Origin of the sequence: Coleofasciculus sp. FACHB-542, assembly GCF_014695825.1 — a bacterium.
Taxonomy (GTDB): Bacteria; Cyanobacteriota; Cyanobacteriia; order Cyanobacteriales; family FACHB-T130; genus FACHB-T130.
The window spans coordinates 1-57,671 of the sequence record NZ_JACJPB010000055.1 but is presented as its reverse complement, the minus strand read 5'-3'; the positions used below and the strand labels follow the sequence as shown (position 1 = coordinate 57,671).

The following is a 57,671-nucleotide window of genomic DNA, read 5'->3' as shown; positions in this document are numbered from 1 at the left end:
TTAAAGATACAAACTAAAAACTAGTAACTTCAAAAAGCTTACTATAAATAGGTTTAAGAGATTTACCTATAAAATGAGGATAAATAAATACTATTTAGAGTGGCAGGTTTCTACTCACACAGCTTAAATTTAAAAATATAAAACAAGTAGGTTATGTATGGTCGATCTAGGTTTTTATAGACAACTCACTCGAACTTCTGCCGGGATAACCTTAGTGGCAACATTTGCCTTTGCTTGCCCCAATCCTACCCAGGCGACTGTACCGCGTTTTCAAAAACCTACAATTCTTGCACAAGCGAATACTAATCCTGCTCGACCAGATATAGCCTATACATTGGGTGGAGGCGATCGCATCCGCCTTGATATCTTCGAGGTTCCCCAATATAGCGGCGAGTACCAAGTTCTCGCAGATGGCTCCTTATCCCTACCCTTGATTGGAACCCTATCGGTTCAGGGGCTAACCGTGCCACAAGCGACGAATGCCATTTCATCTGCATACTTTCGCTTCCTCAAACGACCCATCATCACCATTAGCGTTCTGTCTCCTCGCCCTATCAATGTTCGGGTGGGAGGAGAGGTGACTCGCCCAGGGGGCTTCACAATTCCCCTGATAGCTGGAGTCGGGAGCGTGCCTGGGTTCCAATATCCCACCGTAACCCAGGCAATTGAGCTGGCACAGGGAATTACGCTGACGGCTGATATTCGTAAGGTTCAGGTGCGTCGCAAGCTAGCATCCGGTTCCGAGCAAGTAATCAATCTGAATCTTTGGGATCTGATACAAACCGGCGACAGCAGGCAAGATTTAAATTTGCGGGATGGAGACACTGTCTTTATTCCCACAACCAGCACCATTAACTTAGACGAAGTACGCCAAATTGCCACGACTCGTTTTTCACCTCCTTTAGAGGAACCCCGCAGTGTTGCAGTCGTAGGAGAAGTCAACCGTCCTGGTACTTATGTTGTGATTGGAGGAAAGACAACACTAGAGCAAAGAACCCTGGGACTGCCAACTGTAACGCGGGCAATCGATTTGGCTGGGGGGATTAAGCCCTTGGCAGATATTCGCCGTATCCAGCTGCGGCGACTTACCAAAGCAGGGACAGAACAAATCATCGATCTGAATCTTTGGCAACTCTTGCAGGCTGGGGATTTCAGTCAAGATACGCTTTTGCAAGATGGAGATACCATTTTCATTCCCACTGCATCAGCAGTTAACCCGGCAGAAATTTCTGAATTAGCGACCACTAGCTTTTCTCCCGGTACTATTAAGGTAAGTGTGGTCGGAGAAGTGAAAAGTCCAGGAGTGGTGCAGGTTGCGCCAAACACAACCTTGAATCAAGCATTGCTGACTGCGGGAGGATTCAATGATGCTAGAGCGAATCGAAAGGCGGTTGATTTAATTCGCCTCAACCCTGACGGTACAGTGTCAAAGAGTAAAGTCAATATTGATTTAACCCAAGGAATCAATGAGACAAATAATCCACTCGTCCGCAATAACGACATTATTGTAGTCAGCCGTTCTGGAAGCGCCAAAACTTCTGACAGTGTGCGAACATTCTTAGAACCGATCGAAAAGGTTTTCACATTCTTCAACATTTTTAATTTATTTGGAATCTTGGGAGACGATGACTAGGTAAGCATATATTCAGGGTGTATCTATAAACGTTTTCTTAAACCGTAGTTAGCTTTTTTTGTTCTATCTACTTCTATCTAATAGGTAAATGGATACCGAACACAATTCACAGCCGTTCTTTAATAAGCGCACTAGTAATAGCAAGTTGACTCAGTCCTTGCCAGGGCACCTGACTCGACCCTCTGACGACAGTGAGGAACAGAAGCTGGACTTGGCATGGCTATTAGGGGTTGTGCGCCGCCGACTCCCAGTTATGGCAGGGGTAACAATTATATTAACTGTCATGTCAGGAAGCATGATTGTCTTTACCTCAAAGCAGATTGCTCCAGAATACGAAGGAGCTTTTCGGCTTTTGGTGGAACCCGTGACTGCTGAAGATAGATTGGCGAAGCAATTTTTATCGTCTCAAACGAACAATGCAGATATCCAAAAAATCGAAGTAGAAAAATCTAGTTTATTGGATTATGAGACGCAAATTCGAGTTTTGCAAAGTACGAAATTGATGTTGCCAGTCATCAAGGAATTGCAAAAAAAATATCCGGAGATAACATATAACTCCTTAATGACGAAACTCTTAATTTTTCGAGTCAATTATGAAAAAGATGGAGTTCAATACGGCACCAAAATTTTAGAAGTTAGTTACCGGGATGAAGACCAGCAAAAAATTCAGTTTGTATTGGATAGTCTTTATAAAAATTATCTGAATTACAGCCGCCAAGAGCGCCTGTCAAGCCTTAAACAAGGAATTGAGTTTATCAATCAGCAGCTACCTCAGCTACAAGGGCAAGTTGATACGCTGCAAGCACAACTCCAAAAACTGCGGCAGCAGTATAATGTCAGCGATCCGGAACAAGCAGATTCCTTGCTATACGAGCAGGCTTTGACGCTTGAAAGACAAAGATCGGATACCCAAGCGGAACTCGCTGACGCGCAAGCGCAATATGCCAGTATGCAAAAACAGTTGCAAGAAGGGAACTCTACCGCAATTTTGTCTACTGATGCAAAAACCTACGAAACCTTGCTAGCGCAGATTCAAACTCTAGATAGTACTATTGCGGCACAATCCCCCCAATTTCGGGACGATAGCCCACCGATTCTGGTTCTTAAGGAAAAGCGGGAAAATTTGCAACGGTTGCTGAGCGAACAAGCCCAAGGGCTTCTCAAAAAATTGGAGGGAAGAATCCAAGGAATACAGGAGCGCTACCAAACAATTCTGAAAACTGAAAGGAAAATCAAAGCACAACTGCAAGAATTACCTGCGGTAGCCCGCCAGCACGCCGATATACAGCGAAAATTATTAGTTGCAACCGATAACCTCAAGCAATTTTTAGGCAAACGAGAAGCCTTGAACTTAGATGCTGCCCAGCAGGAAGTGCCTTGGGAACTCATTGAAGAGCCTCAGCTACGGCGCGATGAAGATGGCAACCTGATATCAGTAGCGACGAAACAAACGAAAAAACAGTTAGCGATCGCAATTGTTTTAAGTGCGCTATTGGGTATCGGGTTGGGTTTTCTCATCGAGGCTCTCAATACAGTCTTCCATACCCCCGAAGATGTCAAAGGGGAAACGAAACTGCCGATTTTGGGAGTGATTCCTTTTGCCAAGGAACTCAAGAAACCGCCCAAGAAACCCAGCAAACTCTCTACCGCAGCGGATGTTGCCGGTTTAAATCAACTTTTGGGTGACAATAAAGCAAATGGCAATGGTCGCAAGAAGCTAAATGTATACACCGATTCGCCATTTTTGGAAGCCTTCCGTTCTCTCTATACCAATATTCGCTTGCTCAGTTCCGGGACGCCGATTACTTCTTTGGCAATCAGTTCCGCAACACCGGGAGATGGAAAATCAACGGTTGCCATTCACTTGGCGAAAGCCGCAGCGGCAATTGGTCAGCGGGTATTATTGATAGACGCCGATTTGCGGCGTCCGAGTCTGCATACTCGCTTAAGCTTACCGAACGTGCGCGGACTCAGCGATATCATCGCCACGGATTTGAGTCTGAATGATGCCATTCAGCGATCGCCAGAAGACAACAACCTGTTTGTCTTAACATCGGGTCACAACTCTTCAGACCCGATCAAACTGCTTTCGTCAGATAAAATGCAGTATCTGATCGAGCAATTTCAAGCCCGTTTCGACTTAGTGATCTACGACTCACCACCCCTAGTTGGTTTAGCAGACAGCAACATCTTGGCAGCGAATACAGATGGCACTATTTTAGTTGTGGGGATCGATCAAACAGACCGTTCCATGCTGATGAAAGCATTAGATGGACTAAAAATCTCCGGTGGCACAGTCTTGGGTATCGTCGCCAATGGCATTAAAGGGTATACTTCTCCCGCGTATCCTTCCTATAGCCGCACCTATAGTCGCAATTAAGCGAGCTTCGGGGCAGGGGCGTATTCTTATGTTCGCTGAGTCCATGCTTGGCTTTGCTGTGCTAACAGCACTGACTATCCAGTTTCTATAAAAGCGATCGCACAAGTGCAGAGCTTTTTAAGAATGGGAACAACCACAATCGAATTGCTTCTACATTACGGCGCTGCTGCACTCAAACGGGGTGAATGGAAATGATGAAGTTAAAGCTGGACTGGTTTCGGGACAAAGGTTTCCGAAAGTCGCTTTCAAGAACGCAAACGCCGCCATTTTCAGAAACGGCAAGGCAGATCGGACGGACGCGCTTACTTGCTCAAAGCTTATTATGGGGCGTTACGCTAACTTCTTTAAGCAACGCGATCGCACTTTTGTTAATTGAGGCACCCGTCTTAGCAGCAGAACGGGTAACGCTGCGCTTGGGACCGTTTCAGCAATCGGTCGCGATCGAAGATTTAGAGGATTTTGCCAAAACGGGGGAAGTTCCTGCAAGTCTCAAGCCTTACAAGGCATTGCTCAGCTCAGAATTTCGAGACATCCTCAACCGTCGCTTGCACCTAGATCCGAATTTGGGAGACAAAGTGGTAAAAGACGTGTTGCGATCGCCCGTTGGAGAAGAATTAATCAAGAAGCTGGGGTTGGCGCTCCCGAATAGTACGGTAGAACAACTGCAAGCAGGTTTAACTCTAGCCTTGCGGCAAGCCAACGGCTTAAGCGTTATCAGCTTTTTGCAGTCCTACCCAGCCGACACCATTACCATAGACGCCTCTTCAGCGATCGCGATCGCCCTAGAATTCAACGCCCCCTACTGGCAAAGCGGAGCTTTAGGCCCTCTACTGGAGCGGGAACTGACCGTCACCAAAGGAAAATTTCGTCCTGCCTTTAACCCCGCCCAAGCGGGTTCCGAAACAGTACAGCAGCAGACTCTGACTTTTCACGACTGGCGACGCCAAGAGCCGATTCTGGGGACATACACCAGCGATCGCAAGATCGTCGTCGATCTTTACTGGGCAAACACAAACGAGAAGCCCCCTTACCAAAATTCTCAAAATCCCCTCGTGGTTCTCTCCCACGGCTTTGGAGCCGATCGCTCCTTCCTGGCTTATGTAGCCCGTCACCTAGCGTCTCATGGCATCACCGTCGCCGCCATCGAGCATCCAGGCAGCAATGCCAACCGAATCTTTGGGGGGCATTTTGGTAGTAACTCGGTAGGAGTGCCCGGTTTGGTGCCCTTGTTACCGGCGTCCGAATTTGTCGCCATGCCCAAAGATATTAGCTTTTTGCTGGATGAGCTAGCTCGGCTAAACCAGCTACCCGGTTCCCTTCAGGGGAAGCTGAATACCGAGAAAGTGAGCGTGATTGGTCATTCCTTGGGCGGCTACACGGCTTTAGCGTTGGCGGGAGGCGAACTGAATCTAGATGAGTTACGACAATTCTGCAAAAATCGCAATCCGCTAGGAAAATCGGGGGGCGATTGGTTGCAGTGTGCAGCAGCGGATCTGCCCGACCAACGTTTGAGCTTGCGGGATCGGCGCGTGGCGCAAGCGATCGCGCTGAACCCCGTCGTGGGAGACTTATTTGGCAAAAAAGGTCTTGGCAAAGTTAGCACTCCTACCTTAATCTTGACTGGCACCAGCGATCCCCTCACTCCATCGCTGAACCATCAACTACGACCTTTTACCCAACTACCCAGCCCGAAATATCTCCTCACAGCAATTGGCGGAACTCACTTAAGCATTAGCGATTTTGCTCCTGGTAGCCAAGGCGAACAGCTCACTCAAACAACCCTCGTCAACGAACGCACTGGTGAAGTAGCGGCTCCCCTGCGTCAGTTGCTTAAAGGCGTCACCTTGGCATTTGTCAAACAGCTGACTCCAGCCGCCTCAACTTACGAACCCTTTTTAACACCCGCCTACGCCCAATCTCTCTCTACCCCAGAACTGGCGCTGCGCCTGAATACGCAACTACCCCCAAGCGTTACTTCGTGGCTGGCTTTGCCACCACTGCCCTAGAAAGGCGGGCATCCCAATGAAATGTTTCTCAAAACTAAGGCAAGGCTCCGAGTTTTGGATAAAAATCCTGATTTAATCAAAGTCAAGCTGTGACTAATTAAAAGTTAGCATTAAGCTAATCGCTACTTTTGACAGTAGCCTCTTCAGGAGAGAGCGCATTATGGACCCCATCACGATTCTTGCCCCCCTCGCCTTAGTGATTATCGGCTATACAGTGGGTTCTGTGAAAATTATCAACGAAGGAAATCAAGCTTTAGTAGAGCGCTTGGGTCAGTACAATCGAAGACTCGCGCCCGGTCTCAACTTTATCGTTCCCTTTGTTGACTCAATTGTGGTGGAGGAAACCAGCCGCGAGAAGTTTTTGAACATTGACCCTCAACAGGCAATTACCAAAGACAACGTTTCGCTGAAAGTTGATGCAGTGGTGTACTGGCAGATTCTGGATTTGGAAAAAGCCTACTACGCCGTTGAAGATATTGAGCAAGCAATCGAAAACTTAGTTTTGACGACGCTTCGCTCTGCGATTGGTCAAATGGAACTGGAGCAAACGTATTCTTCCAGAACCGAAATTAATCAGACTTTGTTACAGCAGTTGGATGAAGCGACGGCTGCGTGGGGAGTTAAGGTGACTCGCGTCGAGGTACGAGACATTACGCCCGCAAAAACTGTCTTGGAGTCTCTGGAGCTGGAACGAGCAGCGGAAAGTAAGAAACGCGCTTCCATCTTGGAAGCGGAGGGAACTGTGAAGTCGATAGAAATTCTGAGCCAAGCTTTGCAGTCACAACCTTTAAGTAGAGAAGTATTGCAGTTTCTCGTTGCTCAAAGATATGTCGATGCCAATCAGAAATTGAGTGCGAGTCCTAACTCCAAAGTGGTATTTATGGACCCGAAAGCTTTATCAGAAGCCATGACTGATTTAATGTCTACTCCTGAACCTCCTAATGGCTCTAATGGCAATGGATCGGGAACTTAGAAGGTAAAAGGTAAAAAACAAAAATGAAAAGAGTTTTAAGAGTCGAGCTGATTTGAAATTAAAAACATCACTTTTTAAGGCATTTCAAGACAGCGATCGCTCTTAGCTTTTCTATTTTTGTTTTCTGAAAATGGCATCCGCGACGCGACAAACGTCGTGCATAGGTTGGACATCGTGAATTCGGAGGATATCAGCACCTCCCGCGATCGCTCCGCAACAAGCCGCCGCCGTTCCCCACACTCTGGCTTTGGGATCGGGTTGATTTAAAATCCGCCCGATAAAACTTTTCCGGGATGGTCCCACTAACAAAGGAACGCCCAAAGAATGCAACATCGGTAGGCGTTGCAAAATTTCCAAGCTTTGCTCGTAAGTTTTGGCAAAGCCAATGCCGGGATCGATGATAATCTTCGAGCGATCGATGCCAGTTGCGATCGCTTGCTCAATTTGACTTGACAAAAACTCGGAGATTTCCCCCATCAAGTCCTGATAATTCGTCATCTGCTGCATGGTAGCTGGCGTCCCTCGGATGTGCATCAACACAATGGGGACTCCCAACTCTGCCACCACAGCAAACATCTCCGGATCGAAAGTACCGCCGGAAATATCATTGACGATATCAGCCCCCGCCGCAACTGCTGCCTGTGCCACAGATGCCCGCGTTGTATCCACGGAAATCGGAACCTCAGAAGGAGGAGGGATGTATCCCGGAAGGTGGGATAAGGGATTGCTGTGCTGAGCAGATTCTATGACTCCCACCGCAGAATCGGAGTCATCCTCGATCCTTCCTTCTGCACCCTTTCGGAGGGCTTGCACGACTGGTAGCACCCGATCCAATTCCTCTTCCAGAGAGATTTGGGCGGCTCCGGGGCGGGTTGATTGTCCCCCCACATCGAGGATATTGGCTCCGGCTGCCACAAGATGCTTAGCCTGAGCCAAGGCGTCTCCTAGCGTGTTAAAGTCTCCGCCGTCACTAAAACTATCAGGCGTCACATTCAACACACCCATTAAATAAGTGCGCTGTCCCCAGTCAAAAGTTTGACCCCGCAGGGTCAAGCTATTTTGGATTTTGGATTGATTCATCCGTCATCCGGCGAAGAAAGCGCCGCTTCGCTAACATCCTTATCCTTTTTGAAAGTTGACAATTCGGGCAAAACTGGCAGCCTCCAGACTGGCTCCCCCGACCAAAGCCCCATCGATTTCTGGCTGCGCCATGATTTCATCAATATTATTGGGCTTGACCGAGCCACCGTACTGAATCGAGACATTTGGATTTGTCAATTGAGTGCGAATCAAGCCAATCACCCGATTTGCTTCTTTTGACTCGCAGGTGTCGCCAGTACCAATTGCCCAAATAGGTTCGTAGGCAATAACCAGGTTCTCTTGATCAACGTCAACCAAGCCTTTTTTCAGTTGGGTAGAAATCAGGGATTCTGTTTCACCTGCATCGCGTTGTTGCTTGGTTTCGCCGACGCAGAGAATGGGCGTTAAACCGTAGCGTTGCGCTGCTTTCAGCCGTAAGTTCACAGTTTCATCGGTTTCGCCAAAGTATTGACGCCGTTCGCTATGACCCACAATTACGAAACGCACCCCAATTTCTGTCAGCATGGGTCCGGCAATTTCACCTGTGTAGGCTCCCATTTCTTCCCAGTGGATGTTTTGGGCACCCAGCTGCACGCGGCTACCGTGCAGATTTTTAGACATGATGCTCAAAGCAGTGAAAGGAGCCGCTAGGACTACTTCCCGCTCGTCTGGGGTTTCTTCTAGGTGAGACATGAATCCTTGCAAAAACTCCAGACTCTCGGTCTGAGTTTTGTACATTTTCCAATTACCGGCAATAACTATTTTCCGCACAGCTAACTCAGTCAAGTTCAGAATGCTAAAAACTGTAACCTCCAGTTTAGTACGGCGGGGGAACCCCTGCTTTAAAGGCGATCGCATTTACACTTTCTGGTCGCTAAAAGCGCAAATGTCAAGCGACGCGATAATTTCACCCCGCAATCCTTGCACGCCAACACTCGCTCCTGCGGATGCTGCTCTTAGCCGCGACTCACTTCAAAAATCTTTTTATTACTTTAGGTGGGTATTTACCCAAAAGATTCCCCCCTATCGTAGGATGTTCCTCAAAAAAATTAAGGTTTAAAATTATACCAGAACGTAAATAAAAAACTTAGATTATTGGAGTAAATATGAAACTAAAATTTTTAGCAGCCGCAGCGCTCCTGCTTCCCGTAGGCTTAGTTGCTCCCGTCCGAGCCGAAAATCCCGCTCATGTCAGACGATTAATCGAAACTAAGCAATGTCAGAACTGCGACTTGAAAGGAGCCAATCTTGTAAGTGCCCATCTCACTGGGGCTGATTTGAGAGGGGCAAACTTGCAGGGAGCTAACCTAGCGAATGCCAACTTAGAAGGTGCCGATCTAACGCAGGCTAATCTGGAAAAAGCTAATTTAACGGGTGTATTTGCAAATAGCGCCGATCTCCAGCAAGCAGACTTAAGTAGTGCCAATTTGAGAGAGGCTAACTTGATAAATGCTAACTTGAAGGATGCGGCTCTCGACAACGCGATTTTGCCGAATAACGTTAAATGGGATTAGTGGGTTTTTCACAACTAAATATTTGACAAAAATACAAAACTCGGTCAGTAACTGACCGAGTTTTGTATTGAGCGATCGCTCAAAGCACAAATGCAGCAGTGCTAGGCTCTATCGTGCAGTCTTTGCCGAGAGCCGAGAAGCTTCTTCCTTCAGAATCCATGACGAAGACAAATCTTCTACAAAACTCTTCTGGCTTAAACTTGCAGCTTCAACTACTCTGACAATAAGTGTTGGTAAGTATGTGCTATTAACCATCTGATAGCCATAGCCAAAAACCTTGCCTGAGCGTCCGGTTTTCTTATGTAGTACGCTATCTCCGATATTCAGCATGATTTCAACTCTCCTAATTTTGTGATTTGCCGTTTTCTTACTACTTGAATTGCTCTCAAATGATTGGATGGATATCCCGCTTTTACCGACAATCCATCGATTTGGAATAAATTTGTCTAGGGTTGGGGAATAGAGTTCTTGCAAAAATATTGAGAACCTGTCCTAACTTTCGGAAACGAAGAGGGAGTCTCATTTCCTCCTTGCAAGGAACAAAGAAGATTGATTGTTTTTATTGCAAGAAACGCTTATACACTGAAAGCTCACAACGTTGGATGGAAACTCTTTTCTAGTGCCTTTTCTTGCTCGCTATCGGGATTAAAATCCCATCCCAAAGGACTCAGCACTTTTCAGGGGAAAAAATCTCAAGCGACTAGCTGCGGTTTGCTCGCAGATTCAACAGCAGCTTGGCACAGTAATTTGGTGTACAGATGGCTGAGTCGTAATGCCACGCTATTCCAGCTAAAGGCAATTTCTACCCGTTGGCGACCCATTTGGCCTAATTGGTCTCGCCAATCGGGATCGGCTAGGATGCGGTCAATCGCCTGTCCAAAGGCGACTTCATCTTTGGGAGGTACCAGTAAACCCGTTACCTCTGGCACTACGGTAAACTGCAAGCCGCCTACATTACTTGCAATTACCGGCGTCCGGGTAGCCATTGCTTCAATGGCAACTAAACCGAAGGGTTCGTAATGACTGGGGACAACACACACATCGGCAGCTGAGTAGTAGAGAGGCAAATCGTTATCTTCCACACGACCGGGGAAGCAAGTGAGATCGCCAATGCCTTCTTCAGCTACGATTTTCTCAATGCGATCGCGTTCAATGCCGTCACTTTGACCCTGACGACTTCCGCCTGCGATGAGAAGCTTCAGGTCGCAAGACTTGCGAAAGCTTGATTTTGCTACAGCTCGGACTAGCGTTTCAATTCCCTTGCGTCGATCGAAACGACCCACATACAGCACTACTTTGGCGTCGCTGGCAATTCCTAGCTGTTGGCGTGCTTCTTGGCGCTGTATGGAACCAAATTTAACGATATCTGTACCGCAGGGAATCATTTCAATCTGTCCCTGAGTGGAAACAAGCGATCGCATTTGATCTTCTTCTTGCGGACTGGTAGCAATCACTCGATCCACTGTTTCCAAACACGCTTTTTCAACTGCTAGCCGTGTGGAAGCGAGCGCTGGAATCTCGGAAACTGTACGATACTTCACTGCACCCAGAGAGTGATATGTATGTACCTGCTTCAAAGATTGGTGCTTTTTCAGTTCCATTCCCACCCAAGATGACAACCAATAATTGGTATGCACCAGGGTATATTGCCAACCTTCACGCTGCTGAAATGCCTGGAATTGTTCAACAAACTCTGGTAAATAGCAGAAGAGTCGATCCCGACTCATGAATTGGGCTGGCCCAGCGGCTAATCGGATTGTCTGGCAGTTAGGCGTATGCTGAACGACATCCAGTTGCTCCGGAGTGCTACGGCGGGTGAACATATCTACCTGCCAGCCTTGCTCAGCCAGTGCTAATCCAATTTGACGCACATAGACATTTTGACCTCCAGCTTCTTCTTGCCCAATTTCTACCGCTGGATCGCCATCTACTGAAATTAAGGCGATACGATTTTTTTCAGTCAGTAACATCGGTTGATTTTCTCCTCATAGCTAGCGCACCTGCTCTCCTACGCCAGCAGTTGAAGCACGAAATGTGCCTCTACTCATAGTCGAGGGCAGGTACAACGAAGCGAACAGATACCAGCCAAGGACACTGATGAGATCGCGCAAATTCTATAAAATTGCTGACTCTTCAGTCTCCTCTCAATGCCGACGGAGTTAGCTGACGGGCGAGGACTGAGAGATGTCCCTTTCTGAGGAATTAAGAATGCAAAATTAAACATTAAAATAGTCATCCTATCTTTGTAATTGTTTAATTTTTTATTTTTAATCTCTCATCGATAAGCCCCAAGATTTGGTTCCTCCGCTCCAGCTTCACCTTAATTAGATAAGGTACGTTTTTTAAAGTGAGATACTGGATTAGGCTGACTTATGTAGACTGACTGCAACCTTAACACTACAATTTAAAAATCGTCAACCTACCTTAAGATAGATGTTTTTTAATATACGAGGATGATACCTATACTTACCCTCCAAGGGTCAGACTTGCGACGTCAAGCATTTGATGTGGGCGGATGGGGTAGATAGAGTACATTGGGCTAAGTAAAAAAAACCATCAGCTAACTTTTGTTAGCGAACGTTCGCGCACGGCATTAACCTACACGACAAGAAATGCAACTCGTTATTAATAAAAGCTTTCTACATCTTTAACCTTCAGTCATTCGTTCAATATCAACCAACTCATAACTAAGAGTTAAAGACTACTAGAAACAACTCTTTACTGTTGCTATGATTCATCTAATTATAGTTTTTATAGCTCGGTGCTAAATCATTTTCAAACGCGAGATATTCGACTTGTCGAAGAAGTCAGGAATCTGAACTCCTAGCTTGCAACTCAAATAGGATTGCTATAGCTACGGGATAATTAGATTAGATTTAATAACCGAATGGAATGGTAGTTGTTGAGAAAAAAAGCTCGGTTCAGCGATTAGCGGTTAGCAATTTCAATTCCTAATTGCTAACCGCTAATCGCTAATCGCTAAGTGCTTTTTTTTAACGACTTGCTGCCGCTTCACGAGCAGCTGCCGCTTCATCTGGGTGAATCCCCAAGCGCGTCAGATTAATCCGACCTTTGCTATCAATTTCCCGTACCTTGACAATGACTTCATCCCCGACAGCCACTTCATCTTCGACGCGACCGACTCGGTAATCAGCAAGTTGAGAAATGTGGATCATCCCTTCTTTTCCGGGAAGCACTTCCACAAACGCCCCAATTGGAATAATCCGGGTTACGCGACCAGCGTATACATCACCCTCATTCAGCCTCCGCGTCATCCCTTGGATGATGTTGCGGGCTTTCTTCGCCTTCTCGCCATCTACTGCTGAAATCGTGATCGTGCCATCATCCTCAATGTCGATTTTGGCACCCGTTTCTTCAGTGATGCTCTTAATCATCTTGCCTCCAGGCCCGATGACCATGCCAATAAGTTCTGGCTCAATCTTGAGCGTCAGCAAGCGAGGTGCATAAGGTGACATCTCGGTGCGAGGTTGGTCAATGGTTGCCAGCATTTTCTCTAAAATGTGCAGCCTAGCGCCCTTTGCTTGCTCGACGGCTTTGGCAATGATATCCAGAGGCAGTCCGCTGATCTTCATGTCCATTTGCAAGGCAGTGATACCAGTATCGGTACCTGCCACCTTAAAGTCCATGTCACCTAAGAAATCTTCAATGCCCTGAATATCAGTCAGAATGCGAACTTCCTCGCCTTCTTTAATCAGTCCCATTGCTGCGCCACTCACCGGCTTCGCAATGGGCACGCCAGCATCCATCAAAGCCAGGGTGGAACCACACACCGAACCCATCGATGTGGAACCATTAGAAGAAAGAACTTCAGACACCACCCGAATCACGTAGGGGAAGTCTTCCTTCGGCGGTAACACTGGCACTATTGCCCGTGCGGCTAGTGCCCCGTGACCAATTTCCCGACGACCGGGTGCCCGCATCGGCTTGGTTTCCCCAACAGAAAAGGGCGGAAAATTATAGTGATGTAAATAGCGCTTTTCATCTTCTGGATGCAGGTCATCTGCAAGATCCTGGGCATCGCCTGGGGTGCCGAGAGTACAAACAGATAACACCTGGGTCAGTCCTCGGTTAAACAAACCGCTACCATGAACCCGATTGGGCAACAGACCCACGCGACAAGAGACAGGGCGTACTTCATCAAGCTTGCGACCATCTACCCGGACGCTGTCTTCGACAATCTGACGGCGCATCAGCTTCTTGGTAATGTCTTTAAAGACGTTACTCACTGCTTTAGAGTTAGCCGCAGAAGCCACTCGGATGGGGTCGTCTTCGGCTAATTCTGCGATCGCTGCCAGGATTTGTGTCTCTTTGATCTGATCTAAAAGAGCATCGCGGCTATTTTTGTCCAGTTCAAATTTGGAGAGGACTTCTTTGATTTGGGCAGTCGCGCGATCGCGAATAAAATTCTCTAGGGTCGAATCGACTTCCGGCTGGATTTCTTGAACCAATTCAATCCCCAGTGCTGCCATGAGTTCTCGCTGCGCCTCAATCAAGTCGCGCACCGCCTCATAGCCGAAATCAATCGCCTCAATGACATCCTGTTCTGGCAGCTGATTCGCTCCAGCTTCGACCATAATCACGCCATCTGGAGAGCCTGCCACCACCAGATCCAAATCCCCCGCCTCAATCTCGGCGTAGGTAGGATTGATAATAAAATCATCCCCCACCAAACCAACCCGCACCGCTGCCATCGGTCCTTGGAAGGGAATCTGTGCTAAAAGCACCGCAATTGAAGCACCTGTTACCGCCAGAACATCCGGCGGTACCTGCTCATCCATCGACAGCGTGGTTGCTACTACCTGAATGTCATCTCTCAGCCAGGAAGGAAATAATGGACGCAGGGGACGGTCAATCAAACGACCCGTGAGCGTTACTTTTTCGGGGGGACGCCCTTCTCGTCGCAAGAAACCACCGGGAATCCGACCGGCTGCATAAAGCCTTTCTTCGTAATCTACCATTAACGGCAGGAAATCAATGCCTTCTCGGCCTCCGGAGCGAGTCGCCGTGACTAAAACTGCGGTGTCTCCTGACTGAATTAAAACTGAACCCCCAGCTTGAGGGGCAAGCAAACCCACCTTCAGTCGAATATCCCGTCCATCAAAGGATATTGACTTGTCTAGCTCTACCATGCGGTACTTTGTCCTTCTATCATTTTTCTTTATCTTTCGCAATCGTAGCACTTAGGTACTGGTGGTGCCTTTAGTGTAGATGACGGCATTCCGGAGACGAGGACGGACAGAGGAGTAAGGGCGCAGAGGATCGACGATAACAACTGACGGCTGATAAATTAGCGCAAAGAGCGGTACATCTTTAGGACGTCTCCTACTCGTCCCTGAGATAGTCCATCAAATAAATGTTCAGCGCTCAGAATCCGCCCGATTCTCTCAAATATTAAAGATTGTCACAATCGGATAGAAGGCGTGTTAATTGCCAAGACAAAATTGAACATCATCGCCGTGTAACCCTTAACGTTAACGGCAGCTATTTCTAGCATTGCTCTCCATCAACCTACTCATGCCTTGACCCCGCTCAAGCAGGTTGTACAATAAATCCAGCATTGCAAATGTGGCTGCACCGTCCGGGAAAGTTGGGCTTGAGATAGTAAAGCTCCCAAGATTTTCATTGGCGTTGGTGGATTTAGTGTGGTTGTCGGTGGCAACAAAAGCATCGTGGATCATCCAATAGGCAGCAAATTCTACTTTGGATAGAGGTTTACTTTTGCGATAAGTTTGACCCTCAATAATAATCAGATTCAGTAATTTTATGACTGCATCTTGCTCATAAGGAAACATCTGGTCGAGTTCGGCTTTAATCCCATTTGGCAAGGTCGTTAAAAAAGTAAATAAATTTTAATTTTTAAGTAAAACTTGTAAGAAGTGATGCCTTTAATTTAGCTAAGGAAAAAAGCATCGAATTATCTAATGGCTAATTTCTGCTCTAATAAACGTTAATAAATTGAGTTAATTCTCACAAAAAAAGCTTTTAAATATGGCAATTTTACACGGTAGTTGGCTCGTTCAACCTCAGGGGGGTTATCTATTTGTTTGGGGAGAAATTTGGCGACCCATGACGCCTGCGATGTCTTCTCAACCCGATACAGTGGCATCCCATCCGATGGCGATGACGCAGGTAGAATTAATCGCTTTTTTGCGATCGCGTAGTCTCCTTGGAGAATCGCGCAGCCATGCGAGAAGTCAGGCTAACGAGAAATGGCACAAGAAAGCGATCGCTTTGCCCACCCAAATAGAGGCAGGAGATCCAGTTTGCCCACTGCTATCCACCAAAATGCTTTCAGACGGTGCGGATGCTTCAACCTTATCCTTACACCTCTGGCAAGTTGAAGGGCTGTGTCTCGATCCTCTCGAAGCAATACAATTTTTGCAAGCGCTGCCCCTTGGTTCTTTTAAAACATCTGATGCTTATGTAGGGGGAGATTTACGCTTTTGGGCACAGGTTAGCCGATGGATCTTGGATCTTCTGGTGCGATCTAAGTTTTTACCAACCCTACATCGGCAGTTGGATGGTACTGTCGTCGCCGCTTGGCAACCTCTACTTGATAGTGGGTTAGATCAAGCGCGTTTGGAAAAGTTTACCCAGCTCATGCCCTCTGCCTGCCGCACTTATCAACACTCGGAGGTTAGTGGTAAAGAAAAACCTAAAGAACAACTAGAACCAGAAGAACCCAAGGAATTACTCTTAGGATTCTTAGGCAGTGCGATCGACGCACAAGTGCGTTCGAGTGCTGGGAATTCTGCCTTACCCGCAGTAGAACCGATAGTGCAGGAGTGGTTGCAAGCCCTTTCTACCGCATCCAATACCCTCAAAACAGAACCGGCGGCAATTGGACGCTTGGAAGCAGCCTTTCAGACTTGGACATCGCCAGTACGAGATCATTTACTCGCCCCGGTGTTCGCTAGCGGGGAATTGAGAACCCGCCAATACCAACAAAACCGATTTCGCACCTGTTTCCTTCTCCAACCACCTGATACAGGTGATGAGAATTGGAGTTTAGAATACTTTCTCCAGGCAACGGGCGACCCAGAATTTTTGGTGAATGCAGAAACTATCTGGAACCATCCCTTAGAGCGTTTGGTCTTCAAAGGTCGCACGATTGAGCATCATCAGGAGACTTTTCTGAGTGGCTTAGGTCTGGGTGCGCGACTTTATCCTCCGATTGAAGCCAGCTTGCATGACCGTCGCCCGCAGTTTTGTCGCTTGACACCCGTACAGGTGTACGAATTTATCAAGGCGGGTGCATGGCGACTGAAAGACAGTGGATTGGGAGTCGTGATGCCGTCCAGTCTGATGCCTGCGGAGGGAGAAAATAGGCATTTGGGGCTAAAAATTCGCTCTAGCACCACACCGGGCAAAGGTCAGTCGGGATTGCAAAGCTGGCTGTCTTTCGAGTGGGAATTAGCAATTGGCGATCGCACGATTTCTAAACAAGAATTTGACCGTCTAATCGCCCTGCAAAGTCCCCTGGTGCAAGTAAATGGGGAGTGGATAGCCCTGCAACCTTCCGATGTGAAAGCCGCTCAGTTGCTGCTGGCAACCCCCAAAGACCAAATGGCTCTCTCCTTAGAAGATGCTCTGCGGCTGAGTACCGGCGATACCAAAGTAATCGAAAAACTTCCGGTGGTTAGCTTTGAGGCAGCAGGCCCGCTTCAGCAGTTGCTAACAACTTTAACCAATAATCAGGCGGTGGAAGCGATCGCGCCTCCTGCCAATTTCCAGGGGCAGTTGCGACCTTATCAAGCGCGGGGCGTTGGCTGGCTCTCCTTCCTCGAACGCTGGGGTTTGGGAGCTTGCCTCGCAGACGATATGGGATTGGGAAAAACAATTCAATGCATCGCCTTTCTGCTGAATTTACAAGAAGGAGAGAAATTAGAAGCACCGACGCTATTAGTTTGCCCGACTTCAGTTTTGGGGAACTGGGAACGAGAAGTTAAGAAATTTGGCCCCACGCTGAAAGTTGTCGTCCATCACGGGGATAAACGACCGAAAGGGAAAGCGCTGGCAAAAGCCGTTAAGGGCAAAGACTTGGTCATTACCAGTTATTCACTGGCGTTTCGGGATGCCAAAGACCTTCAAAGTGTTTCTTGGCGGGGTGTGGTGCTGGATGAAGCTCAAAATATTAAGAATCCCCAGGCGAAGCAATCGCAAGCAGTGCGTCAGTTACAAGCAGGTTTTCGGATTGCGTTAACCGGAACTCCAGTGGAAAATCGCTTGGCAGAATTGTGGTCAATTTTAGATTTCCTGAATCCGGGGTATTTGGGAACGCGAGATTTCTTTCAACGCCGGTTTGCCTTGCCGATTGAAAAATATGGAGATATGGCTTCGTTGCAGACATTGCGATCGCTGGTGAGTCCTTTTATCCTGCGACGCCTGAAAAGCGATCGCAATATCATTCAAGATTTGCCTGAAAAGCAGGAAATGACTGTATTCTGCGGACTCTCTGCCGAACAAGCTGCACTCTATCAAAAATTGGTGGAAGAATCGCTAGTTGAAATTGAAGCCAGCGAAGGTGTGCAACGGAAGGGAATCATTTTAGCTTTGTTGATAAAGTTAAAGCAAATCTGCAACCATCCCGCCCAATTTTTAAAGGAAAAAGAACTGGTTAGACAGCGTCGCTCTGGCAAACTTCAGCGTTTAGAAGAGATGTTGGAGGAGGCTTTATTAGAAGGCGATCGCGCTTTGATTTTTACTCAATTTGCCGAGTGGGGAAAACTTCTCCAACCTTACTTAGAGAAACATCTTGGTGGGGAAAGTCTGTTTTTGTATGGAGGCACCCGCAAACAACAACGGGAGGAAATGATTAACCGATTCCAGAACGACCCAGAAGGTCCCAGAATCTTTATTCTTTCTTTAAAAGCGGGGGGAACGGGTCTCAATTTAACACGGGCAAATCATGTGTTCCATTTCGACCGTTGGTGGAACCCAGCAGTTGAAAATCAGGCAACGGATCGGGTATTTCGGATTGGACAAACTCGGAATGTACAGGTACATAAATTTACTTGTACGGGCACCCTTGAAGAAAGAATTAATGAAATGATTGAAAGTAAGAAAGCATTGGCAGAGCAAGTTGTGGGTGCCGGTGAACAGTGGATTACGGAACTGAATACTGACCAACTCCGCAATTTACTACTGCTGGATCGGACTGCTGTAATTGATGATGAATAATAGGGTTGGGCGATTAGAAATCGCGGCTACACAGACGAAACCTGCCTACGCAGGTTTGAAATCTCTTTGTAAAGACGCAAAATTTTACTAATCTTCTTGCCGTTTGTGCTAACGGGTTTCTACAGTCCGCGCAGAGAGACTTTGCTTGATAAAAGCTCTCGCAACTTATGATCTCTTCCAAGAGAAAGGGGTAAGAAGGATTAACATAACTGCTGACACTATTGGTTTACTAAGAAATATTAGGGAATTAAAAGAACGGAAAAATGAACAATTACGAAATTCAAAGCCGCGAATGGTGGGTACAAGAATGGATTGATTTATTAGAAAAATCTCGTTTCAAAAAGCGATTGGAAAGGGCACGAAATTATGCAATGCAGGGAAATGTTCTCGGCATTGAGTTTAAAGGACCAAAGGTGTTAGCAAAAGTGCAAGGGACGGCACCAGAACCCTATCAAGTTTCCCTATCCCTAGACCCTTTTACGGATGAACAGTGGGATTACGTGATTGAAACGATGTCTCAACGGGCGATTTTTTCTGCCCAATTATTGGCGGGAGAAATGCCGCCTAACATTCAAGAAGTGTTTACCGCCAATGGTTTGAGTATATTTCCCTTTACTTTGTCTGATATCCATGCACGGTGCAGTTGCCCGGATAAAGAAATTCCCTGCAAACACATTGGTGCAGTTTATTATCAGTTAGGCGATCGGTTCAGTGAAGATCCTTTCGTCATCTTCCAGTTGCGGGGACGCCCCAAAGAACAAATCCTCGATACCCTACGCAAGCTAAGACGCGGTACCGCTGCAACTTCTGAGACTGAAATTTCCACAGAGGAGACATCCCAGCCATCGAACGAGGGTACTTCATCCCTACCAACAACCCCGCTAAAAATTGAGCAATTCTGGCAATACGACGAACCGCTAGATTCTTCACTGGTCGTAATTGCACCGACTGGTGACACTGTATTAAATGTACTCGGATCGATTACCCTCGCATCCGGTTCTAGTCAGCCGGTGATGCAATATTTAGACACTGTTTATCAAACAGTCAGTCAGCAAGCTTTTCTAGCGGCGATGAATTTAGAAGAGAGTTGAAGACTACGATCGCATACTTCTTAGTTAACTTCTCCCTTACCCCAGAAAGAGCTATAAATTTCCCATTTTCTAGTTCGGAAATGACCCATGAGGATGAGGTTTGTATGCTCCAAGAAGTATGGTAGCGCGATCGCTCACTGCCCAAATTCTAGCCGCGCCTGCTCCACTAACTCACCCGTAACAACTTCCAAACCCCCTGCACGAGCGATTTGCTCAATTCGCTGACGCGCTTGGGAACGGACAAAAAAAGGAATATTTTTCAGCTTTGCCTTTGCTTCCGGCGTCCACTGTAAAACATCTGTAAAATCAGAATCGCGCATGGCACATCAGCCCTTAGCTATCAGCCGTTTGACTTTTAACTGGTAAACTTAATCGCATTTTATCAAGTTGCGATCGCTCTCGTTTATATCCCTCTTAGTCGCTCCTCGCACGAGAGCGATTTCTTGATCCCGATCCATCTTCGTTTGGAGGAAAACGGGGCTTATCCTTTGAGTTAGAGTTGCTTCAGCTTCTTGTGTGCCGATTGTAGCAATTGTTGAGATTCTTTATAGGCAGTTGTCCCAGGTTTGACAGTTTGCAGTTGATTGATAATCCCCTGCATCTGGCTAACTATCTGGTTGCGATTTACCTGTGAGGAATCACTGGGAATCGAAGCAATCAATCTTTGGATTTCCTGTTTAGCTTCTGTGAGGGCTTCTCTTGAATCGCGTTCGGCTTTCAGTCGAGTTTGCACAATTCCTAAGTTAGTTTGGTACGATGCCAGTAACTTTTGGGCTTCTAAATAGCCAGAATCTTCCACTCGAATAGTTTGCAGTTGGTTAATTGCTTTTTCCCACAGGTTGTCAACTTGTTGCCACTGTTCTGCTGTATGAGGTGCATTCTGCCCAGCTTTGGCAGCGGCGAAGGCAAATTGCTTTGCTCCCTCAATTAACGTGCCGCTACGAGCACTATCAACCGCACTACCGACAGATTGCTGTTTGGTTTGCACCATTCCTAGATTGGTTTGATAGGATGCCAGTAACTTTTGTGCCTCCAAATAGCCAGGATCTTGTAATGGTACTTCTTTGAGTCGGTCAATTGCTTCTTCCCACAAGTTTTGAACTTGTTCCCACTCTGCGGCGGTTTGCGGTGGTTGTTGGGCAGCTTTCTCCGCTGAGAGAGCAAATTCCTGGGCAGCTGCGATTAAGGTGCCGGTACGAGCATTCCGGTCAGCAGTACTAGCTACCTTTTCAAAGTCACGCTTGTAGGCTTGGAGTTTAGTTTGTGCGGCTTTTCCTGCGAGGGTTTCCTGTGGAAGTTGATCCATCTGGTCGAGAAATGTCTGCCAAGATGCGATCGCTTTCTCTCTATCTGTTGTAGTCTGCGCTTGTTGATACTGCTGTTTAGCTGTATTCAGCGATTCTTCACCTTGAGTTAGTAGCGTCTGAGCTTGGTTTTCTTGAAACAATTGGGCTTCCATTCGCCCAACAGTTGCACGCGCCGATTTAAACTCATCGAGAGTAAACTGCCAACCGAACCAAAATGTATACTGAGGCCAATAGCCCAAAAACCATACTGGCAGGGCATCAAGATGTTTTTGTGCTTGTTTGACTTTCTCGGCACCTAACTCAAAATCTGCTGGTGAGGTAGCTTTATTAACCAATTGGTCAGCTTGCTCGACTTGAGCGATCGCCTGACGGTAGTGATGATCCATACTCATATAGCTCGGCAGCAGCAAAATTGGTGCTGTTTTGGCAATAGGCCACCGAATCATTGGATAAGGCAAATTCACTACCCAAAGCGCCCCAGCCGAACCAGTCAGGAGTATAGCCGTCCATTTGATTTTGCTAAAAACACCGGGCGGACGGTTAGCTCTGGCAGCTTCCTTGAGTGCCTTCTGGCTAAACTGTGGAAACATGTCTATAACTGCCTCGCGCATTTCATCCAAAGACGCTGGCGAGCCTTTTTGCAACCGAAGTCTTTCTAATCGTCTTAGGACAATCTCTTGCTCAGTCTGACTTAAAGGATCGTTAGCGGAACAGTTCTTTACTTCCGCACGAAGGATTTGAAAGGCGCGATTGTTGAGACGGGACATACTCTATACACAGCAACTCCTGTTAGTGTTCCCGTATCTGACTGGAAAATCCCACAAATCAGGTTGCAGTGGCTCCCCAGAATACTTGCTCAGATGGCAATAACATCTACTCAGCTTGTAGATGGTGTTCATCTTCCAAAGCCTCTCCCACTTTATCTATAGCGACTCTAAATAATTTTTGAAAGTGAAATGCCCGACTTCTCTAAGAAGTCGGGCATCTGAACCGGTAGCATTTCACCAAGAATACTCTTCGTTCAACTAATATCTTGCCTATCGCAAATATAATTCTTGGAGTTAAAGATTCAAAATTGAAAGTTTTACATGAATCTTGTTAGCTGCACGCGGTAGCGTTCCTTTTTGGTGACAGCAATTTCCCCAACCTCTAACCGTCCTTTGCCGCGAATCGCAATTAAGTCTCCAGACTTCAGAAGATGACTTGGTTGGGTGACTTCTTTCCAATTCAATCGCACATCACCACCGTCAATAAAATCAACCATTTTGCTGCGAGACATCCCAAAGCCAGCGGAAGCGATCGCATCCAACCTCAAAGAAGCCTCAACCGTCGTCAATTCTTTCTTTTTCGGTTCCCGAATTTTTAACTCGCTTAACTCAATTTGCCGAGTTTTTACCGGGACAGAACGCACCTGATTGAGATGCATTCCCAAAAACTCCACCATTTCTGGAACAACAATCGCCTGCGCTCCTTGCTCTCCCAGCACAATTACATCGCCAGTCTTTTCTCGCACGATCCCACACCCCAACATCGCGCCGAGGAAGTCTCGGTGGGTGGCTTGGTCAAACAAAAAATTCCCGGAAATATCGATAGCAGCAATAGAGACTTGGGACGAATCGAGGGGCAATTCTGCACGCGCGATCGCTATCCGCTGTCGTTCAGCTTGTGGATAACCTCCCCAAGCAACCAGTTGGACTTCTGTTAATCGATTAAACGCTTGCTGGATTTCAGCTAGTTCTGGGGGAGACAGAAAATCCGTAAAGACTACTTCCCACGTCTTAATCGCTTGATCCGCTAGATCGATAACACGAGCGACAGTCTCTCGATTTTCGACTCCTTTGAGGAGTTCTTCCCTTGGCAACATACAGCAGACGCTAGATTGAGGTGAAACTTTCTTGATTCTATCGTTGGGAGCGGAACCTGACGGACAATGCGATGAGTGCGATCGCTTTCGCGGATGCTGCTTTTAGCGGCTCCTCGCGCTTGGTTAAACTGAATCATTCCCCTTTACCCAAACCGATTCCCGACCTCCTTCCACGACCACCCGTCGTTTCTCACTAAGGCGAGAAGCAAACGTCGTCGTCTCGTCAAGTTGCTGACTTCTAATGCAAAGGCTTCATCGCTAACAGTGGGAATTCCATTCGCACGTAACTCATCGAGAACTGCCAGGGGTGGCACGTCTGAGGCTGGCTTAATGTAAGCAGAAGTCAGGGTTTCTAGAAAGACTGACAGGGTTTGCCGCACCGGGTACAGCGCCACCGCATCGGGTCGATATTCCGGCTTAATTCCAAATTCGAGCAAGGTCAGCGCCTCGTCCAAGACAGCCATGTTAACTTCCGCCGCTGTCTCCCGCCCGGTGCTATGAAAGTAATGAAGTACGGGATAAGCAAAATGACTTTGCCCGTATAAGGCTAGCATGGGCGCGATCGCTACTAAGTGCTGAGACAGCATCCCAAAATCTTTGCCATTCCAAGCTTTAGTTACGATTTCGGTAGGAGTATAGCCAAGACAGGAAATGTAGGTTGCCAACTGTCGCTTCTGAGTCCCGGCTGACACCACAGAAAGCAGATAGGTAATCGACAGAGTAATCAGGAAAAACCCATTCGCTGCTGCTGCGGCTGTCGCCAGTTGCCAAATTTTTCCTTGGGGTTGGTAGTCTCCGAGACCGAGGGTAACTAACGTATAACCTGTAAAGTAAATTTTCTCCCAGATGTCAGCAGGCTGCTTTGTATCCGCAGAAACCAAAGAGCGATCGCTGGCGCTAAAAATTAAGACCCATCCTGCCCATGTAGCCAAAATCCACAGCAGCGTAGAAATGCCAATGGTGCTGTAGCCTGCAACGGAAAGCATCTGATGAGAGGGAGAGGAGCGATGTCGATGGAGAAGCAATTTCCACAAGCAATTGGACAATCTAGATGTAATCGGCCCCCCACCACTGCCGACGGCGATCGTTGTCCAAAGCACATCAACTACGATCGAGCCGACGAGCGCAACTCCCAAACAAGTTGGCAATATTTGCATCTAAACCCCCTTCCAGTGACTTGCGCTCAGGCTGGTAGTTAAAGTAACAATGTTATGTTTGTTACTTCCTCTGCCCGTGGATGGAAGACCCAGCCAGCTCGAAAGGTTGGAAGGTGCTTATTTTCTAGACTCCCTCTGAGTCAACGTAGCCTTGGATATTTTCGGGTTCAAACTGACGGAGAATCCGAGTCGCTTGGCGGATGATCGTTTCGGAAGCTTTGACGACAATCAGATACTTACCGGCATTGAGGCGGTTGCGGTAAGGCAAGGCATCACCACTTCCCAGCGCCAAGCCTACTCCTCCCCCCACAAACACGCTACCCATCGCACCGGAGGCGGCACCTAAAAGTCCAGCAATCAGGTAATTGCCGATTGGACCCGCCCAGGCAAAGGTGTCTAAACCCGTGGTGATATTGAAAGCTATTCCAGCGAAAAATCCAAAGGGGATGAGCCAATAAGCCATCAGCTTTGATTGCTTTTTAGCTTGCTCGTTGGGGTCAATTAAGCCAAATTCATCCGCGCTTTTGTATCCTCTGCCTAGGATACTGACTTTATTCATCGGTAAGCCTTCTTTCTCTAAAGCGGAATAGGCGGCTTCTGCCTGGATGCGGTCTGCCAGTACGGCAACGAGATAATTCATGGTGATTCGTAAAATGCTGAGATAGCCTTAGTTAAAGCCTAGCAGTGCAAGGGACAGCAAATCTTCTACCGTAATTAGGATGCACTTGCGCGAGAAGTCGCTAGGAGCGGTATATGCGAAAGCGATCGCATTTGTGCGATGGGTAGCTGATATCTTTGGCTGTGTTTTGTTTCCTTCCGCCATCGGCAAGAAGCACTTCGCCCACGCGAATGAAAGTTAAAAACTTTCAGCCAACCAGCCGTACAAAGACACCTGATACAGTTAAAATGACCTTCTGCCTGTATTGTTCGTGGTGGAGAGTGATTAGACGCGATGTCTAAGCCAGCTCCCATCAGGCAAGCTTGCTCCCAAGGTTTTACCGGCACGCGATCGCGTAACGCAAGGGAGCTATCCTGGCGAAGTGGATGCAACGCAACGCGCGACTTGCGGTTTTGACCTTTTAGGGGTCGTGCGTGCGTGTCGTAATGGAATTTTTATTTAGACTCACCTGCCCATCATGTCCAAGGTTCTTGTTTCCGATCCCATAGACCAAGTTGGAATAGATATCCTCTCCCAAGTTGCCCAAGTTGACATTAAAACAGGTCTTTCTCCAGAAGAACTGGTGCGAATTATGCCAGAGTATGACGCTCTGATGATTCGTTCTGGAACCCATGTCACCAAAGAAATTATCGAAGCGGGCACCCAGCTAAAAATTATTGGTCGTGCTGGAGTTGGCGTCGATAATGTCGATGTTCCAGCCGCCACCCGACAAGGAATTGTCGTCGTCAATTCCCCCGAAGGTAACACCATTGCAGCGGCAGAACACGCTTTGGCAATGATGCTATCGCTCTCCCGTTATATCCCCGAAGCCAATCAGTCGGTGAAAGGCAGTCAGTGGGATCGCAAGAGTTTTATCGGGGCAGAAGTTTACAAGAAAACGCTGGGAGTTGTCGGTTTAGGGAAAATTGGTTCCCATGTCGCCAGCGTTGCGAAAGCGATGGGGATGAAACTGCTAGCTTACGATCCCTTCATCTCGGTAGAACGGGCAGATGAACTGGGTTGTCGTCTAGTCGATCTGGATATGCTGTTTCAGGAATCCGATTACATTACCCTGCACATCCCCAAAACTCCAGAAACGACTCATCTGATTAACGCCGAGGCGATCGCTAAAATGAAACCCACGACTCGGATTATCAATTGTGCCCGTGGTGGCATTATTGATGAGGCAGCCTTGGCGGAGGCGTTAAAAGCTGGCAAAATTGCTGGGGCGGCGTTGGACGTTTTTGAGACAGAACCGCTTGGCGAGTCGGAGTTGCGATCGCTGGGGAAAAATCTTATCCTCACTCCCCACCTGGGAGCTTCTACAGCAGAAGCGCAGGTAAATGTTGCCATCGATGTTGCCGAGCAGATTCGGGACGTTCTGCTGGGCCTACCAGCGCGTTCAGCCGTGAATATTCCTGGGTTGCGGCCTGACGTATTGGAAAAACTCAGACCTTATCTCCTATTGGCGGAAACTTTGGGTCATCTAGTTGGGCAACTGGCTGGAGGACGGATTGAGTTGTTGAATATCAGCTTGCAAGGAGAATTGGCAACTAATCAAAGTCAGCCTCTCATCGTGGCAGCGCTGAAAGGGCTGCTCTCTCAAGCGTTGAGAGAGCGAGTGAACTACGTGAATGCCAGTATTGAGGCAAAGGAGCGGGGAATTCGCGTGATTGAAACGCGGGATGCCTCGATTCGAGATTATTCGGGTTCGCTGCAACTGTCGGCAAAGGGTTCCCTAGGAGAACACTCGGTCACTGGTGCTTTATTGGGCGATAACGAAATTCGGATCACTAGCATTGATGATTTTCCCATCAACGTCCCCCCCACTTCTAATATGCTGTTTACGCTGCACCGCGATATGCCAGGAATTATCGGGAATATTGGTTCGCTATTGGGCAGCTTTAATGTCAATATTGCCAGTATGCAGGTGGGTCGTAAAATCGTGCGCGGCGATGCAGTAATGGTGTTAAGCCTGGACGATCCCCTACCAGAGGGAATTTTGGCGGAAATTCTCAAGATTCCCGGCATTAGAGATGCCTATACGGTAACTTTATAAGTGCTGAGGATGGAGGATGTAGGACTGAGGACTGAGGTATGAGGACTGAGGATGAAGAAAAGAGATACACAAAGAGTAAATTCTTTTTAGTTTCTCTTGACTCTCTATTGCTAAGTTCTACGTTCTAACCTTCCTCAGTCCTCAGCCAGTGCTTCGCACCACTGGGCTAACAGTCCTCAGCCCTCAGTCCTCAGTCCTCAGTCCTCATACCTCAGTCCTTAGTCCTCAGCCCTCAGCCCTGATGTATGGCAAACACCTGGTGGGAAATTCAAGTTCTCTGCGACCCAGCCTTAGAAGATTTAATTTTCTGGCGGCTGGAAAAATTTGGCTGTCGCGGCACATCCATTGAGGTTAAAGGACACTCGCGCCTAGTGTGTGGTTATTTATCCGCACTCCAAGCGCAGTTATTAGATTTGGCGGCGCTGTCTCTGTGGCTGCGTCAAGATGCGCTGAATGTGGGAATGCCGATGCCGGTGATGGATTGGCATTTAATTGATGAGGAAGATTGGGCAAGTAGCTGGAAGCAATACTGGCAACCGCAAGAAGTTGGCGATCGCTTATTAATCTACCCTGCCTGGTTGCCCCCTCCAGAGCAGACGGAACGGATTACCCTGCGCCTCGATCCCGGAGCCGCTTTTGGCACCGGCACCCATCAAACGACTCAGCTGTGTCTGGAAGCGTTGGAGATGCGATTGGGTTTGGGCACTCCCGATATCGTTGTGGCAGATATTGGTTGTGGATCTGGCATTCTCTCGATTGCCGCGATGCTGTTAGGTGCGGAAAGAGTTTATGCCGCAGATCTTGATCCGATGGCGGTGCGAGCCACTCACAGCAACCGAGAACTCAACAAAATTAGCCCCGATCGGTTGATTGTGGAGCAAGGCAGTATCGACCGCTTAATGCAATTGTTACATGAGCCGGTCGATGGCATTCTTTGCAATATTCTGGCGGAGGTGATTATCGACTTGATCCCGCAGATGACAGAGATGGCTAAACCCAGCACTTGGGGAATTATTAGCGGCGTTTTGCTGGAACAAGCGAAACCCATTGCCGATACTTTAGAGCAACACGATTGGATTGTTGCCACCCTCTGGCGGCGTCAAGAGTGGTGCTGCTTTAATATTCGACGCTCATAAATTAGGACTGAGTGCTGAGGACTGAGGACTGAGGGAGGAGAGAGGACTGAGTGCTGAGGACTGAGGACTGAGGTTTGAGGACTGTTAGCAAAGCAGTGCGAAGCACGGGCTGAGTAAGGTATGAAAGGTCTTAAATCAGACGTACCAATTAACTACCGATCGCTTTTTATAGCTTTTTACTGAGATTTTAGCCCTCAGTTCTCAGTCCTCAGTCCTCAGCCCTCAGTCTTCAGTCCTCAATCCTCAGCCCTCAATCTTCAAGCTGAGTGGACGACATCCTGACAGAATTTGGTGCATATTGACGACAGCACCAATAATGGCGATCGCGGGTGCTGTAAATCCAGTCGCCTCGACTTGCGCCACAATCGTCTCCAAGGTGCCGATCAGTTCTTCTTGTTCCGGTCGAGTTCCCCAGCGCACCAACGCTACTGGCGTCTCTGGGCTTAAGCCTGCTGTCTGAAGTTGTTCCGTAATGTAAGGTAAGTTGTGAACGCCCATGTAGATGACAATGGTCTCAGAACCGTGGGCGATCGCTTGCCAGTTCACGGCGGGTCGATACTTTCCGGCGGATTCGTGTCCGGTAACAAATGTTACCGAGGAGCTATAAGCACGGTGAGTTAAAGGAATTCCGGCATAAGCGGGTGCAGCAATCCCAGATGTCACTCCCGGTATTACTTCCACGGGCACTCCCGCATTGACTAAGTCTTCCATCTCTTCGCCGCCCCGACCAAACACAAAGGGATCGCCACCTTTGAGGCGCACCACGATTGCCGCAGTTTGGGCTTTTTCAATTAACAGTTGAGTCGTCTCTTCCTGCAACAGGGAATGACGCCCCATCCGCTTTCCAGCGTCAATTTTTTCGGCTTGGGGATTAATCATTGCCAAAATTTGGGGACTCACCAGAGCGTCGTAAACTACGACATCGGCACACTCCAACAGCCCTTTTCCTTTGAGGGTTAATAAACCAGGATCTCCTGGCCCTGCACCCACTAGATATACTTTACCCAAACACGTTCTCCTGTTTACCTGTGTGTTCTCTGGCAGTGTGAGGTTCATTGACTTCTCAAATCCCAAATTAAATCCGCTAATTCTGCGCTAGCGCCGATTGGTTCAGCCATCTGGAGTTTTGCCGATGGAAACTGCTGGGATAATCGCTCAACTGTTTGAGCGATCGCATCCGTAATTCCCCCAGCAAATAGAAAATAAGGCAGGATGGCGATTTTTTCCTTCCCCGCCTCAACCAACGCTTTCACCCTGTCCTCTAGGCTGGGTGGCACCGACCAGTAAGCAGGCACCGCGTCCAAAGTCCGTGCAATGGTTTCTACTGATTGATTTCCCCCAGCACGGCGGCTTCCGTGAGCTAGGAGAATCCGAGCGTCTGCTGTTATCGAAGCGAATTGACTGGCTAACAGACGACTCAAGCCAAGGTGAGTGCCTAAGTGAGGACGAATGTCAAGTTTGAATTTAGAGCCAAACGCTACTTGAGCGATCGCAACTTCCTCTGGGATATCCTCCATGACGTGAACTCCCGGCAGTAGAAACAGCGGCAACACCTGAATGCAGGGGTTCTCAGAATGGTACTCAGATGCAACAGCGCGATTCTGCTTTATAGACGCCACGCGATTCTGCTTCGCAGACGCTACGCGAACGCCAAATTGCCGAATTTGCTCGTGCAACGGCTGGGTTGCCAATTCTAGCACTGCTGTACCCACCAGTGGTTCTTGTAAAGACGTAAAATTTCGCGTCTCTAGCATGGGCGATGCACCTAAGCGGCGAACGGGTTGAGATGCCTGCACCCAGGCTATCTCTGACCTTTGTGCCTTCTCGTAGATCAGGGCTGCCAGCTGTTCTACAGCGGCTTGAGGGCGAGGGTCGCGGCTTCCGTGAGAGACCAGTAGATAGGCAGATGACTTGGGCAAGTGTGTAACTACAGGCTTTTGAGCAGTTTCTTTATTCAATTTGATATCGTTTCCAGCAACAATTTCTGTATCAATCGTTTCCAATTGACAATTTCTCCCGGTGGTTTACCCATTTGGGCACCGCTAAGGCTTAGAGGATTTCTAATATTATTAATAACTTATTCATAAAAATAGAGCCACTGGGCTACACCTCCCCGTGACTCTATCTTTTTTAATTGAGTTCTACTGCTGACGATTTACTGTTTAACTTCAGCAGATGGATCGGCGACATACTGAAAATCTGGTTCCGAGTTCCAAGGCCCGCGCTCATCTTTGCCATTCGTAGACAAGTTGAAGTAAAGATTGACCGTTTCATCCGGCTGGATATTGCCAAAGAAAGGATCTGTTAATTTGCCCAACGAAGAAAGTGCATTCATGAACATCTTCGTATGAGAAATTTCGCGAGTCAGCAAATGTACCAAGGTGTCTTTTGTACCTTGATCCGGAGCCATTTTGATCAGCTCCTCATAGGTTTGACGTGCCCCAGCCTCAGCGGCAATATCTGCCCGCAGATCGCGCACAACATCCCCACCTTCATTGATATAGTTCGCTGTCCAAGCGCTTCCTTGGCTATCTAAAAAGTGTGGTCCCATACCGCGTACAGCAAAGAGCGTACTCCGGTACGCTTCTGTTTGATCGACATTCTTGGTATGTGATTCAATCAGTTTGCCAACCATTTCTAGGTGGCTGAACTCTTCGATTGCAATATCTTGGAGCATATCCCGAATACCAGGATTTTCGCAGTGGAATGACTGCACCCAATACTGTAAGGCGGCTGTCAATTCACCCGTTGCTCCCCCAAACTGCTCTAGTAGCAGTTGGGCATAACGTGGATTAGGCTCTGTGATATTAACAGTATGAATGGGTTCTTTTTTATGGAAAAACATGAATGGATTCCTTTCCTCTATTTGCCGGATCGTTGAGCGCTTGCCAATATTTTTTGTAAAGGAATTCAAAAAAAACGATTCTTTTTCCTTCACAAATCAAGGTATATACCCATACTTTAGATCGGCTGTCAAAGGTATTCCTGCCTCATCGGGTAGACTTAGCTCATAGATTTTTCTATAACCAGAGGAGGACACAAAAAACAAGATTGAAATCTCAGTTGAGGCAATTTTTTAGCTAAAACCGTTCCAATCGCTCAACCGAGGATGAAAATCGCTGATAAGGCAGCAAAAGCTAAGCAATACTGCACTGTTCTAGTTTTCCAGCCATTGCGCTGGCGTGACGCCACCATTCATAACCACCCGCCCACCGCCGCGATGGTAGATGTCCAATGGGTGCCTTGTCGCTAAATTTCAAACCAGAGTCAGGAATATACGGGTTGTGGGTAGGCCAGCCAACGCGATCGCAAAAATTGCTATATTCTCCCCCAACCTCCAGAAAAATTTGCTTTTGCACGCTGAAACCAAAGCGCCCCTGGCTGTACTTTACCCATAACTGGTCAATCGTCCATAAATCCTCGCAAGGAAACTTTTGAATATCGCTGTTGAATAGATAGTTATTGCTTGACTTGCCGACTACTAGACACATCACTGCCCAGGTTTCCCGATCGGCTTCTTTCCATTTCTTTTTAGCGAGTAAATCCCGCAATTTTGTATAGTCAACTCCAACCTCGGAATTCAAGGCACTACCACCCGGTCGTTGAGATTGAGTTGGAACCGGAGATGTAGGTCTGGGGTTTAAATTTTGCTGTACCGCTTGCAAGGCAGAGGCAGCGTCTGGGTAACGATCTTTAATGTTATTTTGTAGCAGCCGATCCAAAATTTGACCCAGGCGATCGCTAACTTTTCTCTCCTTGGGTAAAAAATTGCGCCACGCCCACCCGTTATTCATAATGTCATACATATTCAGGGGCGAAACGCCTGTGAGCAAGTAGATACAAGTGACGCCCAAACTGTAGAGGTCGCTGGAGGGCAGGGCTTTGCCTCGCGTTTGTTCGGGTGCCATATAATCCGGGCTACCAACGATCGTGCCGGTGTTGAACACAGCAGTGTCTGTGAATAGCTTGGCAATTCCAAAATCAATCAAGATCAACTGACCTTCCCTTTCTCCTGGGTAAGAGGAGGTTGAGAGGGTGCGTCGGATAATATTCGCTGGCTTAATATCTCGGTGAATCACCCGATGTTCGTGGATATATTGCAAAACTGGCAACAAATCCTGCAAAAATTCCCAAATCTGCGTTTCGTTATAAATGTCCCGTTGCTGCAATTCCTCCGCTAGAGTGTGCCCGCAAATCAACTCCTGCACTAAATACAGCTGCTGCTGCTGTTCAAAGTGGGCGAAGAGGGAGGGAATTTGCGGATGTTTCCCTAGTTCATTGAGGTGTATCGCTTCCTGACGAAATAAGGAAACGACCTTTCTAAAACTGGTCGGCTCTTGCTGTGGGAAGCAGAGTTGCTTAATAACACACTTGGTTTTGGAGGGAATATGCTCATCCACCGCCAAAAAAGTTCTTCCCATGCCGCCTTTGCCGATTGGTTTAACTGGGCGATAGGGGTCTTTCAGCAATAATGCTTGCCCACAACACAGGCAAAATCTTTGGTCAGAAGGATTTTGGGGTCTTTGACATCCAGCGCTAACACAATAGATCATGGCAGCCGCGATCGCACTCCCTGTTGATATTCATCTCCAAGATATCCTCAATTGGAGAGATGACCATAGGGTGTATCTGTTATAAAGCTGAGTGTGGTTAACTGGCGGCTTTACCCGTTTCTCAGCACTTTAGAAGCGATCGCGCAGCTTGAAACAATAATTCTTTGCTAACAAGATTATTGCTTCTCTGCTTGATAAATATAGACATTGTCGAAAGCTCCTACCGACTCAAAATGATAAGAAGGCAGGAACGAACTAACCGACAAATCGGTGCGATAAATGCTAAAAAAGATAAAATTTTGCCGCTCTGTCGTTTCAGCAATCAGCCGCTTCACCTGCGGGCTGCCCGTCTCAACTAATAACATACATTGACGCTTCAAAAAATTCTCAAAGTTTTCTGGAGCCTTTTCACAAACATTGTCTTTTATGTACACCGTTAGTTGCTGTAAGGCAAATTCTTCGTACTCCTCCTGAGTGGGATTCGTCAGCGCCATCGCTACACCCAGTCCAGCCAAAGCGACTCCCGCAATCGTTGTAATAACCTGTAAACCCTTCATGGGATATTAAAACCATTCTTTTGTAGCCTTTGACTACGGCGATCGCCGTCTGAGTTCCAGGTTAACTGACGAAAGACTGGATCAACTGGCAAGCACAATGCTATATTAAAAATCTGAAATGGCGAGCGTAGCCAAGTGGTTAAGGCAGTGGATTGTGGTTCCACCACTCGGGGGTTCAAGTCCCCTCGTTCGCCCTGGCTCTTGTATAGACGTAGATCATCCGTCTCTCAAAAGTCATTACTTTTGGGTGCGACTACTACAAACAAAGACCCCTCTCCAGAAGCCTGCGGAATATGGCTGCAACACTGGGAGGGGTTATTAATATTATTGTTGTGACGCACACTACTTGAGGGGAACAGCCTTTACATCAACCGTGTCTGAATTGGAAGTTGACCCAACACCTGCAACATCCGCTTCAGAGACCGCTTGCTCGTCACGAGACTTGAGGCGCTGAGATAGCATTTGGGAAACTTCAGCAACCAGGAGCGTCAGAATCACACCATCGTCAATCCATCCGATGATGGGTATGAAATCCGGGGCAATATCAATCGGGCTGAAAAGATAAAGTAATGACCCTAGAATCACCCACCAACGATACTTGGGATTACGGATCGAGTTGCGATACCAGTTGTAAATTGATTGGATTGAAAAATTATTCATTATTGAATCCTCTAGCTATTTTTAATATTGACAAATCTACCAGCATTATGTAGGTGTGGATATCCACCCGAAGTTTGACTAGAAGATTCGACAATAGCGGGAGAACCTCGCCCTTTAGTTCAGTCTGAATGACAATGCTTGTCTAAAATTGGAATGGCTTCAAGTTGTTAAAGAAAATTAAAAGCTTGGGGAGTGTAGGAGGAAAGAATCGACCGTGACTTTTCCAGAACTGATTGAGAAGGGTGGGCCTGTAATGTGGCCTCTGCTAGCTTTATCGCTGCTGTCTTTGGGCACTATTTTTGAGCGCTTGTGGTTTTGGGCAAGAATCTTGACCAAAGAAAGAGAAACTGTAAATCGCGTGCTGGAAGCAGCAACTCGCAACTGGGAAGTTGCCACTGAGATTGCTCACCAATCTAGAAAACAGCCGATAGGGCGTTATCTGTATGCTCCCTTACGACTCTCTAACGCCGATCCAGAATTGTTTAGGCTTGCACTGGAGGCAGCCGCAGACGAGGAATTAGCTTCGATGCGCCAAGGCGACAAAATTTTAGAAGCAGTGATTGCCCTCGGGCCTCTACTAGGATTGTTGGGAACCGTGTTGGGATTGATCAGATCCCTGAGTGGTATTCGCCTTGGCGATCTCGGAACGTCTTCAACCGCTGGAGTGACTTTAGGGATTAGCGAATCTCTGATCAGTACGGCGGCTGGGCTGATAGTAGCAATTACCAGCCTTGTCTTCTATCGGCTGTTTCAAGGTTTTTTGTTTAACCAAGTCAAAATTTTCCGTAAAGCGGGAAATGAGCTGGAGTTAATGTACCGACAGGAATGGCCCAAACTTGGTATTGATCGTCATCCGATGAAGGCGAGAGTAGAAACTTCAGATACGGCTGAACCCTAGAAGCCATTCGTGATTGGTCATTCGTCATGGGTTATTAGTCAGGAGCGAAGAATTAGGGACTAAGGACTCATGACTTTTTAAATTCCCCTGTTGTTTAAACTTATGAAGATTAACTTGGATACTCCGGGTGATGACGCCCGAATTGAGATTATTCCCCTGATTGATGTCATCTTCTGTATCCTGACGTTCTTTCTGTTGGCAGCTTTGCAACTCACTCGTCAGCAAGCAATCAGCGTGGATTTGCCCAAAGCTAGTAGCGGCACTCCGCAGATGCGAGAGATGTTGATGGTGAGCTTGGATGATTTTGGTCAAATTTACGTGGAGCAACAGCAGATTAATTCAAAAGATCAGCTGACTCAATCTTTGCAGAATTACCGCTCGACAAATCCAAATGGATTGATGGTGCTGTACGCTTCTCGGACTGCAAGTTACAACGATGTCATCCAGGTTTTGGATTTGCTGCGAGATGTTGGAGGCGATCGCGTGTCTTTAGCGACTCTACCCGGTTCCGGTGATGCGGCGGCTGGCTCTAATACGCAGGTTCCTACGGCTCCTAGTCCCGGTTTAGCGCCCTATTCCGGCAACGCTCCTATCCAACCTTATAATCCTTATGCGCCACCCAGTCCATCAGCCAATCCATACAATCTGGGTCAGCCGCAATTGCCGGTGGCTCCGGGACAACCAGAGATTAATCCCACGATTCCCGGTACTACGATTCCCGGTACTGTACCCGTGACACCGACTGTTCCGGCTCCCCAAGGGACTGATTCTGCTCCCAAGAGGTAGGGACAATTCTGTCAATTTACAGAGGTCGAGGCGCGATTGTTTGTTTAAGGTAGGGATAATCAAAAGATTTTTTCACGCCTCAACTTCTGGATAGGAGGTTTATAAATATGGATTTAATTGATGTGCTGATTACCTGGTTGGTAACAGCCGCCAGTTTGTTAATTATTAGCAAGCTGCCACTCGGAGTTGAGATTGATAACCCAGGAATTGGTTATATTTCGGCAGCCGTTTTTGGGATTTTAAATGCAGCGATTAGCTTTGTATTTTTTACCTTGCCGAATACGCTAACATTTGGCATCTACGGATTTTTTGCAAAGCTTTTGACTTTGGGTTTATTCTCTTTTGTCCTCAATGTCATTGCACTGACAATAGCCGCGAGATTGATTACAGGCTTTCGTTTGGAAAAAGGGATTTGGAGTGCGGTCATCGGTGCGATCGCTCTCGCCGCTGTCAGCAGCTTTATTACCAGTGTCGTGATTGGTCAGCCAACAGCAATTGCGTAAAGAGTCGATCGAAGGGTAGGCATCAATTAGCGTAAACTAACCAATAACTTTAAAAGCCCGGTTTCTGATAGAAACCGGGCTTTTTGCTGGTCAGTTTTTCGGCTGGAGATCCCTCATCGCTCCCTTTTTCCAGGGAGCGATGAAAAAGTTGCAAGAACTTTAAGCGGGAACTTGAATTTTTTGGCTACCGGCAAGTCCAAAAGCGGCGTGGATGGCTTGTAAGGCGGTGACGCCCTGATTTTCTGCTACGACGCAGCTGATTTTTATTTCAGAAGTTGTAATCATCTGAATATTGATTTGGTGTTGGGAAAGCGCTTCAAACATTTGGGCGGCGACACCGGGTTGCCCGACCATACCGGAACCGACGATACTTACTTTAGCGATCGCTGTATCCACTAAAACTTCACCGCAGCCTAAGGATGGTGCGAGTTTTTCGAGTGCTGCTTTCGCTTCTGCTGCATCTGCTTGGGCGACGGTGAAGGCAATATCGCGGGTCCCGATCCCATTCACCACGCGACAGCGTTGGGATTGGATAATCATATCCACGCTGATATTTTTCTCGGCTAAGAGTCCAAACACTTGAGCTGCCATCCCTGGACGATCGGGGATATGACGAATGGCGAGACGCGCTTGATTGAAATCAAGGGCAACACCGCGCACGGGGGGAGCGGAGTGCTGAGGACTCAGGGCTGAGGACTGAGAAATTTTGCCCTGTTGTTCTACACTACTTTCTACAATTCTGTTTTGGTGGAGTGGGGAATGGTTGACCTCGAAGGTTTGGCACAAAAGAGCGATCGCGCGATCGCAATCATCCGCATCAATGACGCAACTAACTTTCACTTCCGAGGTGGAAATCATCTGAATATTGATCCCAGCACTAGAAAGCGTAGCGAACATCTGCGCTGCTACACCCGGACGCCCAATCATTCCCGCACCCGCGATCGAGACTTTGGCAATTTGCCTGTCTACCATCACCTCGGCTTCTCCGTCTTCTGGGTTGTTTGAGCTGCGGAGGGCGGGCGCGATCGCTGCGGCTACAGCTTCTGCCCGATTGATAACGTTTTTGCTAACTGTAAATGCAATATCGTTGGTATTGCCTTCGTGAATCGACTGGATAATTAAGTCGATATCTAAGGCTTGATGGGCAATTTCACCAAATAGCCGCGCCGCCACGCCTGGACGATCTGGCACCCGCAACAGCGCAATTTTCCCTTGGTCGGTATCAAATTCTACCCCATCGACAGGACGGGCAATTTCTAAATCTTGGAGCGATCGCGGCTTAGGCATTGGAGAAATCACCCTAGTCCCCGGATCGTCCGTCCAGCTAGAACGCACCACCAACTCTACGCCATAATTCCGGGCAATTTCCACAGCGCGAGGATGCAGCACCTTTGCCCCTAAGCTGGCTAACTCAAGCATTTCATCGGAGGTAATCTCCTCCATCAGCTGGGCTTCTGGCACTAACCGGGGATCGGTCGTAAAAATTCCTGGCACATCGGTGTAGATTTCGCAACAGCTTGCTCGTAAAGCTGCCGCTAGTGCTACCGCCGAAGTATCGGAACCGCCGCGCCCCAAGGTGGTAATTTCCAACTCTTCGGTACTAGTGATGCCTTGGAAACCCGCCACCACAACCACCTTACCCGCGTCTAAGTGACGTTCCACCCGATGTGTCTGGATATGCAGAATCCGGGCGCGGGTGTGTTCGGCTTCGGTAACAATTCCAACCTGTGCGCCAGTGAGAGAAACCGCTGGCTGTCCCAATTCCTGCAATGCCATACTCAGCAAGGCGATTGAGACTTGCTCGCCAGTAGAGAGCAGCATATCCATTTCCCGACGAGAGGGATTTGTAGAGATTTGGTTGGCTAATTTCACCAATCCATCAGTCGTCTTCCCCATTGCCGAAACTACGACAACCAGCGAGTTGCCCATCTGGGCTGTTTTTAAAACCCGCTGAGCGACTGCCTGAATGCGTTCCACCGAACCAACTGAAGTGCCACCGTATTTCTGGACAATTAACGCCATAATTCTCTCACCAATCCTGCCTAGGGATATACCCACAGGCTTTAGCCTGTGGCTACACAAACCAAGCCTGCCCAAGCTCGTAAGCACACCAAAGGTGCGACAGGCTGACACGGCAAGGCATCTTAATTTAACCTAATTAAATTATCAGACTTGCTGGGACAAAACAGGCTGACTTTAGATTGTGTTGATTGATTATCGTCAAACATCTATCGCGGGGAGTGTGGAGATAGGGTGAAGGGCTTGCGGATTTTCAAGGATGATGCGATCGCTTCCTCCTCCCTGACAAAGGTAAGATCCATACAGTAAATGCCACAGAAAGTCACTATGTTAGACGGCAACCTGCTGCATAATCTGCCGTCTAGTGCAGAATTGCCTGACTCTGACGATACTTCTGTAGACAATGAACTACAAACTCTCATTCTCAATTAACCAGACACCAGTTCCTGCTGATTGTCTTACTTATGTAGTATGGTAAAAATTTGGTAGTGATTAAAGTAAATTTAATGTTTACTCGCTTTGAAAAATTGCCCATACGGGTATCAGAATTGAAAACTTGCTTCTACTGTGGGAATTCTCTACCAGCCACAGCAAAAGAACATATTTTTAATTCATCTTGGGGCGGCTCACACAAAACAGGAGACTTGATTTGTAACGAGTGTAATATTAGCTTCTCAACACAAACAGACCCGGCTTTTTCTGTTTATATTGAGGCTGTAATGAATGCTTGGTCATTTAAAGGAGAACGTCATAAAGATGTACCAAAAATTATCTTAAAAGGAGATTATTTTTTAGAAAAAGGAGGAATGCTTAAACTTAAGCAAGCAATCATTGAAGATGAAATCCAGTCTGATGGGACGGTTAATCCACACCTCGTCTTTAACTCTAGGAGTCAAGCCAAACATTGGATAGAAGAAGGCGGTATGGCTACTTGGCTAGGAAGATTACCATCAGCAGAAGAACAGAAATATTTCAAGGAATTAATTAAGCAGGCAACTCCATATGCGCTAGATGCTAGGCCTCAGCAATTTTCTTCTAGGCTAAATCTTCGGGAGCAGTATCGTTCATCGGCTCATACAATCCTCAAGTGCCTCAAATTTTATTTACCAGAGTGGGTTTCTAGTGATTTGACTAAACCTGCTCAACAATTTGCACGATATGATCAAGGTGATTGGAGGTTTTTTGCAGTCAATGTCGAGCAACTTTTCTCTATAGCTGAACATGCGGCAAGCAAATTGGGGTTAGGTGTTCACCATAACTCAGTAGAGGTTTATTGGTGTTCTCATCTGAAGATGGTCATTGGTGTGTTGACTATCCTTCATCGAGTCAAGAGGACAGTTGTCATTGCTCAAAACTATTCTGGGCCAGATGCGATCTTATATGTTGCTGAAGATACACATGGTTCTAAAAAACCTCCTCAAGCACTGTTTGCTGAATTTGACTCAAAGCAATTCTCTCTACCATTATTAGGCGTGCAATATTTTGCATCTCTCCCTAAAATGGAGCAGTTCTTTTACAATGAGCTTAGAGTTCTTGTGACACTTTATTATCCAATTGACGCTATTACAGCTCGTTTAATTGAAGGAATCAAAGCAGTTAACGAAAAGCCTCCTCGAATCAATGAAACAGCGATAGAAGAGTATGTGAACTTGTTTCTGGAATTTATCTCGAATTTAAGCAAAATTTTAGGAGTGCCTATAGATCCAGATAGGGCACGTACCAAGCTTTTTGAATATGGCTTTTCAAGTTTAGTAAATCAGTATATAGGTAGGACTTGTACAGATTTGGATATTACTGATCTGATGGTAAAAGCGCTTGACCATGTTATGAAAGATTGCAACTTAAATACGCCCTAGGAAAGGGCTATCGCAACTTAGAAATAGTTATCCCAATTTTAGAAAATCCAACAGTTCTTTTAGCCCCAACTCGCGATCGCGCTTGTTTGGTCGTTGTCATTGTTTCCTCTTGGCTCCACAGCAAAAGGCTCGGATTAATATCGATACGATTAAGTATCGTAATTGCAATAGGGAGTGTCAAGAGGAGCTGCCTTAGGGTAGCAGGACATTTTAGACAGAGCCACAGCTTTTAAAATTCACCAGGCTATTCCAACTCCCAACTTGTTTTCTTCTTTTGTATGAATCATTACCGCCTCCTGACAAACTTGATATGGATGAGTACAGACATAAAATCAAGGACAATCAGCGATGTTGAAGGGAGAACGAGTAACGCTACGGGGTATACGGCGAGACGATCTACCGAAACTGTGCGAGTTTAACAATGATTTAGCCGTTGAATTGGCAGGTGGAGGCGATCCACCGATACCCCAATCCCTGGAACGACTGCAAGCAGAGTTTGATCAAAATGCCGCCAAAGGTGGACGAGATGGCACCTGGTTTGCGATCGAGGCAGATGGCAAGTTCATTGGGCAGTGCGGCTTGGTTGGTTTTGATATATTTCAGGGGGTGGCGCGTGTCTGCGAATTAGGCATTGCAATTGGGGATAAGGAATATTGGGGACGTGGCTACGGTCGTGAAGCGATCGCATTGCTGCTGAATTATGCGTTTCGATACTGGAATCTACATCGAGTTTGGTTAAGGACAAACTCAAGGAATGAACGCGCGATTCGCTGTTATCAATCCTGTGGATTTGTGGAAGAAGGTCGCCTCCGGGGTCACGAGTGGTATAACGGCAGCTATATTGATACGCTGTGCATGGGAATATTGCGGGAGGAGTGGGAGCATATTAAGAAACAAGACTGATTGCATCTAACGCAACTCCCCATTGACAATTCTTTGAGAACGCTTGCAGCAAATTGCCCTTGATGAACGTTGTTTGGGCGAAGATGAGTTTATGAGTAAACCTATCAAAAGCCCGCCTGGACGCCCACGTAGCGAAAAATCTCATCAAGCGATTCTACAAGCAACTCTTGAGCTGCTAGCAGAAATGGGATATCAAGCTATGAGCATCGAAGCGATCGCTGCACGCGCTAAAGTGGGCAAAACTACCATTTATCGGCGGTACAGTTCTAAAGAAGAACTGGCTGCAGACGCGATTGAAAGCCTCAGAGAGGAAATATTGATACTAGACACAGGCAGCCTCTGGGGAGATATTGATATCCTCATTGAGAATGCAGGGAAAATGGTACTCAGCCCCTTAGGTCGTCAAACTGTTGCCCTAATTATTAGTACAGCGTCTAGCAGTCCGACTTTTGCCCAGGTCTACTGGAAAAAATACCTACAACCGCGACGGCAAGCCTTTGGAGTCGTGCTGGAACGTGCTAAGGCTAGAAATGAAATTCACACAGATATAGAACCCGATTTAGTCTTCGACCTGATGAGCGGAGCAATGTTATATGCGATGGTCTTTCAGCCAACTGATGAGACATTTCAAGCATATATCCGTCGTGCTTTGGAGCTTTGTCTCAAAGGTAATACTGCCTAAAATCGCATTGAGGCAGGTGTTCTGCATCGGTTAAGCTTTTCTAGAAGTTGCTCGACTTGCTTGGTATCTTTACGACGCCAACCATAGATTTATCACAAGAGCCACTAACTTTAACAACTCTGTTCACCAGCGATTCCCGATTGCGATCGCACTATCATCTTCTGTATTTTTCGGATTTAATTCTCACTTACTAATTTTTGTCGTAACTCCCGAATCGCAACGCTGGTATTGCGCTCGGAGGCAATTCGGAAACACTCGGTGATGAATGCTAAAGCATTAATATTGGGAAAAAAACGGCTACTGGTTACAATCGTGTAGCGATCGCTCTGCAATTGGTAAATCTTAAGTTGGTTCTTTTTATACAACCAAACTTCCGGCACTCGATAGGGCAGGTAGTCATTTACATCCGTGTAGCTGGTTACATCTATCTCAATTACCAAATCGGGCGATGGCTCTATTTCCCAATTGATGCGGTCTTTGCCTGCAACTGCTGCCCAATTATCGATATAGAAGCAGTAGTCCGGTTCAATGCCGCTAATCTCTGGCAGTTCCATTGTGATTGGGGTAAACGCTTCGTAGTCCCGCCCTAAATGGTCTAGGAGAGCTATTACGACCATTGCAATAACGTGGGCTTCGCGTCCGTGTCGGGGTAGCGGTGACATTAACAGAATCTCTCCGGGTCGATACTTAATGCGCGGTATTGAGCGATCGCCTAGTTGTTCAGTTAGTGCTTGATAGTCCTGCCAACTACCGGGTAGCCGCACCACTGCGCCTGCGGGTAACTGGATTTTCTCTGGTGTGATAACTGCAAACATTGGACTTATACCTCCATCTCCACTGTAATCCTTGTATCGCACCTAACCATCGTGTCGCAGCGCAACAAAAAAGTTCTGCCTTAAAAAAGCATAGAGTGCCCGATCAGAAGGCTGATTAATCCTTTCCTAAACTCATAAAAATTGATGAGGAGAAATTTTTGGAAAACCCTTTGGAAGCAATGAATCGGTAATTTAGGCAATGTGAATATTCGAGTTTAGAGTAACAAGGCAAGTCAAAAGGGCGATCGCGTCTTTTTTCATCCTCATTGCGAACTGACAAGTCAGCGCTTCGCGATCGCGCCATTCCCAAACATCGGCTTAAACGTGTGCTGAATACCTCTTATGGCAGACTTTCCAGGCACAACAATCTACCTGTAGCCGTCGCTACGCCTGTTTTAACCCTGGCACACTAGGCTAATATGAACATCTGTAACGGAAGCCTTGCCAGTTGGTAAAGAAATGTTAGTTCAACCGTAGCCACGGGCAACATAAAACAAAGGATGTCAATTTTATGGTAGTAGCAGTGGAAAATCAGTCTCCTCACCATGTTGTGATTGTCGGTGGCGGCTTTGGCGGACTTTATGCTGCCAAGGCATTGAGCGGCGCACCTGTCCATGTGACACTGGTCGATAAACGTAACTTTCATTTGTTTCAGCCACTCCTTTATCAAGTCGCTACCGGAACGCTATCCCCAGCAGATATTTCATCTCCTCTGCGTGCGGTACTCAGCGAGAGCAAAAATACTAAAGTGCTGATGGGAGAGGTAAAGGATATCGATCCACAACAGCGAAAAGTCATCCTCGCTGGCGAAGAACTGATCTACGACACGTTAATCGTTGCTACAGGTGTGAGCCATTTTTACTTTGGCAATGACCAATGGGCAACTGTAGCGCCAGGATTGAAAACCGTTGAAGATGCGCTGGAAATGCGGCGTCGCATTTTTATGGCGTTTGAAGCGGCAGAAAAGGAAACCGATCCCGAAAAACGGCGTGCCTGGTTGACGTTTGCGATCATCGGCGGAGGGCCGACGGGGGTAGAATTAGCGGGAGCGATCGCAGAACTCGCTTACAGCACCCTAAAGCGAGATTTCCGCAACATTGACACTTCTGAAGCCAAAATTTTGTTACTGGAAGGGATGGATCGCATCCTACCTCCCTACACACCAGAGTTATCTGCAAAAGCAGAAGCCTCTCTTCAGCGCTTAGGTGTCACTGTGCAGACAAAGACGCTGGTGACGAATATTGCAGAGAATATTATCACCACAAAACAAGGCGATAAAATCGAACAAATTCCAGCGAGAACAACCTTATGGGCAGCTGGAATCAAAGCTTCACCAATGGGAAAAGTTCTGGCAGAACGCACCGGCGCTGCAATTGACCGGGTGGGGCGGGTTATCGTTGAATCCGACCTGAGTATAGCAGGACATCCTAATATCTTTGTGGTCGGTGACTTGGCAAGTTTTTCTCATCAAAATGAGAAACCACTACCAGGTGTTGCACCCGTGGCGATGCAAGAAGGGGAATATGTTGCTAACCTGATCAGACAGCGGATTGCCGGTTACAGTATGGCACCTTTCCAATATATTGACCGAGGCAGTATGGCTGTTATCGGGCGGAATGCTGCGGTAGTCGATTTGGGTTATGTGAAGTTTTCCGGTTTGCTCGCTTGGCTCACCTGGGTATTTGTTCACATTTACTTCTTAATTGAGTTTGATAATAAACTCATCGTCATGCTCCAGTGGGGTTGGAATTATTGGACTCGCAAACGTGGGGCAAGATTGATTACCGGCGACGAGGTAATTGGGAAGGTAGGAGTTGACGCTAACGGCGATTATTACGTGCCACTGAAGAGTAAAGAAACGGTGGAAGTTTAAACGCAAAGGTACGCGAAGGTTTACGCAAAGGTTCGCCGAGGAAAGATAGCTCTTTGGGAACCTTTGTGTTTAAAAAGACGAAATTAATTTCGTCGGTGAACTTGGGTAGCAGTGGCTTGATCGGTGGGGACTAAAAGTAGTTCGCTGATATTAACGTGAGCTGGTCTGGTGACACAGAAAAATATTACATCCGCAATATCTTCTGGGGTTAGAGGGGTTAAACCTTGGTAAACTTTTTGAGCGCGATCGCTATCTCCATGAAATCGCACTTGACTAAATTCCGTTTCTACTAGTCCAGGATCTACAGAAGTCACTCGCACAGGTGTTCCTAGGAGGTCTTGCTTTAAACCTTCGGAAATAGATTTCACAGCGGCTTTAGAAGCACAGTAGACATTGCCACCAGGATAGGTTTGATGACCGGCAATCGAGCCAAGATTCACCACATGGCCTTTACCCCGCTTTACCATTCCTGGCACTAAATAGCGGGTGCAATAAAGTAAGCCTTTAATATTGGTATCGATCATTTCTTCCCAGTCTTGAATGCTGCCTTCGTGGAGTTTATTTAACCCCCGGCTAAGACCAGCATTGTTAATTAAGATATCGACCTCAGACCAAGCCTCTGGGAGAGAAGAAAAGGCGGATTCAACAGAAGCGCGATCGCGTACATCTACTGCTAACAGATGCAACTGGCAAGAAAATTCTTTGCTGAGTTCATCTGCGAGTTTCTGCAACCGCTCTTGGCGTCGAGCCACTAAGATCAGTTGGGCACCCGCTTGGGCAAACATCTTGGCACAGGCAGCACCAATTCCACTACTCGCACCAGTAATTACAACAATTTTGTCTTTGATAGAAATCATTTGCTTTAACTAAAGTCTATAGCAATCTAAGTGATTCGTAAAATCCTATTTTTTTTTATTCGCGTTCTTTGTAGTCTGTAAAAATATTGTTTGCAAATCAAACAAAATTGCTATAAATTCTGAAGATTGAGTTCTGAATTTTTAATTTAATTAAAAACTCAAAACTCAAAACTCAAAACTATTTAGAAGGGCGACCGCCGTCTACAACCCGCAGACGCTGAGTAACGGTTGTCATGCCTTGTTCGCGGATTACAACCGTTGATACCCAATAATTCCCTTTTGTCAGAGGAGCGCGACCTACCTTAAAAATTCCACCTGATGACAGTAACTCCAGATCCACCGGCGCGGGTTTGGCAAAGCGATCGCCCCGCACGGGTTCTTCCACTGCTGCTCCCAACATCAAATCGTCGCCTAGGGGTTCTTGGACGACTGCATCAAGGCTATAGGATTGACCAATGCGAACCTCTTCTGGTAACTTCATGTCCACCGTGGGAGGCTTTACGCCTGCGGTCGTCTGAGTGCGTTCTCCCAGAATCTCCTGCTGGACAATTTTTTGACCTTGAAAGCGCTGACGCGATCGCAAGGCGGACTCAAACTTCATATTTTTGCCATCCATTCGCTGGGTGCCAGTAATCTGAGTCACCGTCTCCACAACAAGCGCATCGCCTTCCTTTTCCCAAGATTTGAGTTCTGTACGATAATTCAGGTTTGGGTAGCGCTTCCAGAGTTGAGTTAAAGTCTGTTGCAGGCTCTGACGATTTAAGCCATCAGAATGGGTAAAATTCTGGCTATAGAACTGCATCACCGTATTGACATCCTGACGATTGGCAGCTGCATCAATTTGCGTGAGAGAATTTTTTAGCTCGGCGGGTGCTGTTTCTGGACTCGCTGCCCGAACAGTGTTTGGATGAAGCAGGGAAAGCGTAAAAATTATCAAGGCAAAAATTTTCGACTTTTGCTTGATGAGAGACTGGAACAAGCTGACAGACGGAGTTATCTGGTTACGCATCACAGACGTGTTTGAATAATTGGATAAAGAAAACCGTGTTGAGCAACAGACGTGCTAAAGAGTAGAAATCCTGGATGCTCTATTGGCTAATTTATAACTGATTTTTAATCTTATCCGAGCCAGGACAGCCAGTAGGAGATAGAAACTTTGGCAAATGAACCGAAACGATTGTTAATTGCAGCGAGTGGTACTGGGGGACATTTATTTCCCGCGATCGCGCTAGCCGAGAAACTGCCAGACTATGAAATTGAGTGGCTGGGTGTACCGAACCGCCTGGAAACCCAGTTAGTTCCGGCTCAATATCCCCTCAACACTATTGAGGTGGAAGGGTTTCAACAAGGGTTTGGACTGGGGACATTGGGCATTCTGCTGCGACTGACGGGTTCCATCCGGCAGGTACGCCAGCTACTTAAAGACAAGAATTTTCAGGGTGTATTCAGCACAGGGGGTTACATTGCTGCACCAGCGATTATTGCCGCGCGCTCCATTGGAATCCCCGTGATTATGCACGAATCCAATGCCCTCCCCGGCAAAGTGACTCGCTGGTTGAGTCCGTGGTGTAATAGCGTGGCACTGGGGTTTGAATATGGAGCGCATTACCTACCCCGCGCTGGAACCGCCTACACTGGCACCCCGGTTCGCGCCCAGTTTCGTGCCCCCCAAAAGCTGGAGTTACCGATTCCTGAAGACGTGCCCTTAATAGCGGTCGTCGGTGGCTCTCAGGGCGCTGTTGCCGTCAATCAAATCGTCCGCGAGTGCGCCCCAGCGTGGTTGAATGCCGGTGCCTGGATTGTCCATCTGACGGGGGATAATGACCCTGATGCCCAAAGTTTCCAGCATCCTCAGTATCTTTCCATGCCGTTTTATGACAATATGGCGGCACTTTTGCAACGGACGAACCTGGCAATTAGCCGCGCTGGCGCTGGGACATTAACCGAACTTGCGGTTACGCAAACCCCAGCGATTCTTATTCCCTATCCCTTCGCCGCTGAAGATCATCAAGTCTACAATGGGGCAATTTTTAACTCAGCAGGCGCTGGTTTGGTATTCCGGCAGTCAGAGCTGACGCCTCAGTTACTAGAAAGTAAGGTATTGAATTTATTGCAGTCGCCCGAACAGCTACAACAAATGGCTCAAAAGGCTGCTACGCTAGCAGTTCCTGACAGTGCCGAACGTTTAGCCGATCTGGTGCGCCGAACGCTGTAGCTAAAAGGCTTTCAGTCACAAAGCCTTTGGATGAGAAATTAGGGTTTATCCACAAATTGGAACCGCCAATGTAACGCCAGTAATTGTTAGTTTTGAGGAGGGGCAACTTTAAGAGAAAGTTGCCCGTACAGTTGTTCCTCGCAAACCATGAAACTCAAAATCGCAACAGCTATACTCCTTGCCACTATTGGCTTTGTGGCTCCCGCTAAAGCGCAAGATCCCGAACCACTCAGCCCAACAACGCCCTCATCTCCAGCGCAACCGACTTCAGATCCAGTTTTGGAAGCCTGCGCCCAAGACCAAGCCGATACTTTACCCAATCCTTTCTCAGATGTGCCGTCGAATCACTGGGCATTCAAAGCGGTTCTAAGTATGTATTATTGTGGCGCTTATCGAGGGTCAAGTTCACCTGAGAGGGTTAAACCATTTCTGCAACAACAGATTCCTCAACAAAGCAGCAATCTGCCTAAAACTAGAGTGAAAGTTCCTCGAACTTAGGAGGATTTTGTGTATAAGTAAGGATGCGATCGCTCTCAGAAAAGTGCCGAGAGCGATCGCATCCTTCTGATAGTCAATAGCCTAGTCTATACCCGCGTACCACATAATTTTGCGATGTAAAAGTGAGGTCAGTTGACAATGACTCAAGAACTCACCGACTTAAAAGCTTCCATTCTGGAAGGAAGATACGAAGATGCTTTGTCCCTGGTGGATGATTTGGAAGGGATGAGTAAAAAAGCTATTTTGCAGAATATTGAGAGCTTTCTCAGTAGAATGCTAGTTCACTTGATAAAGAATAAAATTGAGCAGCGTTTAACTAATTCTTGGGCAGTTTCTATTCGAGATTCGCTTCTAAAAATTCAAGCTTTAAATATTAAAGAAAATAAAACTTCCTTCTATATTAACCAGGATGAATGGGAATCTTACCTGGAAAATTCTTTTGAAGATGCTATATTCGCGGCAAGTGTGGAAGTTTTAAATGGGAATTATACCCCATTTCAACTACAAGATATGGTAAGCAGAACGGAGATAAGTGTCGCAGCAAATAAACTTCTAAGCTTGACCTATTCCAATTCAGCCAAGGCATTGCGCGACATTATTAGTGAGGAATTGAGTAAATTACCAGGCGCGGAAGAGTGGAAATTAGGAAAATAAAGTAAATTTGTTTCGGCTAGGATGCAGTAATTACACTGCTACTCTTAAGAAACAAGTCTTCCCACTCGTACCAAAATGCGATCGCGCCGCCCTCACTAATCTTTGTTCCTGTTTCTCTTCCTCCGCGTCCTCTGCGTCCTCTGCGGTTCGTTTCCAACTTAAACAGTGAATTCGTGAATTCCCCCCATTCAATCTCTCTCGAAGTTCAAGAAACAGGCAGTCGCATTGACCGCTATCTTTCCCAACAACTACCAGATTTATCCCGTTCACGCATCCAGAAACTAATTGAAGACGGCAACGTGCTACTGAACGGCACCGTCTGCACGTCCAAGAAAGCAACCATGCAAATGGGCGATCGCCTATCTTTAACGATTCCAGAAGTGCGATCGCTAGACCTGCAACCAGAAGAAATCCCTTTAGATGTTCTTTATGAAGATGATTCCCTAATTATCATCAACAAACCGGCGGGTTTAGTCGTTCATCCAGCCGCAGGACACGAAGCAGGCACTCTCGTCAACGCTCTTTTGGCCCACTGTCCTCTCGCGGAAATTGGCGGGGTGCAACGTCCGGGAATTGTCCATCGTCTTGACAAGGATACGACAGGGGCAATGGTTGTTGCTAAAACCGACCAAGCCCACCAACACTTGCAAGCTCAACTAAAAGCTAAAACCGCACGCCGGGAATATTTGGGCGTCGTCTACGGTTCTCCCCGCGCTGAGGGCGGCACGATTGACCAGCCTATCGGTCGTCATTCAGGCGATCGCAAAAAAATGGCTGTTGTACCTGTAGAGAAGGGGGGACGAGCGGCGATGACTCACTGGCGGGTGCAGGAACGCCTGGGAAACCACACGTTGATGCTTTTCCAACTCGAAACAGGTCGCACCCACCAAATTCGCGTTCACAGTGCCTACATCGGTTATCCAATTGTGGGAGATCCCGTTTACAGTTCTGGTCACTCTGTCGGCGTCAATCTTCCCGGTCAAGCGCTCCATGCTTGGCGGCTCCGGTTGCAGCATCCAGTAACCGGGGAGTTGATAGAAGCGATCGCACCCCTACCCTCAGCATTTGTAAAGCTTCTCGATGTGCTGCGAAGACGAATTGCTGCCACTAATCCACAATCGATAGACCGATAAGGCTTTATATATTTACATAAAACTACATAATTACATTTAGTTCCAAAAAACCCCTAACCCTTGCCGAGAAACTTTTTAAACAAATATTAAAAAACCATAAAAACAAAAACCTTGGCTTTTTTGAGTATAAATACTTGGAGAATTGTAACGAAGTATGTGGGAAATAAAATCCAAGACCCTTGGAAGGGTAAGGATTTGAGCTTTTATTCATGGCTCTTGAGATTGCTTAATAAATCTTAAAAAACAAAGCTGCGAAGGCGTTGTATAAAAATAACCGGAGGGATCAATAACAGACAAAAGTTAAACAAGACACGGATTTATCAAGGTTGCAAATCTCTCATAAAAGCACGGACTTTTCTCATATTTCTGTGAAAACCAATTTGTTGCAGGTAAAGTAACAGAAGGGATGGGAGAGCGACTTAAAAAGCGTGTTGGACTTATGTCTGGGCTTGACCAATCCAAGAGCTGATTCAATAGATTGAAGTAGCTCTGCTTGACAAATATCGACGTTTTAAAAAACCACACTCATCCAAATCAGTAGTAGGAGATTGAGTTCATGTTAGATGCATTCGCCAAGGTTGTTTCTCAGGCTGATGCCCGCGGTGAATTCTTGAGCACCGAGCAGCTCGATGCCCTGACCAATGTTGTCAAGGATGGCAGCAAGCGTTTGGATACCGTTAACCGCATCACCAGCAATGCTTCCAGCATTGTTGCCAACGCCGCTCGTGCTTTGTTTGAAGAGCAGCCTCAACTGATTCAACCAGGTGGAAACGCATACACCAACCGTCGTATGGCAGCTTGCCTCCGCGACATGGAAATCATCCTGCGCTACGTTACCTATGCCACAATTGCTGGTGATTCTAGCGTGTTGGACGATCGCTGCTTGAACGGTCTACGCGAAACCTACCAAGCTCTAGGCGTTCCTGGTGGTTCTGTTGCTGCTGGCGTCCAAAAGATGAAAGAAGCTGCGGTCAAAATCGCTAATGACCCCACTGGCATCACCAAGGGCGACTGTAGCCAACTGATGTCTGAAGTAGCTAGCTACTTCGATCGTGCCTCATCTGCTGTTGCTTAAGAACAACTAGCAAGCTTGCTGTTGGATAGACGCGAACATTCGCGTTGTTTAGTCGAAAACTTTGCAAACACTTTTAGGGAGATACCTCAACAATGAAGACCCCGATTACTGAAGCCATCGGCGCAGCCGATACCCAAGGTCGTTTCTTAGGCAACACCGAACTGACTGCTGTTAACGGTCGCTTTGAGCGTGCCGCTGCCAGCATGGAAGCTGCCCGTGCATTGACCCAAAAGGCTCAGCAACTGATTGATGGTGCTGCTCAAGCCGTGTACCAAAAGTTCCCATACACCACCCAGATGCAGGGGCCTCAGTATGCTTCTGACTCTCGTGGTAAATCCAAGTGTGCCCGTGACATCGGTCACTATCTGCGGATGGTTACCTACTGTCTAGTTGCTGGTGGTACAGGTCCAATGGACGAGTACCTGATTGCCGGTTTGGATGAAATCAACCGCACATTCGAGCTGTCCAACAGCTGGTACGTAGAAGCCCTCAAGAACATCAAGGCCAATCATGGTCTGACTGGTCAAGCTGCTAACGAAGCCAACACCTACATCGACTACGCCATTAACGCCCTGAGCTAGTATTCAGGTGCGGTGCCCGGAAGAATCAGCGAGTGTTGGCGTGCTTGCTAGCAGTTGCTAATTTTTCCGGGCATTGTTTTTCTCAATTTGAGTATAAAAATCTTAAAAAGTTGTTGCGTTGGGAGAGCAAGAATGGCCGGTTTAGTGGCGTCGAATTTAGCAGCAGCAGGCCGCCTAGGTCTTTCTGCATTTGATGAAACACGGGTGGAACTGCGGCCTGACTGGACAGAGGACGATCTGCAAGCGGTAATCCGCGCGGTTTACCGTCAGGTACTAGGCAACGATTACATCATGAAGTCGGAACGCCTAACCTATGCTGAATCGCAGCTTCGGCAAGGAAATATAACGGTAAGAGATTTTGTCCGCGCGATCGCTAAGTCAGATCTATACAAAAACAAGTTTTTCTTTCGCAATTCCAATACCCGCTTGATCGAACTCAACTACAAGCATTTGCTAGGGCGGGCACCTTACGCAGAGGATGAGATAAACTCCCACCTCAATATCTATGAGGAACAGGGGTACGACGCAGAAATCGATTCCTACATCGACAGCGTTGAGTATGAAGCCAACTTCGGAAACAACGTTGTCCCTTATTATCGTGGATTTATGGTAGAGCCGGGAGTGAGAACGACCGGCTTTACTCGTATGTTCCGCCTGTATCGGGGTTATGCGAATAGCGATCGCTCCCAAGTTGGAGGAAAAACTCCCCGACTGATGGGCGAATTGAGCCGAAATGAGGCTTCTACAATTTTCCAACCCTCTGGCAGTTCTTCGTCCTGGAGATCGGCAGCGATTCCTCAAGACGCGGCCCCCAGAAAAGCCCTCGGCGGTACTAAGGAACAAAGCGGACGGGTTTATCGCATTGAAGTGTCTGGAATTCTCAGCCCAGGCTACCCGAAAGTCCGTCGCAGTAGCAACGCCTTCCTAGTGCCCTACGAGCAGCTGTCCCAAAAACTACAGCAAATTACGAAACAGGGCGGCAAAATTGTCAGCGTTACACCCGCTTAAGGTGAGCAGATTCTAAGTGTCATCGCACTTAGTCTTTTTTGAATGAGTCTTTTTTGACAATGGTGATGACACCAACTATCAAGTTTCATGTCATCACCCCCTCAACTGTTTTCAACCCAATTACAGGAGCTATTTCAACGATGTTTGGACAAACTGCACTTGGGAGCGGTACTTTGGGTGACGCTGCCAATCGGGTATTTCGCTACGAAGTCGAAGGTTTACGTCAGACTTACGAATCTGACAAACTCAGCTATCCCATTCGCCGTAGTGGCAGTTTCTATATCACAGTGCCCTACAGCCGCATGAATGAAGAAATGCAGCGGATTAACCGCATGGGTGGCAGAATCGTCAACATTCAGCCTTTAACTCTGGATGGAGACAGCGAAGCTAAAAGCCAAGCGACAACAGCCCATCAAAATCATGACGCTGAAGGCAAGCGCTAAGCCGATTCAGCTTACCCAGAAAGCCCATTCAGCCATGTTCGTAAAAGCCAAGTCATTGCACTCCTACGATGCGATCGCCTAATCCCGATCGATATTCTGAATCAGACTCACCGTCCGGAAATCCACCGGGTAGCGAACCGCTAACGGTGGAGCAGGCAATTGCCAATCTCCGCCATGAAGATTTAAGTCTCCGCTACTATGCTGCCTGGTGGCTGGGTAAATTCCGCGTGCGCGAGTCTGCTGCTGTAGAAGCTCTGATTACAGCTTTGGAGGATGAATCGGATCGGACAGAGCTAGGTGGATACCCCCTCCGTCGCAATGCCGCACGAGCGCTAGGGAAACTAAGCGATCGCCGAGCCGTTCCAGGGCTGATTCGTTGTTTGCGCTGCTCCGACTTCTATGTTCGAGAAGCCGCAGCTCAGTCTTTGGGAATGCTAGGCGATCGCACCTGCATTCCGGAACTGATGCAACTGCTAGAAGGGGGTGTGGCAGCCGCTCTGCCAGTACCAGGGCGACCCCATCTGACACAACCCTATGAAGCAGTGCTGGAAGCCTTAGGAGCACTTCAAGCGGCGGAAGCAACTGCTCAGATTCAACCGTTTCTGGAGCATCCTGTCGCGCGGGTGCAATATGCAGCAGCGCGGGCAATGTACCAGTTAACGGAAGATTCCGTTTATGGGGAACGCTTGGTTCAAGCATTGGAAGGCAGCGATCTGCAACTGCGCCGCATCGTATTATCAGACTTGGGTGCGATTGGTTATCTGCCAGCAGCGGAAGCGATCGCCAGTGCTGCCACCGAAAATAGCTTCAAACTCATTGCCCTCAAAGGGCTGCTGGAACACGTACAGGCGCGAGCGAGCGCGTCTGTACACCCAGATGAACCGAATTCGCTATCTGCTGACGCCATCAGGGTGATGACCCTGATGGATGCTTTGTTATAGTCAATTGTCGTTTTCTAATGGCTAATCGCAAGTAGCAAATGGCAATTAACAACTAGCAATCAGTAAGTAGCTAGACATAACTTAAACAGCACGTAGCCTATAGGTAGGGTGGGCACTGCCCACCCATTACACGGCACGGGTGGCAGTTCCCACCCTACTGCTTCGTTTATTTATGCTCAGCTACTTAACAAATGGCAATTGACAATTCGCAATTCGCCATTGACCACCGAGCGCCGATGATGGACTAATGACTGATTCGCCCCAAGAACTGATTCGTGCCATTGAACAGGCAGATTCCCCCGGACGTTTGGTGGCGTCAGTCCGAGCCTTAGCTGCCGCCCGTCTAGAAGTTGGGATTCCTACCCTGATCGCCGTCTTAGGTTATAACAACCCAGGAGCGGCAGTAGCAGCAGTAGAAGGGCTGATTCAGTTAGGGGAAATCGCCGTACAACCCTTGCTGGAAAAACTGGACGCCTATGACTACGGTGCCAGGGCTTATGCGATTCGTGCCCTAGCCGGAATCGCCGACCCCCGCGCTTTAGACATCTTAGTAGAGGCAGCAGTCACCGACTTCGCGCCCAGCGTTCGCCGCGCTGCTGCGAAAGGGCTGGGAAACCTCCGGTGGAACACGTTGAATGCCCAACAGATTCAAAGCGCGATCGCTAGGGCATTGGAAACCCTGCTGCTCATTTCTCAAGACCAGGACTGGGCGATTCGCTACGCCGCTGTCGTCGGCTTGCAAGCACTCTCCACTCAGTTGGAAGTCCGCCCGTCCATCCAAAAGCGATTAGCGGAAATGGCTTTAGATAATGACCCAGCAGTTCGTGCCAGAGTTCAGCTGGCTCACCAGTCATTAGTGATGAGTCCTTAGCAAAGGCTCATTCGTCTTTTATTCATGGACTCATCACTAACAGCTAACAACTAACAACTAACAACAAAAAATATGCCAATTCCACTTCTTGAAATTACACCAACCACGCAGAATCAGCGTGTAGAAGGGTACGAAGTACCTGATGAGGACGACGCACAGATTTATCGATTGACAGATGCAACCTCAGACACGGCAATTAATGACTTGATCTGGGCTGCCTACCGGCAAATCATCAGCGAACATTTAATTTTAGAAAGCTACCGCCAACCTTTTCTAGAATCTCAACTGCGGAATCGAGCCATATCGGTGCGCGAGTTTATTCGAGGATTGGGCAAGTCCGATGTTTATCGGCAGTTGGTGGCAGACACGAACTCCAACTACCGCTTAGTTGACATCACTTTCAAGCGGTTTCTGGGACGCGCTACCTATGGCAAAGACGAGCAAATTGCTTGGTCAATTGTAATTGCTTCCAAGGGATTGCATGGCTTTATCGATGCCGTTGTTGATAGCGAAGAATACCGCCAGAACTTCGGCGATGAGATTGTACCTTATCAGCGCCGCCGGTTTAACGAGCGACCCTTTAACTTGGTCAACCCCCGGTACAGTGATTACTGGCGCGGTCGCATGATGGGTCTAGATACTCGGAGTTACTTCCAAGTGGGGGGTCAAAACGCCGCGGGTAAAACCTCGGTTCGTCAAGCAATTCCAAACAACTTCTTGGAAATGGCTCGGAGTATTGCCCCTAGCGAAGTCAACTACCAGCGCACCAGAGATCGGGTACTCTCTCAAATTAAAAACATGGAGATTCCCGACACGAGGAGCAAAGCTGCCAACTTGCAACCTGCTGTAGGTCGCACCGACGTAGCCCTTCCTTACCGCTACCTTTATCCAACGCCCAAAGCCTAAAGGCTAATTGTTCATGGTTCATGGCAATTAGCAATCCAACAAGATAGGAACTAACAATTTACCTATGTCCATCCCTTTGCTTTCATACAAACCCAGTTCGCAGAACCAGCGAGTATCGGGTTACGAAGTGCCAAACGAAGATACTCCCCGGAGTTATCGCCTTGAAAACTGCATTGACAATAGCGATCTCGAAGAATTAATCTGGGCAGCCTACCGTCAGGTTTTCAGCGAACACGAAATCCTCAATTCTTTTCGTCAGGTTGACCTAGAATCTCAAGTGAAGAACCGTGCCATTACTGTGCGCGACTTCATCCGAGGTTTGGCGAAGACTGAGGGATTTTACCGCTTGGTTGTTGAGAAAAACTCCAACTATCGAGTCGTCGAAGTTTGCCTCAAACGGATCTTGGGCAGGGCACCCTACAACAAAGACGAAGAAATCGCCTGGTCAATTAAGATTGCCACTAAGGGACTGAGCGGCTTCATTGATGCCCTAGTCGATAGTGAGGAGTATCAGTCTAACTTTGGCGACAGTACGGTGCCTTATCAGCGTCGTCGCTACAAAGATCGACCCTTTAACTTGGTGACGCCTAGCTACGCCGATTACTGGCGCGATAAGGAAGAAAGTGCACGCTACAAATGGGGCAATGTGCAAAACTTCTTGGATATGGCACGGGCAATCAACCCGAAAGCTGTCACCAATACTGTTACCGTTAACACGGCTAACATCAAAATTCCCGACATGACACGGGATAATACAGCGCAAGAGACACGAGTCTCGATTAACTCGCAAGTAAGTTTTCCTCTCCGGTAGCACGGGGATTCCATCGACCAGAGGATACCCCGATGCTGGAAAATAGGAAGTCTCAACCACTTTATAAGGGAGATTTTTAAATGGCACTGCCATTACTTGAATACAAACCAACCACCCAAAACCAACGAGTTAAGAGCTTTGGAAAAGCGGATCTTAACGAAGATACCCCATACATCTATCGCGTGGAAGATGCCAATTCACCGATAGAAATGGAGCAGCTGATTTGGGCGGCTTATCGCCAAGTCTTCAGCGAGCATGAAATCCTCAGATTCAACCGTCAGATTACCCTAGAATCTCAGCTGAAAAATGCGACGATTACAGTAAGGGAATTTATTGCTGGTCTGGCGAAGTCAGAGGCATTTTACCGTGTGGTTGTCTCGGTCAATAACAACTATCGCCTTGTAAACATTTGTCTCAAGCGTTTTTTAGGTCGGGAGCCTTACAACAAAGCCGAAGAAATCGCTTGGTCGATTAAAATTGCCACTTTGGGCTTCAGCGGTTTTGTTGATGCCTTGGTGAACAGCGAAGAATATACCGACAACTTTGGGGACTTCACCGTACCCTACCAGCGCAAGCGGATGGAACAGCGTCCTTTTAACCTGGTGACGCCTCGCTATGGCGAAGACTTCCGCGAAAGTGCTGGCACAGTCAAGACCGATTGGCGCTTCACTGTGGAGAAGTTCTACAGCCGTAAGAACCAGGAACGGCAACTTCCCGAAGGCGATCCCCGCCGGTTCCGCGAGGTTGCGGCGTCGCTCAGTACCAAGCGCAACTACCCACAACGGGTCTCTGCGTTTGACATTGATTACCTCAGCCGAGTGCCCGTGCGTGGCAACCGCTAAGAGGTAATGGGCTAGTTTCCTAGACTGCTTGCACTTCTGATAAAACTAAACTGTGGCTCTGATTCCTGCTCTCAATACAGCTAGATAATGTCCTATAAAGACATCTAGTCGTTAGAGTGAGGGGGAATCAGAGCCACAAACTTTTTGGGTGCATATTTCCATTGAGCGCCATCTTTCTGCTAATTGCTCTGCTCTAGCTTGAGCCGATTCTTTCTGTTATTGCTGGTTGCTAAGGCGTAGTATCTCTCGCACTTCTACTAAAATTTGCCCCAACATATTCTTGCCACTACCATCAGCACCGCAACCCCAATAATAATCACCAGGTGCATTTTCAACAATTAACTCATCGCCTGTAGAAAGTAATTCTTCGCGAATGTCGGCATGAGTTTCAAATTTGCGTAGCACGGCTTTTCGCATAATGTCATCTTTTACCTGTTCCCAATCGGGACGCAGGGGACGCGATCGCTCTCGTCCCATTCTCGCCGCATCCTTCGGTGTCTTTACCTGGCGAATTTGGTCAGCGTGAGGCGTTCCAACAAACTTTTGCGCTTGAAAATAATAGACCTCCTGCATGAATCAGGAGGCATGTGCCAGTTCGTAGTTCAGCAAGCCAGCAATTAGGTTTAAGCGCAAACCAAATCTCTGCCTGCGATTGCGATAACGTCCTGAAAA

52 protein-coding genes, 1 tRNA gene, 2 pseudogenes and 1 riboswitch are annotated in these 57,671 nt (G+C 47.5%); of the genes and pseudogenes, 31 read left to right on the top strand and 24 right to left on the bottom strand.

What is annotated here, in order from left to right; all coding sequences use genetic code 11:
- The first annotated feature begins 157 nt into the window (after positions 1-157).
- The 4 genes from H6F52_RS22715 to H6F52_RS22700 all read left to right on the top strand — a co-directional run bounded on the left by H6F52_RS22715 (position 158) and on the right by H6F52_RS22700 (position 6,992).
- Positions 158-1,633: an SLBB domain-containing protein gene (locus H6F52_RS22715; RefSeq protein WP_190536825.1), complete on the top strand. Its 1,476-nt coding sequence runs from the start codon at positions 158-160 to the stop codon at positions 1,631-1,633.
- Positions 1,634-1,721: 88 nt separating this feature from the next.
- Entirely contained in the window at positions 1,722-4,013 is a 2,292-nt protein-coding gene (locus H6F52_RS22710) for a polysaccharide biosynthesis tyrosine autokinase (RefSeq protein WP_190411835.1), read from the top strand.
- A gap of 191 nt (positions 4,014-4,204) precedes the next feature.
- Positions 4,205-6,019 carry an alpha/beta hydrolase gene (locus H6F52_RS22705; RefSeq protein WP_242034037.1) on the top strand — a complete coding sequence of 605 codons (1,815 nt, stop codon included), beginning with the start codon at positions 4,205-4,207 and terminating at the stop codon, positions 6,017-6,019.
- A 160-nt stretch (positions 6,020-6,179) separates the two neighbouring features.
- Entirely contained in the window at positions 6,180-6,992 is an 813-nt protein-coding gene (locus tag H6F52_RS22700; RefSeq protein ID WP_190429171.1) for a stomatin-like protein, read from the top strand.
- 111 nt (positions 6,993-7,103) lie between these two features.
- Here the strand turns inward: H6F52_RS22700 and folP are convergent, their stop codons facing one another.
- Both folP and tpiA read right to left on the bottom strand, forming a co-directional pair.
- Positions 7,104-8,057 carry a dihydropteroate synthase gene (gene folP / locus H6F52_RS22695; protein WP_190536874.1) on the bottom strand — a complete coding sequence of 318 codons (954 nt, stop codon included), beginning with the start codon at positions 8,055-8,057 and terminating at the stop codon, positions 7,104-7,106.
- A gap of 54 nt (positions 8,058-8,111) precedes the next feature.
- Positions 8,112-8,843 (bottom strand): triose-phosphate isomerase, encoded by a 732-nt coding sequence (gene tpiA / locus H6F52_RS22690; RefSeq protein WP_190411832.1) that lies wholly within the window; start codon positions 8,841-8,843, stop codon positions 8,112-8,114.
- 335 nt (positions 8,844-9,178) lie between these two features.
- On the opposite strand from tpiA, the gene H6F52_RS22685 reads away from it, so the two are divergent.
- Entirely contained in the window at positions 9,179-9,586 is a 408-nt protein-coding gene (locus H6F52_RS22685; protein ID WP_190536824.1) for a pentapeptide repeat-containing protein, read from the top strand.
- A 108-nt stretch (positions 9,587-9,694) separates the two neighbouring features.
- Here H6F52_RS22685 and H6F52_RS22680 read toward each other — a convergent pair whose 3' ends face one another.
- From H6F52_RS22680 to H6F52_RS25390, 4 genes are all read right to left on the bottom strand, one after another.
- The gene (locus H6F52_RS22680) at positions 9,695-9,916 is read right to left on the bottom strand and encodes a hypothetical protein (protein ID WP_190411829.1); all 222 of its coding nucleotides are present in this window, start codon (positions 9,914-9,916) and stop codon (positions 9,695-9,697) included.
- A gap of 362 nt (positions 9,917-10,278) precedes the next feature.
- On the bottom strand, positions 10,279-11,556 hold the full coding sequence (locus H6F52_RS22675) for a glycosyltransferase family 1 protein (protein WP_190536823.1): 1,278 nt from the start codon (positions 11,554-11,556) through the stop codon (positions 10,279-10,281).
- A gap of 163 nt (positions 11,557-11,719) precedes the next feature.
- Positions 11,720-11,932: riboswitch (cyclic di-AMP (ydaO/yuaA leader) on the bottom strand.
- Between the two features lie 647 nt (positions 11,933-12,579).
- Entirely contained in the window at positions 12,580-14,736 is a 2,157-nt protein-coding gene (locus H6F52_RS22670) for a polyribonucleotide nucleotidyltransferase (RefSeq protein WP_190431719.1), read from the bottom strand.
- Positions 14,737-15,078: 342 nt separating this feature from the next.
- Complete coding sequence (locus H6F52_RS25390) at positions 15,079-15,399, bottom strand: hypothetical protein (protein ID WP_199300686.1); 321 nt, start codon at positions 15,397-15,399, stop codon at positions 15,079-15,081.
- Between the two features lie 196 nt (positions 15,400-15,595).
- Here H6F52_RS25390 and H6F52_RS22660 point away from each other — a divergent pair, with 196 nt between their 5' ends.
- Positions 15,596-18,787, top strand: coding sequence for a DEAD/DEAH box helicase (locus tag H6F52_RS22660; RefSeq protein WP_190536822.1), 3,192 nt, complete (start codon positions 15,596-15,598; stop codon positions 18,785-18,787).
- A gap of 263 nt (positions 18,788-19,050) precedes the next feature.
- On the top strand, positions 19,051-19,878 hold the full coding sequence (locus H6F52_RS22655) for an SWIM zinc finger family protein (RefSeq protein WP_190536821.1): 828 nt from the start codon (positions 19,051-19,053) through the stop codon (positions 19,876-19,878).
- 134 nt (positions 19,879-20,012) lie between these two features.
- Here the strand turns inward: H6F52_RS22655 and H6F52_RS22650 are convergent, their stop codons facing one another.
- The 6 genes from H6F52_RS22650 to H6F52_RS22625 all read right to left on the bottom strand — a co-directional run bounded on the left by H6F52_RS22650 (position 20,013) and on the right by H6F52_RS22625 (position 25,256).
- Complete coding sequence (locus H6F52_RS22650) at positions 20,013-20,198, bottom strand: PCP reductase family protein (RefSeq protein WP_190411824.1); 186 nt, start codon at positions 20,196-20,198, stop codon at positions 20,013-20,015.
- A 173-nt stretch (positions 20,199-20,371) separates the two neighbouring features.
- Positions 20,372-21,952: a hypothetical protein gene (locus H6F52_RS22645; protein WP_190536820.1), complete on the bottom strand. Its 1,581-nt coding sequence runs from the start codon at positions 21,950-21,952 to the stop codon at positions 20,372-20,374.
- Between the two features lie 317 nt (positions 21,953-22,269).
- Positions 22,270-23,049 (bottom strand): photosystem II S4 domain protein, encoded by a 780-nt coding sequence (locus tag H6F52_RS22640; protein WP_190536819.1) that lies wholly within the window; start codon positions 23,047-23,049, stop codon positions 22,270-22,272.
- A gap of 143 nt (positions 23,050-23,192) precedes the next feature.
- Positions 23,193-24,206: an ion channel gene (locus H6F52_RS22635; RefSeq protein ID WP_190536818.1), complete on the bottom strand. Its 1,014-nt coding sequence runs from the start codon at positions 24,204-24,206 to the stop codon at positions 23,193-23,195.
- Positions 24,207-24,330: 124 nt separating this feature from the next.
- Positions 24,331-24,846 (bottom strand): hypothetical protein, encoded by a 516-nt coding sequence (locus H6F52_RS22630; RefSeq protein WP_190411820.1) that lies wholly within the window; start codon positions 24,844-24,846, stop codon positions 24,331-24,333.
- 74 nt (positions 24,847-24,920) lie between these two features.
- Complete coding sequence (locus tag H6F52_RS22625; RefSeq protein WP_190427599.1) at positions 24,921-25,256, bottom strand: hypothetical protein; 336 nt, start codon at positions 25,254-25,256, stop codon at positions 24,921-24,923.
- 86 nt (positions 25,257-25,342) lie between these two features.
- On the opposite strand from H6F52_RS22625, the gene serA reads away from it, so the two are divergent.
- Positions 25,343-26,923, top strand: a complete 1,581-nt coding sequence (gene serA / locus H6F52_RS22620) for a phosphoglycerate dehydrogenase (RefSeq protein WP_190427602.1) — start codon at positions 25,343-25,345, stop codon at positions 26,921-26,923.
- Between the two features lie 245 nt (positions 26,924-27,168).
- Positions 27,169-28,059 (top strand): 50S ribosomal protein L11 methyltransferase, encoded by an 891-nt coding sequence (gene prmA / locus H6F52_RS22615; protein WP_190536817.1) that lies wholly within the window; start codon positions 27,169-27,171, stop codon positions 28,057-28,059.
- A gap of 243 nt (positions 28,060-28,302) precedes the next feature.
- Here prmA and cobA read toward each other — a convergent pair whose 3' ends face one another.
- The 5 genes from cobA to H6F52_RS22590 form a co-directional block, all read right to left on the bottom strand.
- Positions 28,303-29,115: a uroporphyrinogen-III C-methyltransferase gene (cobA, locus tag H6F52_RS22610; RefSeq protein ID WP_190536816.1), complete on the bottom strand. Its 813-nt coding sequence runs from the start codon at positions 29,113-29,115 to the stop codon at positions 28,303-28,305.
- The gene (locus H6F52_RS22605; protein ID WP_190536873.1) at positions 29,112-29,978 is read right to left on the bottom strand and encodes a sirohydrochlorin chelatase; all 867 of its coding nucleotides are present in this window, start codon (positions 29,976-29,978) and stop codon (positions 29,112-29,114) included. Before H6F52_RS22605 ends, cobA begins: the two co-directional genes overlap by 4 nt.
- A 236-nt stretch (positions 29,979-30,214) precedes the next feature.
- Entirely contained in the window at positions 30,215-30,904 is a 690-nt protein-coding gene (locus H6F52_RS22600; RefSeq protein ID WP_190411815.1) for a manganese catalase family protein, read from the bottom strand.
- Between the two features lie 292 nt (positions 30,905-31,196).
- Positions 31,197-32,612 (bottom strand): serine/threonine-protein kinase, encoded by a 1,416-nt coding sequence (locus tag H6F52_RS22595; protein WP_190536815.1) that lies wholly within the window; start codon positions 32,610-32,612, stop codon positions 31,197-31,199.
- A 176-nt stretch (positions 32,613-32,788) separates the two neighbouring features.
- Positions 32,789-33,169: a DUF4359 domain-containing protein gene (locus tag H6F52_RS22590; RefSeq protein ID WP_190411813.1), complete on the bottom strand. Its 381-nt coding sequence runs from the start codon at positions 33,167-33,169 to the stop codon at positions 32,789-32,791.
- A 121-nt stretch (positions 33,170-33,290) separates the two neighbouring features.
- On the opposite strand from H6F52_RS22590, the gene H6F52_RS22585 reads away from it, so the two are divergent.
- Positions 33,291-33,363, top strand: a tRNA-His gene (locus H6F52_RS22585).
- A 148-nt stretch (positions 33,364-33,511) separates the two neighbouring features.
- Here the strand turns inward: H6F52_RS22585 and H6F52_RS22580 are convergent.
- Positions 33,512-33,829 (bottom strand): YkvA family protein, encoded by a 318-nt coding sequence (locus H6F52_RS22580; RefSeq protein WP_190433986.1) that lies wholly within the window; start codon positions 33,827-33,829, stop codon positions 33,512-33,514.
- Positions 33,830-34,043: 214 nt separating this feature from the next.
- Between H6F52_RS22580 and H6F52_RS22575 the strand changes: the two genes are divergently transcribed.
- The 3 genes from H6F52_RS22575 to H6F52_RS22565 all read left to right on the top strand — a co-directional run bounded on the left by H6F52_RS22575 (position 34,044) and on the right by H6F52_RS22565 (position 36,016).
- Positions 34,044-34,727 (top strand): MotA/TolQ/ExbB proton channel family protein, encoded by a 684-nt coding sequence (locus tag H6F52_RS22575; RefSeq protein ID WP_190536814.1) that lies wholly within the window; start codon positions 34,044-34,046, stop codon positions 34,725-34,727.
- A gap of 102 nt (positions 34,728-34,829) precedes the next feature.
- Entirely contained in the window at positions 34,830-35,513 is a 684-nt protein-coding gene (locus tag H6F52_RS22570; protein ID WP_190411810.1) for a biopolymer transporter ExbD, read from the top strand.
- A gap of 107 nt (positions 35,514-35,620) precedes the next feature.
- On the top strand, positions 35,621-36,016 hold the full coding sequence (locus H6F52_RS22565; RefSeq protein WP_190411809.1) for a phage holin family protein: 396 nt from the start codon (positions 35,621-35,623) through the stop codon (positions 36,014-36,016).
- 159 nt (positions 36,017-36,175) lie between these two features.
- Here H6F52_RS22565 and H6F52_RS22560 read toward each other — a convergent pair whose 3' ends face one another.
- Entirely contained in the window at positions 36,176-38,038 is a 1,863-nt protein-coding gene (locus H6F52_RS22560; RefSeq protein ID WP_190536813.1) for an aspartate kinase, read from the bottom strand.
- Between the two features lie 324 nt (positions 38,039-38,362).
- Here H6F52_RS22560 and H6F52_RS26555 point away from each other — a divergent pair.
- From H6F52_RS26555 to H6F52_RS22540, 4 genes and pseudogenes are all read left to right on the top strand, one after another.
- Positions 38,363-38,458, top strand: a pseudogene (locus H6F52_RS26555) (Uma2 family endonuclease); the annotation flags it as partial.
- A gap of 65 nt (positions 38,459-38,523) precedes the next feature.
- The gene (locus tag H6F52_RS22550) at positions 38,524-39,891 is read left to right on the top strand and encodes an HNH endonuclease (RefSeq protein WP_190536812.1); all 1,368 of its coding nucleotides are present in this window, start codon (positions 38,524-38,526) and stop codon (positions 39,889-39,891) included.
- A gap of 348 nt (positions 39,892-40,239) precedes the next feature.
- Positions 40,240-40,794 (top strand): GNAT family protein, encoded by a 555-nt coding sequence (locus H6F52_RS22545; RefSeq protein WP_190536811.1) that lies wholly within the window; start codon positions 40,240-40,242, stop codon positions 40,792-40,794.
- 91 nt (positions 40,795-40,885) lie between these two features.
- Positions 40,886-41,476, top strand: a complete 591-nt coding sequence (locus H6F52_RS22540; protein ID WP_190536810.1) for a TetR/AcrR family transcriptional regulator — start codon at positions 40,886-40,888, stop codon at positions 41,474-41,476.
- 176 nt (positions 41,477-41,652) lie between these two features.
- Here the strand turns inward: H6F52_RS22540 and H6F52_RS22535 are convergent, their stop codons facing one another.
- Positions 41,653-42,291, bottom strand: a complete 639-nt coding sequence (locus H6F52_RS22535; RefSeq protein WP_190536809.1) for a Uma2 family endonuclease — start codon at positions 42,289-42,291, stop codon at positions 41,653-41,655.
- A 511-nt stretch (positions 42,292-42,802) separates the two neighbouring features.
- Between H6F52_RS22535 and H6F52_RS22530 the strand changes: the two genes are divergently transcribed.
- Positions 42,803-44,164, top strand: a complete 1,362-nt coding sequence (locus tag H6F52_RS22530) for an NAD(P)/FAD-dependent oxidoreductase (protein ID WP_190411804.1) — start codon at positions 42,803-42,805, stop codon at positions 44,162-44,164.
- An 83-nt stretch (positions 44,165-44,247) separates the two neighbouring features.
- Here the strand turns inward: H6F52_RS22530 and H6F52_RS22525 are convergent, their stop codons facing one another.
- Together H6F52_RS22525 and H6F52_RS22520 are read right to left on the bottom strand one after the other, a co-directional pair.
- Complete coding sequence (locus tag H6F52_RS22525) at positions 44,248-45,021, bottom strand: SDR family oxidoreductase (RefSeq protein ID WP_190536808.1); 774 nt, start codon at positions 45,019-45,021, stop codon at positions 44,248-44,250.
- A 178-nt stretch (positions 45,022-45,199) separates the two neighbouring features.
- Positions 45,200-46,030, bottom strand: a complete 831-nt coding sequence (locus H6F52_RS22520; RefSeq protein WP_199300685.1) for a nuclear transport factor 2 family protein — start codon at positions 46,028-46,030, stop codon at positions 45,200-45,202.
- A gap of 147 nt (positions 46,031-46,177) precedes the next feature.
- Here H6F52_RS22520 and murG point away from each other — a divergent pair, with 147 nt between their 5' ends.
- The 13 genes from murG to H6F52_RS22455 all read left to right on the top strand — a co-directional run bounded on the left by murG (position 46,178) and on the right by H6F52_RS22455 (position 56,999).
- The gene (gene murG, locus H6F52_RS22515) at positions 46,178-47,236 is read left to right on the top strand and encodes an undecaprenyldiphospho-muramoylpentapeptide beta-N-acetylglucosaminyltransferase (RefSeq protein WP_190411802.1); all 1,059 of its coding nucleotides are present in this window, start codon (positions 46,178-46,180) and stop codon (positions 47,234-47,236) included.
- A gap of 147 nt (positions 47,237-47,383) precedes the next feature.
- Complete coding sequence (locus H6F52_RS22510) at positions 47,384-47,734, top strand: S-layer protein (protein ID WP_190536807.1); 351 nt, start codon at positions 47,384-47,386, stop codon at positions 47,732-47,734.
- A 138-nt stretch (positions 47,735-47,872) separates the two neighbouring features.
- Positions 47,873-48,388 carry a DUF29 family protein gene (locus tag H6F52_RS22505; protein ID WP_190536806.1) on the top strand — a complete coding sequence of 172 codons (516 nt, stop codon included), beginning with the start codon at positions 47,873-47,875 and terminating at the stop codon, positions 48,386-48,388.
- A 173-nt stretch (positions 48,389-48,561) separates the two neighbouring features.
- Positions 48,562-49,521, top strand: coding sequence for an RluA family pseudouridine synthase (locus tag H6F52_RS22500; protein WP_190429927.1), 960 nt, complete (start codon positions 48,562-48,564; stop codon positions 49,519-49,521).
- A 556-nt stretch (positions 49,522-50,077) separates the two neighbouring features.
- A complete protein-coding gene (locus H6F52_RS22495; protein ID WP_190429926.1) occupies positions 50,078-50,596 on the top strand; it encodes a phycocyanin subunit beta in 519 nt (172 codons plus the stop codon).
- Between the two features lie 92 nt (positions 50,597-50,688).
- Positions 50,689-51,177: a phycocyanin subunit alpha gene (gene cpcA, locus H6F52_RS22490; RefSeq protein WP_190411797.1), complete on the top strand. Its 489-nt coding sequence runs from the start codon at positions 50,689-50,691 to the stop codon at positions 51,175-51,177.
- A 132-nt stretch (positions 51,178-51,309) separates the two neighbouring features.
- A complete protein-coding gene (locus H6F52_RS22485; protein ID WP_190411796.1) occupies positions 51,310-52,185 on the top strand; it encodes a phycobilisome linker polypeptide in 876 nt (291 codons plus the stop codon).
- A gap of 65 nt (positions 52,186-52,250) precedes the next feature.
- Complete coding sequence (locus H6F52_RS22480) at positions 52,251-52,628, top strand: phycobilisome linker polypeptide (RefSeq protein ID WP_242030379.1); 378 nt, start codon at positions 52,251-52,253, stop codon at positions 52,626-52,628.
- 68 nt (positions 52,629-52,696) lie between these two features.
- Entirely contained in the window at positions 52,697-53,569 is an 873-nt protein-coding gene (locus H6F52_RS22475; protein WP_190536805.1) for a HEAT repeat domain-containing protein, read from the top strand.
- 247 nt (positions 53,570-53,816) lie between these two features.
- On the top strand, positions 53,817-54,440 hold the full coding sequence (locus tag H6F52_RS22470; RefSeq protein WP_190536804.1) for a HEAT repeat domain-containing protein: 624 nt from the start codon (positions 53,817-53,819) through the stop codon (positions 54,438-54,440).
- Between the two features lie 72 nt (positions 54,441-54,512).
- Positions 54,513-55,346 (top strand): phycobilisome rod-core linker polypeptide, encoded by an 834-nt coding sequence (locus H6F52_RS22465; protein WP_190411793.1) that lies wholly within the window; start codon positions 54,513-54,515, stop codon positions 55,344-55,346.
- A 64-nt stretch (positions 55,347-55,410) separates the two neighbouring features.
- The gene (locus tag H6F52_RS22460; protein ID WP_190411792.1) at positions 55,411-56,157 is read left to right on the top strand and encodes a phycobilisome rod-core linker polypeptide; all 747 of its coding nucleotides are present in this window, start codon (positions 55,411-55,413) and stop codon (positions 56,155-56,157) included.
- Between the two features lie 80 nt (positions 56,158-56,237).
- On the top strand, positions 56,238-56,999 hold the full coding sequence (locus tag H6F52_RS22455; RefSeq protein ID WP_190411791.1) for a phycobilisome rod-core linker polypeptide: 762 nt from the start codon (positions 56,238-56,240) through the stop codon (positions 56,997-56,999).
- 216 nt (positions 57,000-57,215) lie between these two features.
- Here the strand turns inward: H6F52_RS22455 and H6F52_RS22450 are convergent, their stop codons facing one another.
- Together H6F52_RS22450 and H6F52_RS25515 are read right to left on the bottom strand one after the other, a co-directional pair.
- Entirely contained in the window at positions 57,216-57,572 is a 357-nt protein-coding gene (locus tag H6F52_RS22450; RefSeq protein ID WP_190536803.1) for an NADAR family protein, read from the bottom strand.
- A gap of 3 nt (positions 57,573-57,575) precedes the next feature.
- Positions 57,576-57,671: pseudogene (locus tag H6F52_RS25515) on the bottom strand (IS5/IS1182 family transposase); the annotation flags it as partial.

Excerpts from the sequence above, each read along its gene's own strand:
- H6F52_RS22685 (WP_190536824.1), top strand. The coding sequence starts at position 9,179 with ATGAAACTAAAATTTTTAGCAGCCGCAGCGCTCCTGCTTCCCGTAGGC.
- H6F52_RS22600 (WP_190411815.1), bottom strand. The coding sequence starts at position 30,904 with ATGTTTTTCCATAAAAAAGAACCCATTCATACTGTTAATATCACAGAG.
- H6F52_RS22510 (WP_190536807.1), top strand. The coding sequence starts at position 47,384 with ATGAAACTCAAAATCGCAACAGCTATACTCCTTGCCACTATTGGCTTT.
- H6F52_RS22450 (WP_190536803.1), bottom strand. The coding sequence starts at position 57,572 with ATGCAGGAGGTCTATTATTTTCAAGCGCAAAAGTTTGTTGGAACGCCT.
- H6F52_RS22570 (WP_190411810.1), top strand. The coding sequence starts at position 34,830 with ATGAAGATTAACTTGGATACTCCGGGTGATGACGCCCGAATTGAGATT.
- H6F52_RS22670 (WP_190431719.1), bottom strand. The coding sequence starts at position 14,736 with ATGGTAGAGCTAGACAAGTCAATATCCTTTGATGGACGGGATATTCGA.
- prmA (WP_190536817.1), top strand. The coding sequence starts at position 27,169 with ATGGCAAACACCTGGTGGGAAATTCAAGTTCTCTGCGACCCAGCCTTA.
- H6F52_RS22560 (WP_190536813.1), bottom strand. The coding sequence starts at position 38,038 with ATGGCGTTAATTGTCCAGAAATACGGTGGCACTTCAGTTGGTTCGGTG.
- cobA (WP_190536816.1), bottom strand. The coding sequence starts at position 29,115 with ATGAACCTCACACTGCCAGAGAACACACAGGTAAACAGGAGAACGTGT.
- H6F52_RS22460 (WP_190411792.1), top strand. The coding sequence starts at position 55,411 with ATGTCCATCCCTTTGCTTTCATACAAACCCAGTTCGCAGAACCAGCGA.
- H6F52_RS22580 (WP_190433986.1), bottom strand. The coding sequence starts at position 33,829 with ATGAATAATTTTTCAATCCAATCAATTTACAACTGGTATCGCAACTCG.
- H6F52_RS22535 (WP_190536809.1), bottom strand. The coding sequence starts at position 42,291 with ATGTTTGCAGTTATCACACCAGAGAAAATCCAGTTACCCGCAGGCGCA.
- H6F52_RS22495 (WP_190429926.1), top strand. The coding sequence starts at position 50,078 with ATGTTAGATGCATTCGCCAAGGTTGTTTCTCAGGCTGATGCCCGCGGT.
- H6F52_RS22475 (WP_190536805.1), top strand. The coding sequence starts at position 52,697 with ATGCGATCGCCTAATCCCGATCGATATTCTGAATCAGACTCACCGTCC.
- serA (WP_190427602.1), top strand. The coding sequence starts at position 25,343 with ATGTCCAAGGTTCTTGTTTCCGATCCCATAGACCAAGTTGGAATAGAT.
- H6F52_RS22530 (WP_190411804.1), top strand. The coding sequence starts at position 42,803 with ATGGTAGTAGCAGTGGAAAATCAGTCTCCTCACCATGTTGTGATTGTC.
- H6F52_RS22565 (WP_190411809.1), top strand. The coding sequence starts at position 35,621 with ATGGATTTAATTGATGTGCTGATTACCTGGTTGGTAACAGCCGCCAGT.
- H6F52_RS22520 (WP_199300685.1), bottom strand. The coding sequence starts at position 46,030 with ATGCGTAACCAGATAACTCCGTCTGTCAGCTTGTTCCAGTCTCTCATC.
- H6F52_RS22640 (WP_190536819.1), bottom strand. The coding sequence starts at position 23,049 with ATGTTGCCAAGGGAAGAACTCCTCAAAGGAGTCGAAAATCGAGAGACT.
- H6F52_RS22705 (WP_242034037.1), top strand. The coding sequence starts at position 4,205 with ATGATGAAGTTAAAGCTGGACTGGTTTCGGGACAAAGGTTTCCGAAAG.
- H6F52_RS22595 (WP_190536815.1), bottom strand. The coding sequence starts at position 32,612 with ATGATCTATTGTGTTAGCGCTGGATGTCAAAGACCCCAAAATCCTTCT.
- H6F52_RS22645 (WP_190536820.1), bottom strand. The coding sequence starts at position 21,952 with ATGTCCCGTCTCAACAATCGCGCCTTTCAAATCCTTCGTGCGGAAGTA.
- H6F52_RS22675 (WP_190536823.1), bottom strand. The coding sequence starts at position 11,556 with ATGTTACTGACTGAAAAAAATCGTATCGCCTTAATTTCAGTAGATGGC.
- H6F52_RS22485 (WP_190411796.1), top strand. The coding sequence starts at position 51,310 with ATGGCCGGTTTAGTGGCGTCGAATTTAGCAGCAGCAGGCCGCCTAGGT.
- H6F52_RS22545 (WP_190536811.1), top strand. The coding sequence starts at position 40,240 with ATGTTGAAGGGAGAACGAGTAACGCTACGGGGTATACGGCGAGACGAT.
- H6F52_RS22470 (WP_190536804.1), top strand. The coding sequence starts at position 53,817 with ATGACTGATTCGCCCCAAGAACTGATTCGTGCCATTGAACAGGCAGAT.
- H6F52_RS22590 (WP_190411813.1), bottom strand. The coding sequence starts at position 33,169 with ATGAAGGGTTTACAGGTTATTACAACGATTGCGGGAGTCGCTTTGGCT.
- H6F52_RS22635 (WP_190536818.1), bottom strand. The coding sequence starts at position 24,206 with ATGCAAATATTGCCAACTTGTTTGGGAGTTGCGCTCGTCGGCTCGATC.
- cpcA (WP_190411797.1), top strand. The coding sequence starts at position 50,689 with ATGAAGACCCCGATTACTGAAGCCATCGGCGCAGCCGATACCCAAGGT.
- H6F52_RS22710 (WP_190411835.1), top strand. The coding sequence starts at position 1,722 with ATGGATACCGAACACAATTCACAGCCGTTCTTTAATAAGCGCACTAGT.
- H6F52_RS22540 (WP_190536810.1), top strand. The coding sequence starts at position 40,886 with ATGAGTAAACCTATCAAAAGCCCGCCTGGACGCCCACGTAGCGAAAAA.
- H6F52_RS22505 (WP_190536806.1), top strand. The coding sequence starts at position 47,873 with ATGACTCAAGAACTCACCGACTTAAAAGCTTCCATTCTGGAAGGAAGA.
- H6F52_RS22660 (WP_190536822.1), top strand. The coding sequence starts at position 15,596 with ATGGCAATTTTACACGGTAGTTGGCTCGTTCAACCTCAGGGGGGTTAT.
- H6F52_RS22650 (WP_190411824.1), bottom strand. The coding sequence starts at position 20,198 with ATGCGCGATTCTGATTTTACAGATGTTTTACAGTGGACGCCGGAAGCA.
- H6F52_RS22715 (WP_190536825.1), top strand. The coding sequence starts at position 158 with ATGGTCGATCTAGGTTTTTATAGACAACTCACTCGAACTTCTGCCGGG.
- H6F52_RS22455 (WP_190411791.1), top strand. The coding sequence starts at position 56,238 with ATGGCACTGCCATTACTTGAATACAAACCAACCACCCAAAACCAACGA.
- H6F52_RS25390 (WP_199300686.1), bottom strand. The coding sequence starts at position 15,399 with ATGTTTCCTTATGAGCAAGATGCAGTCATAAAATTACTGAATCTGATT.
- H6F52_RS22655 (WP_190536821.1), top strand. The coding sequence starts at position 19,051 with ATGAACAATTACGAAATTCAAAGCCGCGAATGGTGGGTACAAGAATGG.
- H6F52_RS22525 (WP_190536808.1), bottom strand. The coding sequence starts at position 45,021 with ATGATTTCTATCAAAGACAAAATTGTTGTAATTACTGGTGCGAGTAGT.
- H6F52_RS22700 (WP_190429171.1), top strand. The coding sequence starts at position 6,180 with ATGGACCCCATCACGATTCTTGCCCCCCTCGCCTTAGTGATTATCGGC.
- H6F52_RS22630 (WP_190411820.1), bottom strand. The coding sequence starts at position 24,846 with ATGAATTATCTCGTTGCCGTACTGGCAGACCGCATCCAGGCAGAAGCC.
- H6F52_RS22465 (WP_190411793.1), top strand. The coding sequence starts at position 54,513 with ATGCCAATTCCACTTCTTGAAATTACACCAACCACGCAGAATCAGCGT.
- H6F52_RS22680 (WP_190411829.1), bottom strand. The coding sequence starts at position 9,916 with ATGCTGAATATCGGAGATAGCGTACTACATAAGAAAACCGGACGCTCA.
- H6F52_RS22480 (WP_242030379.1), top strand. The coding sequence starts at position 52,251 with ATGACACCAACTATCAAGTTTCATGTCATCACCCCCTCAACTGTTTTC.